Annotated in this window: 51 protein-coding genes, 4 tRNA genes and 1 pseudogene (2 of these 56 cut by a window edge); 33 read left to right on the top strand and 23 right to left on the bottom strand. The window is 39.8% G+C overall.

All coding sequences use genetic code 11. From position 1 onward, the window contains the following. Positions 1–534, top strand: the end of a protein-coding gene (locus AC5NT5_RS00810; protein WP_494514148.1) for an endonuclease. 1,092 nt of this gene lie to the left of the window's left edge; the window shows 534 of its 1,626 coding nt (coding positions 1,093–1,626); the start codon falls outside the window, past its left edge; the stop codon is at positions 532–534. A gap of 420 nt (positions 535–954) precedes the next feature. Then, positions 955–2,454, top strand: coding sequence for a DUF3360 family protein (locus AC5NT5_RS00805; RefSeq protein WP_039488646.1), 1,500 nt, complete (start codon positions 955–957; stop codon positions 2,452–2,454). 93 nt (positions 2,455–2,547) lie between these two features. Here AC5NT5_RS00805 and leuD read toward each other — a convergent pair whose 3' ends face one another. From leuD to fabR, 5 genes are all read right to left on the bottom strand, one after another. Further along, the gene (gene leuD, locus AC5NT5_RS00800; protein WP_494514149.1) at positions 2,548–3,147 is read right to left on the bottom strand and encodes a 3-isopropylmalate dehydratase small subunit; all 600 of its coding nucleotides are present in this window, start codon (positions 3,145–3,147) and stop codon (positions 2,548–2,550) included. Further along, positions 3,147–4,547, bottom strand: coding sequence for a 3-isopropylmalate dehydratase large subunit (gene leuC, locus AC5NT5_RS00795; RefSeq protein ID WP_182682468.1), 1,401 nt, complete (start codon positions 4,545–4,547; stop codon positions 3,147–3,149). Before leuC ends, leuD begins: the two co-directional genes overlap by 1 nt. Before the next feature lie 60 nt (positions 4,548–4,607). Beyond that, positions 4,608–5,684: a 3-isopropylmalate dehydrogenase gene (gene leuB, locus AC5NT5_RS00790; protein ID WP_002961092.1), complete on the bottom strand. Its 1,077-nt coding sequence runs from the start codon at positions 5,682–5,684 to the stop codon at positions 4,608–4,610. Next, entirely contained in the window at positions 5,681–7,234 is a 1,554-nt protein-coding gene (gene leuA / locus AC5NT5_RS00785) for a 2-isopropylmalate synthase (protein ID WP_002961090.1), read from the bottom strand. Before leuA ends, leuB begins: the two co-directional genes overlap by 4 nt. A gap of 405 nt (positions 7,235–7,639) precedes the next feature. Next, on the bottom strand, positions 7,640–8,263 hold the full coding sequence (fabR, locus tag AC5NT5_RS00780) for an HTH-type transcriptional repressor FabR (RefSeq protein WP_002961087.1): 624 nt from the start codon (positions 8,261–8,263) through the stop codon (positions 7,640–7,642). 126 nt (positions 8,264–8,389) lie between these two features. Between fabR and AC5NT5_RS00775 the strand changes: the two genes are divergently transcribed. Together AC5NT5_RS00775 and sthA are read left to right on the top strand one after the other, a co-directional pair. Then, positions 8,390–9,523, top strand: coding sequence for an acyl-CoA desaturase (locus AC5NT5_RS00775; RefSeq protein WP_182671847.1), 1,134 nt, complete (start codon positions 8,390–8,392; stop codon positions 9,521–9,523). A gap of 13 nt (positions 9,524–9,536) precedes the next feature. Next, positions 9,537–10,967, top strand: a complete 1,431-nt coding sequence (sthA, locus tag AC5NT5_RS00770) for a Si-specific NAD(P)(+) transhydrogenase (RefSeq protein WP_007378904.1) — start codon at positions 9,537–9,539, stop codon at positions 10,965–10,967. Positions 10,968–11,074: 107 nt separating this feature from the next. Here the strand turns inward: sthA and hemE are convergent, their stop codons facing one another. After that, positions 11,075–12,139, bottom strand: a complete 1,065-nt coding sequence (gene hemE / locus AC5NT5_RS00765; protein WP_182671846.1) for a uroporphyrinogen decarboxylase — start codon at positions 12,137–12,139, stop codon at positions 11,075–11,077. A 529-nt stretch (positions 12,140–12,668) separates the two neighbouring features. Here hemE and rsd point away from each other — a divergent pair. Next, entirely contained in the window at positions 12,669–13,139 is a 471-nt protein-coding gene (rsd, locus tag AC5NT5_RS00760; RefSeq protein WP_138489928.1) for a sigma D regulator, read from the top strand. A 66-nt stretch (positions 13,140–13,205) separates the two neighbouring features. Here the strand turns inward: rsd and fkpA are convergent, their stop codons facing one another. After that, complete coding sequence (gene fkpA, locus AC5NT5_RS00755) at positions 13,206–13,952, bottom strand: FKBP-type peptidyl-prolyl cis-trans isomerase (RefSeq protein ID WP_004335950.1); 747 nt, start codon at positions 13,950–13,952, stop codon at positions 13,206–13,208. Between the two features lie 215 nt (positions 13,953–14,167). Between fkpA and AC5NT5_RS00750 the strand changes: the two genes are divergently transcribed. Then, the gene (locus tag AC5NT5_RS00750) at positions 14,168–15,166 is read left to right on the top strand and encodes a WD40 repeat domain-containing protein (protein ID WP_494514150.1); all 999 of its coding nucleotides are present in this window, start codon (positions 14,168–14,170) and stop codon (positions 15,164–15,166) included. Then, positions 15,153–15,368 (top strand): SlyX family protein, encoded by a 216-nt coding sequence (locus tag AC5NT5_RS00745; RefSeq protein ID WP_004335946.1) that lies wholly within the window; start codon positions 15,153–15,155, stop codon positions 15,366–15,368. The genes AC5NT5_RS00750 and AC5NT5_RS00745 overlap by 14 nt, the downstream gene beginning before the upstream one ends. A 32-nt stretch (positions 15,369–15,400) precedes the next feature. Here the strand turns inward: AC5NT5_RS00745 and AC5NT5_RS00740 are convergent, their stop codons facing one another. Further along, the gene (locus AC5NT5_RS00740; RefSeq protein WP_007378899.1) at positions 15,401–15,604 is read right to left on the bottom strand and encodes a YheV family putative zinc ribbon protein; all 204 of its coding nucleotides are present in this window, start codon (positions 15,602–15,604) and stop codon (positions 15,401–15,403) included. A 132-nt stretch (positions 15,605–15,736) separates the two neighbouring features. Here AC5NT5_RS00740 and AC5NT5_RS00735 point away from each other — a divergent pair, with 132 nt between their 5' ends. The 5 genes from AC5NT5_RS00735 (at position 15,737) to AC5NT5_RS00715 (ending at position 21,475) form a co-directional block, all read left to right on the top strand. After that, complete coding sequence (locus AC5NT5_RS00735; RefSeq protein ID WP_494514151.1) at positions 15,737–17,659, top strand: ATP-binding cassette domain-containing protein; 1,923 nt, start codon at positions 15,737–15,739, stop codon at positions 17,657–17,659. Next, positions 17,643–18,065, top strand: a complete 423-nt coding sequence (locus AC5NT5_RS00730) for a TIGR02444 family protein (protein WP_494514152.1) — start codon at positions 17,643–17,645, stop codon at positions 18,063–18,065. The genes AC5NT5_RS00735 and AC5NT5_RS00730 overlap by 17 nt, the downstream gene beginning before the upstream one ends. A 905-nt stretch (positions 18,066–18,970) precedes the next feature. Further along, on the top strand, positions 18,971–19,960 hold the full coding sequence (locus AC5NT5_RS00725) for a hydrolase (RefSeq protein WP_494514153.1): 990 nt from the start codon (positions 18,971–18,973) through the stop codon (positions 19,958–19,960). Beyond that, positions 19,960–20,214 carry a YheU family protein gene (locus AC5NT5_RS00720; protein WP_004335925.1) on the top strand — a complete coding sequence of 85 codons (255 nt, stop codon included), beginning with the start codon at positions 19,960–19,962 and terminating at the stop codon, positions 20,212–20,214. Before AC5NT5_RS00725 ends, AC5NT5_RS00720 begins: the two co-directional genes overlap by 1 nt. Before the next feature lie 64 nt (positions 20,215–20,278). After that, entirely contained in the window at positions 20,279–21,475 is a 1,197-nt protein-coding gene (locus tag AC5NT5_RS00715) for a dipeptidase (RefSeq protein WP_024606595.1), read from the top strand. A gap of 372 nt (positions 21,476–21,847) precedes the next feature. Here the strand turns inward: AC5NT5_RS00715 and tuf are convergent, their stop codons facing one another. The 8 genes from tuf to murB all read right to left on the bottom strand — a co-directional run bounded on the left by tuf (position 21,848) and on the right by murB (position 26,401). Next, positions 21,848–23,032, bottom strand: coding sequence for an elongation factor Tu (gene tuf / locus AC5NT5_RS00710; RefSeq protein WP_039488657.1), 1,185 nt, complete (start codon positions 23,030–23,032; stop codon positions 21,848–21,850). Positions 23,033–23,161: 129 nt separating this feature from the next. Beyond that, positions 23,162–23,237 (bottom strand) — tRNA-Thr (locus tag AC5NT5_RS00705). Between the two features lie 11 nt (positions 23,238–23,248). Further along, positions 23,249–23,323 (bottom strand) — tRNA-Gly (locus AC5NT5_RS00700). Positions 23,324–23,367: 44 nt separating this feature from the next. Then, a tRNA-Tyr gene (locus AC5NT5_RS00695) sits at positions 23,368–23,452 on the bottom strand. Between the two features lie 40 nt (positions 23,453–23,492). Beyond that, positions 23,493–23,568 (bottom strand) — tRNA-Thr (locus AC5NT5_RS00690). A 126-nt stretch (positions 23,569–23,694) separates the two neighbouring features. Next, a complete protein-coding gene (locus AC5NT5_RS00685) occupies positions 23,695–24,405 on the bottom strand; it encodes a type III pantothenate kinase (RefSeq protein ID WP_182716469.1) in 711 nt (236 codons plus the stop codon). Next, complete coding sequence (gene birA, locus AC5NT5_RS00680; protein WP_182734825.1) at positions 24,402–25,394, bottom strand: bifunctional biotin--[acetyl-CoA-carboxylase] ligase/biotin operon repressor BirA; 993 nt, start codon at positions 25,392–25,394, stop codon at positions 24,402–24,404. Before birA ends, AC5NT5_RS00685 begins: the two co-directional genes overlap by 4 nt. Continuing rightward, a complete protein-coding gene (murB, locus tag AC5NT5_RS00675; protein WP_182675542.1) occupies positions 25,394–26,401 on the bottom strand; it encodes a UDP-N-acetylmuramate dehydrogenase in 1,008 nt (335 codons plus the stop codon). Before murB ends, birA begins: the two co-directional genes overlap by 1 nt. Before the next feature lie 143 nt (positions 26,402–26,544). Between murB and AC5NT5_RS00670 the strand changes: the two genes are divergently transcribed. Further along, complete coding sequence (locus AC5NT5_RS00670; protein ID WP_182675545.1) at positions 26,545–28,386, top strand: M1 family metallopeptidase; 1,842 nt, start codon at positions 26,545–26,547, stop codon at positions 28,384–28,386. A 58-nt stretch (positions 28,387–28,444) separates the two neighbouring features. Here the strand turns inward: AC5NT5_RS00670 and AC5NT5_RS00665 are convergent, their stop codons facing one another. After that, positions 28,445–29,044: a DUF2057 domain-containing protein gene (locus AC5NT5_RS00665; protein WP_004334921.1), complete on the bottom strand. Its 600-nt coding sequence runs from the start codon at positions 29,042–29,044 to the stop codon at positions 28,445–28,447. 92 nt (positions 29,045–29,136) lie between these two features. Here AC5NT5_RS00665 and AC5NT5_RS00660 point away from each other — a divergent pair, with 92 nt between their 5' ends. The 3 genes from AC5NT5_RS00660 to AC5NT5_RS00650 all read left to right on the top strand — a co-directional run bounded on the left by AC5NT5_RS00660 (position 29,137) and on the right by AC5NT5_RS00650 (position 32,704). Continuing rightward, positions 29,137–29,505 carry a histidine triad nucleotide-binding protein gene (locus AC5NT5_RS00660; protein ID WP_004334923.1) on the top strand — a complete coding sequence of 123 codons (369 nt, stop codon included), beginning with the start codon at positions 29,137–29,139 and terminating at the stop codon, positions 29,503–29,505. A 219-nt stretch (positions 29,506–29,724) separates the two neighbouring features. Further along, the gene (locus AC5NT5_RS00655) at positions 29,725–30,381 is read left to right on the top strand and encodes a helix-turn-helix transcriptional regulator (RefSeq protein WP_004334929.1); all 657 of its coding nucleotides are present in this window, start codon (positions 29,725–29,727) and stop codon (positions 30,379–30,381) included. 166 nt (positions 30,382–30,547) lie between these two features. Continuing rightward, positions 30,548–32,704, top strand: coding sequence for a response regulator (locus tag AC5NT5_RS00650; RefSeq protein WP_494514154.1), 2,157 nt, complete (start codon positions 30,548–30,550; stop codon positions 32,702–32,704). A gap of 29 nt (positions 32,705–32,733) precedes the next feature. Here AC5NT5_RS00650 and AC5NT5_RS00645 read toward each other — a convergent pair whose 3' ends face one another. The 3 genes from AC5NT5_RS00645 to AC5NT5_RS00635 all read right to left on the bottom strand — a co-directional run bounded on the left by AC5NT5_RS00645 (position 32,734) and on the right by AC5NT5_RS00635 (position 36,128). After that, entirely contained in the window at positions 32,734–34,149 is a 1,416-nt protein-coding gene (locus AC5NT5_RS00645) for a mannose-1-phosphate guanylyltransferase/mannose-6-phosphate isomerase (protein ID WP_494514155.1), read from the bottom strand. Between the two features lie 75 nt (positions 34,150–34,224). Next, entirely contained in the window at positions 34,225–34,998 is a 774-nt protein-coding gene (locus tag AC5NT5_RS00640; protein ID WP_149601945.1) for an amidohydrolase, read from the bottom strand. Further along, entirely contained in the window at positions 34,986–36,128 is a 1,143-nt protein-coding gene (locus AC5NT5_RS00635) for a methionine aminotransferase (protein WP_494514156.1), read from the bottom strand. The genes AC5NT5_RS00640 and AC5NT5_RS00635 overlap by 13 nt, the downstream gene beginning before the upstream one ends. A gap of 108 nt (positions 36,129–36,236) precedes the next feature. On the opposite strand from AC5NT5_RS00635, the gene AC5NT5_RS00630 reads away from it, so the two are divergent. Genes AC5NT5_RS00630 through AC5NT5_RS00620 form a run of 3 tightly spaced genes read left to right on the top strand, consistent with a single transcriptional unit; the run spans position 36,237 to position 38,088 of the window. Then, complete coding sequence (locus tag AC5NT5_RS00630) at positions 36,237–36,866, top strand: methylthioribulose 1-phosphate dehydratase (protein WP_004334937.1); 630 nt, start codon at positions 36,237–36,239, stop codon at positions 36,864–36,866. Continuing rightward, positions 36,863–37,549 carry an acireductone synthase gene (gene mtnC, locus AC5NT5_RS00625; protein ID WP_494514157.1) on the top strand — a complete coding sequence of 229 codons (687 nt, stop codon included), beginning with the start codon at positions 36,863–36,865 and terminating at the stop codon, positions 37,547–37,549. The genes AC5NT5_RS00630 and mtnC overlap by 4 nt, the downstream gene beginning before the upstream one ends. Beyond that, complete coding sequence (locus AC5NT5_RS00620; RefSeq protein WP_494514158.1) at positions 37,546–38,088, top strand: 1,2-dihydroxy-3-keto-5-methylthiopentene dioxygenase; 543 nt, start codon at positions 37,546–37,548, stop codon at positions 38,086–38,088. The genes mtnC and AC5NT5_RS00620 overlap by 4 nt, the downstream gene beginning before the upstream one ends. Before the next feature lie 63 nt (positions 38,089–38,151). Here the strand turns inward: AC5NT5_RS00620 and mtnA are convergent, their stop codons facing one another. Next, positions 38,152–39,177 carry an S-methyl-5-thioribose-1-phosphate isomerase gene (gene mtnA, locus AC5NT5_RS00615; RefSeq protein WP_182682782.1) on the bottom strand — a complete coding sequence of 342 codons (1,026 nt, stop codon included), beginning with the start codon at positions 39,175–39,177 and terminating at the stop codon, positions 38,152–38,154. 129 nt (positions 39,178–39,306) lie between these two features. Between mtnA and mtnK the strand changes: the two genes are divergently transcribed. Then, entirely contained in the window at positions 39,307–40,524 is a 1,218-nt protein-coding gene (gene mtnK / locus AC5NT5_RS00610) for an S-methyl-5-thioribose kinase (protein WP_494514159.1), read from the top strand. A gap of 46 nt (positions 40,525–40,570) precedes the next feature. On the opposite strand, the gene AC5NT5_RS00605 is transcribed toward mtnK, so the two are convergent. Together AC5NT5_RS00605 and AC5NT5_RS00600 are read right to left on the bottom strand one after the other, a co-directional pair. Next, on the bottom strand, positions 40,571–42,052 hold the full coding sequence (locus AC5NT5_RS00605; protein ID WP_494514160.1) for an FMN-binding glutamate synthase family protein: 1,482 nt from the start codon (positions 42,050–42,052) through the stop codon (positions 40,571–40,573). Positions 42,053–42,227: 175 nt separating this feature from the next. Beyond that, positions 42,228–44,006 carry a DUF885 domain-containing protein gene (locus AC5NT5_RS00600; protein ID WP_494514161.1) on the bottom strand — a complete coding sequence of 593 codons (1,779 nt, stop codon included), beginning with the start codon at positions 44,004–44,006 and terminating at the stop codon, positions 42,228–42,230. A gap of 334 nt (positions 44,007–44,340) precedes the next feature. Here AC5NT5_RS00600 and AC5NT5_RS00595 point away from each other — a divergent pair, with 334 nt between their 5' ends. The 13 genes and pseudogenes from AC5NT5_RS00595 to AC5NT5_RS00535 form a co-directional block, all read left to right on the top strand. After that, on the top strand, positions 44,341–45,327 hold the full coding sequence (locus AC5NT5_RS00595) for a GGDEF domain-containing protein (RefSeq protein ID WP_494514249.1): 987 nt from the start codon (positions 44,341–44,343) through the stop codon (positions 45,325–45,327). A gap of 83 nt (positions 45,328–45,410) precedes the next feature. Continuing rightward, a complete protein-coding gene (gene ubiE / locus AC5NT5_RS00590; RefSeq protein ID WP_024597074.1) occupies positions 45,411–46,166 on the top strand; it encodes a bifunctional demethylmenaquinone methyltransferase/2-methoxy-6-polyprenyl-1,4-benzoquinol methylase UbiE in 756 nt (251 codons plus the stop codon). 11 nt (positions 46,167–46,177) lie between these two features. After that, positions 46,178–46,861 (top strand): ubiquinone biosynthesis accessory factor UbiJ, encoded by a 684-nt coding sequence (locus AC5NT5_RS00585; RefSeq protein ID WP_494514162.1) that lies wholly within the window; start codon positions 46,178–46,180, stop codon positions 46,859–46,861. 9 nt (positions 46,862–46,870) lie between these two features. Then, on the top strand, positions 46,871–48,472 hold the full coding sequence (ubiB, locus tag AC5NT5_RS00580; protein WP_494514163.1) for a ubiquinone biosynthesis regulatory protein kinase UbiB: 1,602 nt from the start codon (positions 46,871–46,873) through the stop codon (positions 48,470–48,472). An 80-nt stretch (positions 48,473–48,552) separates the two neighbouring features. Continuing rightward, complete coding sequence (gene tatA, locus AC5NT5_RS00575; RefSeq protein ID WP_004334954.1) at positions 48,553–48,801, top strand: Sec-independent protein translocase subunit TatA; 249 nt, start codon at positions 48,553–48,555, stop codon at positions 48,799–48,801. A gap of 5 nt (positions 48,802–48,806) precedes the next feature. Continuing rightward, positions 48,807–49,139, top strand: coding sequence for a Sec-independent protein translocase protein TatB (tatB, locus tag AC5NT5_RS00570; protein WP_024597077.1), 333 nt, complete (start codon positions 48,807–48,809; stop codon positions 49,137–49,139). Positions 49,140–49,187: 48 nt separating this feature from the next. Then, positions 49,188–49,928, top strand: coding sequence for a twin-arginine translocase subunit TatC (gene tatC / locus AC5NT5_RS00565; RefSeq protein ID WP_004334958.1), 741 nt, complete (start codon positions 49,188–49,190; stop codon positions 49,926–49,928). Between the two features lies 1 nt (position 49,929). Continuing rightward, positions 49,930–50,445 carry a hypothetical protein gene (locus tag AC5NT5_RS00560; RefSeq protein WP_182672420.1) on the top strand — a complete coding sequence of 172 codons (516 nt, stop codon included), beginning with the start codon at positions 49,930–49,932 and terminating at the stop codon, positions 50,443–50,445. After that, on the top strand, positions 50,445–51,230 hold the full coding sequence (locus AC5NT5_RS00555; protein ID WP_182672422.1) for a TatD family hydrolase: 786 nt from the start codon (positions 50,445–50,447) through the stop codon (positions 51,228–51,230). The genes AC5NT5_RS00560 and AC5NT5_RS00555 overlap by 1 nt, the downstream gene beginning before the upstream one ends. Next, positions 51,230–53,083 (top strand): annotated as a pseudogene (locus tag AC5NT5_RS00550) (sensor domain-containing diguanylate cyclase). Before AC5NT5_RS00555 ends, AC5NT5_RS00550 begins: the two are co-directional and overlap by 1 nt. Positions 53,084–53,095: 12 nt before the next feature. Beyond that, on the top strand, positions 53,096–54,106 hold the full coding sequence (hemB, locus tag AC5NT5_RS00545; RefSeq protein ID WP_182682776.1) for a porphobilinogen synthase: 1,011 nt from the start codon (positions 53,096–53,098) through the stop codon (positions 54,104–54,106). A gap of 126 nt (positions 54,107–54,232) precedes the next feature. Continuing rightward, positions 54,233–56,965, top strand: coding sequence for an ExeM/NucH family extracellular endonuclease (locus AC5NT5_RS00540; RefSeq protein ID WP_182672426.1), 2,733 nt, complete (start codon positions 54,233–54,235; stop codon positions 56,963–56,965). A 331-nt stretch (positions 56,966–57,296) separates the two neighbouring features. Further along, positions 57,297–57,671 carry the beginning of an OpgD/OpgG family glucan biosynthesis protein gene (locus tag AC5NT5_RS00535; RefSeq protein WP_182675521.1) on the top strand. Its footprint extends 1,245 nt past the window's final position, so the window shows 375 of its 1,620 coding nt (coding positions 1–375); it begins with the start codon at positions 57,297–57,299; its stop codon lies off the right edge, out of view.

Genomic DNA, 57,671 nt, shown 5'->3' with positions numbered 1-57,671 from the left:
GGTAACTATAGTGGAGAAGGCGGCTGTTACAACCGTGAGCATTCATTTCCTAAAAGCTGGTTTGGCGGCACTATTGAGCCAATGAACTCAGATGTGCATCATATTTACGCAACCGACGGTTATGTAAACTCAAAGCGTAGTAATTTCCCATTTGGTGAAGTAGCAAGCGCTTCATTTACATCAACCAACGGAAGTAAATTAGGCTCTGCCGCAAGTTCATTAAATTACTCAGGTACTGTATTTGAGCCAATTGACGAATTTAAAGGTGACTTTGCTCGCGCTTATTTTTACATGGCAACGCGCTACGAAAATGTAATAGGCACTTGGCAAACCAAAACGACCTCAAGTAATGCAGTGCTTAATGGTTCAAGCAACCAAGTGTTTGAAAGCTGGGTTGTAGCCATGCTGCTTGACTGGCATAACAGCGATCCTGTAAGCCAAATGGAACTTGACCGTAACCAAGCAGCCTTTGAATTTCAAGGTAATCGTAACCCGTATATCGACCATCCTGAATTTGTAGAAATGATTTGGTAAAAGTTAGCAGTTAAAACAAAAGCCTTTGCAATTGCAAAGGCTTTTAACCTTTAGTGTGTAATATTTTTGAAGGGATTACCTCACCACTTAACGTATGTTCAATAAAAACACTCTTTTAACAACCACTAAGACTAAAGGATAATAACCTGATATTAACACTATTCCCCGCTATAAAAAGTGATCAAACTCATTAAAATAAAAAATAAGACATTGATTTTAATAACTTTAAATCATTTCGTGTAGTTTTATAATTTTTAACGTAAAGCTGATTGTCAGATTAACTGTATTAAAAACAACCATGCACGACCTTTTGCCTATACATAGCACCCTAAAAGCTGATCTACCCTGCATATTCAATATTCATTTGCTTTAACAAAAGCCGTATTTATTTGATTAAGCAACAATGTTGCAGGAGAACGCATGCAAACTACACCACCCGGCGATGCACCATCAAACACGCACAAGAATGCTCAAAGCTACGAGCAGCTTCACAAACCGAGTTCAGAGTTTAATACTCGCGACGAGTATCTCGAACATGAATTACAAATTATGCAGCCTAAGCGCTGGCGTCCTAATTTACCGTTTAGAGATTACCGATTTGAATTTGAAGACACCATTCCTGCAATGGCGGGCACTATTGGTAAAGTCGTTATGGTGGGTGCTATTGCAGCAACATTTGCAGCACCTCTTGGTTTAAGCGATGCGTTTGTTTTAGAAAATGTGCGCTACGAATTACTCATTGTTTCTATTTTTATCATCTTATTCTCAGGCTTTATTTTACCAACAGCCAACTTGGCTGGTACTCACGGCCCGCTTATTCCGTTAATTCCTATTGTTGTTGCTGCTGGCGGTCACCCTATGGCGTTTGGCTTACTCATTGGTGCCTTTGGTTTTATTTTGGCCATAACCAAAGGAGGAAGTATGCTCGCGCGCCTAACCAGTAAAGGTGTATGTGGCGGGCTACTCATTTATTTAGGTTTTATTGGTACTATTTCGCAGGTTAAAAAGCTGTTTGCCTGGGCTGAGGCTATTGATATGGCGCATATTGCGTTTATTGTTATTTTAGCCACCATTTTACTATATGCACTGTTAGAGCACTTTAAAAAGCGTTGGTTAGCTGTGCCGTTAAGCTGCCTTATTGGTGGCGTGGTTGCCTTTGCTTTAGGTGCACCGTTTGAGTTTCATACTGCTCCGGGTTTACCAAATATGAACCCAGCTTACTGGTGGGGCGAAAACACGGGTTGGATGCTTGGCCTGCCAACACTTGAAAGCTTTGTGGTTGTACTCCCATTTGCAGTGCTCGCCGTCGCTATGTGGTCACCTGATTTTTTAGGTCATCAAGTATTTCAAAAAATAAGCTATCCGCAACGTACTGAAAAAGTACAAATGAATATCGACGACACCATGCTGAGCGCATCGGTTAGACAAACATTTGGCTCACTTGCCGGTGGTGCTAACTTTACCTCATCGTGGGGAACCTACATTGTACCTGCTGCTATTGCTAAACGCCCTATTCCGGCTGGCGCCATTTTAACAGCCGTATTTTGTATTATTGCTGGTTTATGGGGTTACCCTATGGATTTAGCCATTTGGCAACCTGTGCTTTGTGTTGCGCTTATTGTAGGAGTGTTTATTCCGCTACTTGAGGCTGGCATGGAAATGACGCGCGAAGGCAAAACAACGCAATCAGCCGCTATTGTGGTATTTGCCTCAACCTTAGTTAATCCGGCTTTTGGTTGGTCGCTTACTATGTTACTTGATAACTTAGGGCTTATTGGCTGTAAAGAACGTAGCGCTGAGCTAACTAAAATGAGCCGTTGGGTGATTCCACTTATTATGTTTGTGCTACTTACCACTGTAATGGCAATTGTAGGTATGTTACCTGGTATACCTGCGTTAATGGCTGACTTTAGACATTAAGCCTTAGGTACTGAACCTAATATTTACCCACAAAAAAGCACGGCAATTGCCGTGCTTTTCAATACGTGAATTTACTATATACAAGTTAAACAATTACTGCCAAGGGCGCTCAGCTGCTAGTTGCTTTTCAAATGCATCAATCTGTGGGTTTAGTGTTTCGGTTACACCAATAAAATCTAAGCCACTTAATAGGCGCTCTTTTACGTCTTTACGAATATCAAAACTAATTGGTGCAAACTTACTGCTTGTTAGTGTTTGATTTTCAAGGTCGATTTCAATGTTAATATCGTCGTGCTGCTCGCTAAGTACAAACAATTGCTCAAGCGTGTCGGCAGGTAACGCTATGGCTAACATTTGGTTGTTACCACAGTTATTAAAGAAAATATCTGCAAAGCTTTCAGCTAAAATAACTTCAAAGCCATATTGCTTCAGCGCCCATGGCGCGTGCTCACGAGATGAGCCACAACCAAAGTTGTCGCGCGTTAATAATATTTGCGCGCCTTGGTAGCATGGGCGGTTTAAAATAAAGTCAGGGTTTGGCTTACCATTATCTAGGTAACGCCAATCAAAAAACAAGGCAGCATCAAAACCTTCGCGGCTAGTTGATGTTAAAAACTGCTTAGGAATAATTTGGTCAGTATCTACATTGTTTTTATCAAGTGGAGCCATTAAGCCACTAAAAAATACGCTCATTATGCTTCTCCTCTAATATCAACAAAGTGACCATGTATTGCAGCGGCTGCCGCCATTGCAGGACTAACTAAATGTGTACGACCGCCACGACCTTGGCGACCTTCAAAGTTACGGTTAGAAGTAGATGCACAACGCTTGCCTGCTTCTAGGCGGTCATCGTTCATCGCTAAACACATAGAACAACCTGGTTCGCGCCATTCAAAGCCTGCGGCTTTAAAAATATCGGCTAAGCCTTCGTCTTCAGCTTGTTTTTTAACTAAGCCAGAGCCCGGTACAATTAACGCCTCTATGCCGGCTACAACTTGCTTGCCTTCAACAATTTTTGCAGCTGCGCGTAAGTCTTCAATACGGCTATTAGTACATGAGCCAATAAATACCGTGTCTACTTTTGCGCTTGATAATTTATCGCCCGCTTTTAAGCCCATGTATTTAAGTGCGCTGCGAATGGCATCGGCTTTAATTAAATCTGGCTCTTTATCTGGATCGGGTATGCACTCATCAACACCAATTACTTGCTCTGGGCTTGTGCCCCAGGTAATTTGTGGCTGAATGTCGTCAGCATTTAGCTCAACAACTAAATCAAAGTGTGCGCCTTCATCTGTTTTTAAGGTTTCCCAATATTCAACGGCTGCATCAAAATCTGCGCCTTTAGGTGCAAACGGACGACCTTTTAAATAATCATAAGTAATTTGGTCAGATGCAATTAAACCCGCTTTTGCACCCATTTCTATGCTCATATTACATAGCGTCATACGGGCTTCCATTGAAAGCGCTTCAATGCCTGCACCACAAAACTCTGCTACATAGCCTGTGCCACCAGCAGTACCTAACTTGCCAATTACCGCCATAATTAAATCTTTAGCCGTAACTGTTGGACGCAATACACCGTTAATTTGAATTTTTAACGATTTCGCCTTTTTTTGCTGTAGCGTTTGCGTTGCTAATACGTGCTCAACCTCAGACGTACCAATACCATGCGCTAATGCGCCAAACGCACCATGCGTAGAAGTATGGCTATCGCCACATACAATGGTTGTGCCTGGCAAAGTAATACCTTGCTCTGGGCCCATTACGTGCACAATGCCTTGGTTAATTGAGTTTAAATCGTAAAGTACAATACCAAACTCTTTACAGTTTTTATCAAGCGCCATTAATTGATTTTTAGATACTTCGCTTGCGGCATCAAGTGATCGGCTCTTAGTCGATACGTTATGATCCATCGTTGCAAAGGTTTTTTCTGGGCAACGTACAGTACGGTTTTTTTCACGTAGACCAGCAAAAGCCTGCGGAGAAGTAACTTCATGCACTAAATGGCGGTCAATATAAAGTAAGTCGGTTTGCTCATTTATGCTGGCAACGGTATGTGCTTGCCAAATTTTGTCGTATAACGTTTGGGCCACTTGCTAATTCCCTAATCTGTTTGAGTTGCAGCATAACGGTGCTGCAACTTTAATATGTTATTAAATGCGTGAAACGATAGCGGCTGCCACATCGCTTGTGCTGTAACCGGCATTTGGATATATATCTGGCGTGCCTACACCTGCTTCTACAGCTTCTGCTACTGCTTTTTCAATGGTGCGCGCAGCTTCGTCTTGCCCTAGCGAGTAACGTAACATTAATGCGGCACTTAAAATTTGTGCTATTGGGTTTGCAACGCCTTTACCTGCAATATCTGGTGCTGAACCGCCTGCTGGCTCGTACAATCCAAAACCCGATTGATTCAAGCTTGCCGAAGGTAATAAACCCATAGAGCCTGTGATCATGGCGCACTCATCTGATAAAATATCGCCAAATAAGTTATCGCAAAGTAGTACGTCAAATTGGCTAGGCTGTTTAACTAACTGCATAGCGGCGTTATCTACGTAAATGTAATCTAGGCTTACTTCTGGGTAGTCTTTGCTTACTTCGGTGACTACTTCGCGCCATAGTACGCTTGATGCAAGTACGTTTGCTTTATCAACAGAGGTAACATGGTTACTACGTAATTTTGCAGCTTCAAAAGCAAAACGAGCAATACGTTCAATTTCTTTACGCGAGTATGTTTGCGTATCAAAAGCAGCTTCTTCAGCGCCTTCGCCACTACGGCCTTTTTCGCCAAAATAAATGCCGCCGGTTAGCTCGCGCACACATAAAATATCAAAACCTTTTTCGCTAATATCAGCGCGAAGTGGTGACGCTGCACTTAATGCAGGTAATAACTGTGCAGGGCGCAGGTTACAAAACAAACCAAAGTGCTTACGAAGCGGCAATAACGATGCGCGCTCAGGCTGCTCGTTTGGTGGTAGGTTTTCCCATTTAGGACCGCCTACCGAACCAAATAAAATAGCGTCAGCGTTTTCACACGCTGCAAGTGTGCTCTCTGGTAATGCTTTACCAAATTCATCAATGGCTGCGCCACCAATTGCATAATGCTCACGGTTCAGGGTAAAACCAAACTTATTGCTCACAGCATCAAGTACTTGTTCTGCTGCTGCCATCACTTCTGGACCAATACCGTCGCCAGCTAATACGGCAACGCTGTAGTTTGTTTTACTCATCCTGCTTTCCTTTGTTGTTTTAAATCAGACACTTTTTGTGCACGATAAATTAAGTTATAAACACGGATCATGGCGCGTACCGACGCTTCAACCACATCCGCTGCAATGCCCGCACCGTGGTAAGGTCGGCCATCGTATTTAGCTATAATATTTACTTGGCCTAATGAGCTTGCACCTTGACCTGTCGCTTCTAAGTTATATTCAATCATTTCAACGCTCATACCGGTTAAGCGCTCAATGGCTGCAAACGAAGCTTCAACTGGGCCATTACCTGTCGCGGCTTCTTGTTTAGCTTCGCCATCAATTCGCATTCCAATCGTAGAGCTTGCTACCGATTGTGAGTTAGAAGCTGAGTTAACAAATTCTAATTGGTATTTTTCGTCTTTGTCGTTAATTTGATTAAAGTAAATCATCGCCTCAAGGTCGTAATCGTATACGGTGCCTTTTTGGTCAGCCAATTCAATAAAGCTTTTGTATAAGCCATCCATATCGTAATCAGATTTTTGATAGCCTAACTCTTCTAGGCGATGCTCAATAACATGACGACCCGAACGCGAAGTCATATTTAATTGGTTACTTGGCACACCAACGCTTTCTGGCGACATAATCTCATAAGTATTTTGCGCTTTTAATACACCGTCTTGGTGAATGCCAGAACTATGCGCAAAGGCGTTTTCGCCAACAATCGCTTTATTTGGTTGTACTGGCATATTACAAATTTTAGCCACTTGGCGAGATGCGCGGTAAATTTCTTCACTTTTAATATCTGTGTATACTTTTAAATGGTCTTTGCGCATTTTCATGATCATCGCCACTTCTTCAAGCGAGCAGTTACCAGCCCGCTCACCAATGCCATTGATAGTACACTCAATTTGGCGTGCACCGGCTTGCACTGCAGCCACCGAGTTTGCTACTGCTAAACCTAAATCGTTGTGGCAATGCACACTTAAACGCGCTTTATCAATATTTGGCACGTTATTCATTAAATGGCGGATCATCGCGGCGTATTCGTCTGGCGTTACAAAACCAACGGTATCTGGCAAGTTAATAGTTGAAGCTCCGGCGTTAATTGCCTGCTCAACAATTTTACATAAATCCCAATGCGGCGTACGACCGGCATCTTCACACGAAAACTCAACATCATCAGTATAGTTACGTGCTAATTTAATTGATTTAACAGCCATTGCCGTTGCATCGTCTAAGCTCATACGTAATTTATGTTCAAGGTGCAAAGGGCTTGTAGCAATAAAAGTATGAATGCGGCTTTGTTGTGCTGTGCGAAGAGCTTCGCCACACGCTTCGATGTCTTTGGCAACAGAGCGTGCTAAACCACAAATAATCGGGCCTTTTACTTCGGTTGCAATACGTTGCACCGAGCGAAAATCAGCAGGGCTCGAAACCGGAAAACCCACTTCCATCACATCCACATTCAAGCGGCTAATTGTATGTGCTAATTGAATTTTATCATCTTCAGTAAGGCTTGCTTTAAGCGCCTGTTCGCCATCACGTAAGGTGGTATCAAAAATCCATACTTTATCTTGCTCTTGCATAACTGCCCCTCATTCCTATGTTACCCAAATTTCAATTAATCCCAGCCGCGAGATAAAAAAAACCCCGCAATTGCGGGGTTTTTAGTGTTCAACTCGATGCAAACACACTAATCCCCGCTTACTTGCCATAGCAGTAAGAGGTTAAGTTTTAGTGTAATTAAACGAATAATATGCATCTTGTTTTCTTGTGTGTGTGTTCAGTGAAGCCTATTTTTAACATTACAAAGCGACGGAAGCAAGCATAAAAATTCCACAAAACAGATTTAAAAACGATTCAATTGGGTTTTTTAATTCAACCAAGGCACCTATTAAGAATTAAAATAACAAATACATGACTAGTGACGCTTAAATTAATAAGCACTGCAATATACCGTGCTTATATTAACTTTTTACAATTTTTTTAAGCTATGCTTCTTTACTCGTTTCTCTTACGTAATGCCCGGCTCCACGAGTAATATAACGCAGCTGCCAAATAACGCGCTCAATCAATTCGTCGCGTTGCAATCCTTCTATATCGAGCGCTTCTGCACCCGCATTAAATACGAGCGTTACCATAGATTCCGCCTGAATATAGGCATGCATAGCGTTGCACTTAGTTTCACTTTCTAAATAATGAGCCAGCTCTAAAATAAAATGTTTTACCTCGCGCGCTACAGCGGCTCTAAATGCTTTAGAAGTCCCTGAGCGTTCTCGCAGCAACAACCTAAACTGGTTACTTGAGTTATCAATAAACTCCATAAACGTAACCACTGAGGTGTTTATAACACTGCCGCCATCGTTCGCTATTCGCCTGCGTGCTTGACGCATTAGTTGGCGAAGGGTTAAACCGGCTTCGTCTACCATGGTTAAACCTAGCTCATCCATGTCTTTAAAATGACGATAAAAAGACGTTGGGGCAATACCGGCTTCTCGTGCTACTTCGCGTAAACTTAAATTCGAAAAACTATGATCAGCACTCAGCTGATTAAATGCCGCTTGAATTAACGCCTGTCGTGTTTTTTGTTTCTGTTGCGCTCTAACACCCGACATCAACAGCTCCCTGAATTATTTTATATGAATATTTAGTGATATTAGCTCAATTGTACAGTCTAATACTTGACGACGAGAGTTTGAAATACTATTTTAGCTTACAGTTGTACGCTGAGATTGAGAATTATGAATAAACCACCGATTATTTGGACAAACGTCCTATTTTTTAGCCTAACCTTTTTGGCGGCTGCCACACTTGTACCTTGGTACGCCATTAGCTACGGATTTACCAGCGCGCATTGGATTGCTTTTGTTGGCTGCATGTTTTATGCAGGCTTATCAATTACTGCCGGCTACCATCGATTATGGGCACATAAAACCTATAACGCACACCCTGCAGTTGAATTTATTTTTGCGCTTGGCGGTGCTTTTGCGCTGCAAAACAGTGCATTGCATTGGAGTAGCGATCACCGTATACATCACGGTCAAGTTGACGACCCAATAAAAGACCCTTACGCGGCGACCAATGGTTTTTGGTATAGCCATATCGGATGGATGTTACGTGACTACCAAGGCGATAGCTACGGTGATTATAGTAATTGTCGTGATTTACAGCGCAATAAAATAGTTATCTGGCAACACAAACATTACTTAAAGCTTGTGATTGCTATGAACGTAGGTTTGCCTCTAGCACTTGGTTTATTGGTTGGTGATGTGTGGGGTATGTTAATTCTTGCAGGTTTACTACGCTTAGTACTGAGTCAACACTTTACCTTTTTTATAAACTCAGTTGCACATATTTGGGGCTCTCGCCCATACACCGAAAAAAATACGGCACGTGATAACGGCTTTTTAGCGTTATTTACATACGGTGAGGGGTATCACAACTTCCACCATATTTTTGCAAGCGACTACCGTAACGGTATTAAATGGTTTCATTACGATCCAACAAAATGGATGATCCGCTCTTTAGCAGCTGTTGGTTTAGCCAATAAGTTAAAGCGTACTCCTGTTGAACGTATCGAAAAAGCGAAGGCCGAAACGCTCATGAGCAAAACGCAAACGCGTCTTGCAAAATTGCCTTTAGCACAAGATAAGATTACATTATTACAACAAGAGTACGATTTACTGCTGAAAAAACTGCAAAATTATTGTTCACTACAAAAACAAGTGTTAGAAGTTAAAAAAAATAACATGGCAAAGCAGTGTGAACGCTCAGCATTAATGGCACAATACCATGAGTTGGAAGCCGCCTGGGAAAATCAAAAACAGGCATGGCTAGCACTTAATGCGAGGTTATTAAAAGCCTCTTTTAATTAATTTAGGAGTGGCTGTGGCCAAACAACCAGAACAAAAAAAAGTACCCGTGACATACCAATATGATGCAATAATTATTGGCACGGGTCCTGGCGGTGAAGGTACCGCCATGAACCTTTCAAAAAACGATAAAAAAGTAGCGGTTATTGAACGCCAAGAATCAGTTGGTGGCGGTTGTGTACATTGGGGAACAATTCCTTCAAAAGCGCTTCGCCACTCTGTTAGCCGCTATATTGAATACAAAGCAAATCCGTTATTTAATGTTGGTGAGCGCCCTAGCCGCTTAACATTTCCTGATATTTTACGTCACGCAAGTTCTGTTATTTCTAAGCAATCTAATTTACGTAGTAGCTTTTACGATCGTAACCGCATTCATATGTTTCAAGGTGATGCGAGCTTTGTAGATAAGCACACAATTGAAGTAAAACGAAATGATGGTTCAACTGAGCGACTGACTGCTAAAACGATTGTTATAGCAACGGGTTCACGCCCTTATCGCCCACCAGAGGTAGATTTTACGCATTCTCGTATTTACGAAAGTGACACAATACTTGGCCTTGAGCATGACCCTCATCGTGTACTGATTTATGGTGCAGGTGTAATTGGTTGTGAGTACGCGTCAATATTTAAAGGTTTAGGCGCTAAAGTTGATTTGGTTAATACACGCGATCGACTACTTGCTTTTATGGATGCAGAAATATCTGACGCACTTAGCTATCACTTTTGGAATAGCGGTATTGTTATTCGCCATAACGAAGAGTTTGACCGAATTGAGACGCGTGACGACTGCGTTATAATGCATCTAAAATCAGGTAAACGCGTAAAAGCTGACTGTATTTTATTTGCTAATGGTCGTACTGGTAACACTGATACACTAAATCTTGAAGCCATTGGCTTAAAAGCCGATAGCCGTGGCCAATTAAAAGTTAACGAAACATACCAAACAGAAATTGATAACGTTTACGCTGTAGGTGATGTAATTGGCTATCCAAGCCTTGCAAGTGCTGCGTTTGACCAAGGTCGTATAGCTGCTGATGCAATTGCATGTGGTAACTGCGATGACAGGCTGATTGTTGATATTCCGGCTGGTATTTATACCATTCCAGAAATGAGCTCAGTAGGTAAAACCGAGCAAGAGCTTACAGCCGCTAAAGTACCGTATGAAGTAGGCCGTGCTCAGTTTAAGCATTTGGCTCGCGCGCAAATTGCTGGTACTGAAGTAGGTAGTTTAAAAATATTATTCCACACCGAAACCAAAGAAGTACTTGGCGTACATTGTTTTGGCGAACGTGCCTCTGAAATTGTTCACATTGGCCAAGCTATTATGGAACAAAAAAATGGTGGCAATAATATCGACTACTTTGTAAATACCACATTTAACTACCCAACCATGGCTGAAGCCTACCGTGTTGCGGCATTAAATGGCTTAAATCGCTTATTTAAATAACCGCTTAAATAAGTAGTTTTAAAAGCCTTTATAAATAGGTAACAAAAAACCCGCAACTTAGCGGGTTTTTTACTTTTAAACAGTTTTAAAGCTCGTTTAAGTGACTATTACTTATGGTACTTAGCACTTAGCTCATGTACTGCATTAATAAATACGCCAGCATTTTCAGGGTCTACATCTGGTGTAATGCCGTGGCCTAAGTTAAACACGTGGCCATTGCCTGTACCAAAGTCTTCTAAAATAGTACCTACCTCTTGGCGAATACGCTCTGGTGTACCGTGAAGCATTGACGGGTCCATATTACCTTGTAGTGCTACTTTGTCGCCTACACGGCGTTTAGCATCGCTAATATTAATAGTCCAATCTAGACCTACTGCATCACAGCCTGTTGCTGCAATTGCTTCAATCCATTGACCACCATTTTTAGTGAACAAAGTAACCGGAACTTTACGGCCATCGTATTCTCGAATTAAACCATCTACAATTTTATGCATATATTGCAGTGAAAACTCGTTGTAATCGCGCGGACTTAATACACCGCCCCACGAGTCAAATACCATTAGCGATTGCGCGCCAGCTTTAATTTGAGCATTTAAGTAATCAATTACTGAATCAGCTAATTTATCGAGTAATAAATGAAGTGTTTGCGGCTCTGCAAACGCCATTTTTTTGATTTTACCAAATACTTTGCTGCTACCGCCTTCAACCATATAAGTTGCTAGCGTCCAAGGTGAACCAGAAAAACCAATAAGTGGTACTTCGCCCTTAAGTTCACGACGAATAGTGCTTACTGCGTTCATTACGTAGCCAAGTTCGTCTGTAGGGTCTAGCTTTGGAATTTTTTTAACATCAGCAAGTGATGAAATAGGACGTTCAAACTTAGGGCCTTCGCCAGTTTCAAAGTACAAGCCTAAGCCCATCGCATCTGGAATCGTTAAAATATCACTAAATAATATAGCGGCATCTAACGGGTAGCGACGTAGTGGCTGCAGTGTAACTTCACATGCAAGCTCAGCATTACGGCACAGGCTCATAAAATCGCCCGCTTGTGCACGTGTAGCGCGATACTCTGGTAAATAGCGTCCTGCTTGGCGCATCATCCATACCGGAGTTACATCAACAGGTTGTTTTGCAAGTGCACGTAAATAACGGTCGTTTTTTAATTCGCTCATGGCGTAAATGATCCTAAGACTTGTATAAATTGTGCAAGATTGTACCACCATATTCTCCGACCCTCTATTGCTTAGGGACGAAAACAGCTTTACCTAGAGGTAGATCAATAGAATGGAGTTTTTTAATCCCTTTTGACTATAAAATAAACAAAAATAAATAACATTTAAAACTTTTTATTAATATGTTTGCAACATTGCAAAAACCTTGTTATTGTTTGTCCCGCGTTAACAAAAACAATAATAAAAATCTTAAAACAATAAAAATAAATGTTTTAAAATAATAACAATAAAAATCATCTCATAAAAATAAGAAAGCTTGTTATAACAAGTCACTGAAAGAAATTAGACCACCGTAACTGGTGGTTTTTTCTTGCCTAAAATAAAATCTCTCACCTCGGTTTATATAAAAAGGTACACCCCTCAAAGTAGCTTAACTTTACTTGTTGATATACGCGCAAATTAAATATATCTTGATGTACATAAACTTATTATATTTAAATTAAAAACCAACCCAGCTAGGAGAACAGTTATGCTGACGCGTGTAGAAAAAGCTCAACAAAAATGGGGTGGTAGCCACACAGTAATTGATAAATGGCTAAACGAACGCCAAGAACTTATTGTACTTTACTGCAAAATTGCAGGCTTTACGCCGTACGAAAAGCAAGATCAAGCATTGCCAGAGCCAAAACTAATTGAATCATTTTGCCAGCTTTTAATGGATTACCTATCTGCAGGCCATTTTGAAGTATATGACGATATAGCAAAAGCATGCGAAAAAAAGGGCTTACAAAGCCAAGAGCTTGCAAACTCTATTTACCCGCGTATTTCTAGCACAACCGATGTGGCGTTAGATTTTAATGATAAGTACGCAGAAGTAGACAAAGAAGACTTATTGAAAGACTTTGATAATGACTTATCTGTTATTGGTGAGGCATTAGAAGCTCGTTTTGCACTTGAAGATGAGCTTATTGATAACTTGTTTTCTAATCACACGAATTAATACGTTACTTACACGTATTAAAAAAAGGGACCTAAGGTCCCTTTTTGCATTTACACAATAAGCTTATTATTGTGCTGGTGCTTCTTCATTTTGAATTTCAAGTAATTCAACTTCAAATACAAGTGTTGAATTAGCTGGAATCTTACCTAAGTCACGGTCGCCGTAAGCAAGTTCTGAAGGTATAGTGAACTTGTACTTAGAACCCACTGACATAAGTTGTAAACCTTCAGTCCAACCCGCAATTACGCGGTTAAGAGGGAAAGTTGTCGGTTCGTTACGTGCATATGAGCTATCAAACTCAGTACCGTCTAATAAAGTCCCTTTGTAGTGTACTTTAACTACATCAGTTGCCACTGGCTTTTCGCCATCGCCTTCGCTAAGTACTTCGTACTGTAGACCCGACTCAGTTACTGTAACACCTTCTTTTTTAGCGTTGTCAGCTAGGTATTTAGCGCCTGCTTCTTTACTTTTTTCAGACTCTACTTTAGCTTTTTCTTCTTGCTTAGTACGTACTGATGTATCTAGTGCAGTTAATACTTCGCGAATTTTTTCTTCGTCAATTTTTGCATTGCCAGCAAGCGCATCTTCAAAACCACGAATTAAAAGTGCTTGGTCTAGTTCAATACCAATTTCTGTTTTGTCTGCTAGGTCTTTATTTAAAAAGTTACCTACAGATGCACCAATACCGTATGCTTGTTGCTGTTCTACAGTGTCTAATTTAACTTCAGCTTGTTCTTTTTTTGCTTCTTGATTACAAGCTGTAAGCGCTAAAACTGACGCTGCAATCAATGACAATCTAATCGTCTTTTTCATTTTAAATCTCCGACATACTTTGCAGTTGTCATTTTAATGTATTATTACTAGTGAAAGATTAACGGCCCACATGATAGGCTGCTTGTTTAATGACTAAATTCCATATTGTTAGCTAAACTAAAAACATATCCAGTGATTAGACAAACAACCTAGGCATTTAACGCGTCCTAGTCTAACCTCTCAGTCACTAAGAGTTAAGGGGAAATACCTGTAATATGTCGATATTTCGTACTTTTTTAATCGTATTTAGCTGTTTTTTAGCCATCGCCTGTACCGATAAAAAACAACACGCTGTAGCAAGTTACGAACATGCTGCACAAGGTGCGTTTTCATCAACAGTTTCAAACGATGGTAAATACAGTTTGATCTCCTCTATCAACCATGGGGTCGCCCTGTGGGATAATCAACAGCAGGTGCTAAAATACCAATGGTTTCAGCAGCAGTCACAAGACAGCCTAGTGTACGCTGTTGCCATTGCTTTTGATAACAGCGTGGCTGTTACCGCCGAAAAAACCACGTTTGCTGTGTGGGATATAGCCACAGGCAAAAATAAAGGTTATTACAAAATACAAAAAGCCAGTATTCGCGATATTGCTATTAGCAATCAAGGCCGTAGTGTTTTATACGGTCGTAGCGACGGCGTTGTCGTATTTGTAAACCTAGAAACTGGGCGTCGTATTGAGTTTTTAGGTCATCAAGATAAAGTTAACACCGTTGACCTGTCACCTAACGGACGCTTTGCCTTAAGTGGTTCTAACGATTATGTTGCTTACTTTTGGGATACACGTACCGGACAAGTAATTCATCGTTTTAATCACCCAACGCGTGTTACCCAAGTAACGCTCGATCCACAAGGTCGCTATGCGTTTACGGCCGATAGTATGGCACAAGCAAATGTATGGAAGCTGACTACAGGTGATCTTGTGAGTAAACTGAAGTATATTGCGCGTCAGAAAATTTTTACTGCTGTGCGTTTTAACGAACAAGGCACTTTGCTTGCAACCGGCTCGCCAAATAAGCGTGTAGATTTGTGGCAAATACCAAGCGGTGAAAAAATTCAAACTTGGCAGGTTACCCCGCGCGAAGGCAGTAAGCCTAAATCGGCGGTGGTGCTAGATGTGACATTTACAGATAACGATAAGTCGTTGTTAACCGAAAGCTCCAGCGGTATCGCAGAGCGATTTATTATACGAGAGAATAATGAACACAATTGAACATCGCTTAATGGAACTTGAAGCCAAAGTGGCTTTTCAAGACGAAACGATTGAAGTCTTAAATGATGAAATAAAAGTGCACCAACAGCTGTTAGCAAAAATGAAACGCCAAACCGAGCTGCTAGCAGAAAAAATTAAAGAGTCTCAGTCATCATCGTCTATGATGTCTGAAGTACCTGAGCCACCTCCACCGCATTACTAAAACCGGTAAAAATTAGGCAATAAAAAACCGGGTTAGTCGCCCGGTTTAAATACACCAATTACTTGTTCAAATTGGCGAGTAGACGCCTGAACAGCGTTATCGGGTTGCGCCATTTTATGACCACACTCAACACACTCTACTTTTTCAACATCATGTTCTCTGTATAGCATCATGGTATCCATGGCTTTGCAGTCAGGGCACGATGCACCAGCAATAAATCGCTTCTTTTGTCTCACAACATTTTTCCTGTGGTTTGAACTGCCGTTATTTTATCGTATAACTTCACTTGTTGATACGCTTGATAAGAGCATTAAGTTCTATGTTATGATAGCGCCAACTTAACAAGGGCACAGCAAAGTAACGCATTCATGATCCAAATCTCAGAAATAGAACTACTTCGTGGCGGTAAAGCCTTATTAAAAAACGCATCAGCTACGTTATTTCCAGAACATAAAGTAGGCCTTGTTGGCGCTAATGGCTGTGGAAAATCAACGTTATTTGGTTTACTAAAATCAGAACTACAACTAGATGCCGGTAACTGCAGCATTCCAAAAGATTGGTCTATCGCCTCTGTTAAGCAAGAGACACCTGCCCTTGAAATAAGCGCGATTGATTATGTACTTCAAGGCCACCCAGAATACTACGCAATGCGTATAGCACTGCGTGAGGCCGAGAAAAACAACGATGGCGACACACAAGCTAAAGTACATATTCAGCTTGAAAACATTAAAGGCTATAGCATTGAATCAACCGCAGGTGAGCTATTACACGGCTTAGGCTTTGCCAATAACCTTATAGAAAATCCTGTAAGCTCGTTTTCGGGTGGTTGGCGTATGCGTTTAAACCTTGCCCAAGCATTAATACGCGACGCCGATTTACTATTACTCGATGAGCCAACAAACCACCTTGATTTAGATGCCGTTTATTGGCTTGAACGCTTTTTGCGTGCTTATACCGGCACCCTTGTACTTATATCGCATGACCGTGAGTTTTTAGATGCGGTGGTTGATCAAATTTGGCATGTAGATAAGCAACTTATTAACGTGTACAAAGGTAACTACTCGCAGTTTGAGCGCCAAAAAGCTGAGCGCTTACTACAACAACAAGCAATGTTTGATAAGCAACAAGATCAAATTGCTCACCTTGAGCAGTTTATAACGCGCTTTAAAGCAAAAGCCAGTAAAGCTAAACAAGCACAAAGCCGTGTGAAAGCGCTTGAACGCATGGAAAAACTAGCGCCGGCACATGCCGACTCGCCATTTAACTTTGAGTTTGCAGAGCCAAAAGCATTACCAAACCCACTAATGACAATAGATAAAGCCAAAGCGGGTTATGGTGACGTCACCATTTTAAATAATATAGAGCTAAACCTTGTACCAGGCAGCCGAATTGCTTTACTTGGTCGAAATGGCGCGGGTAAATCAACGTTAATTAAACTGCTTTCTGGTGATTTAGAGCCGCAAGCTGGTGAAGTTGTTCAGCATCACGGATTAAATATTGGTTACTTTGCGCAGCATCAACTTGAATCTCTTGATTTAAAAGCCAGTGCAATAATGCACTTACAACGCCTCGACCCAAAAGCCACTGAGCAATCACTACGTGATTTTTTAGGTGGTTTCGCCTTTATTGGCGATAAAGCACTTGAACCTGTAGCCCCTTTTTCGGGCGGCGAAAAAGCACGTTTAGTACTTGCCATGTTGGTATATCAAAAGCCAAACCTGCTGCTTCTCGATGAGCCTACAAACCACCTTGATTTAGAAATGCGCCATGCACTTGTTATGGCACTGCAAGGCTTTGAAGGCGCCATGGTTACCGTATCACACGACCGCCACATGCTTAAAAATACCGCCGATGAGTTTTACTTAGTAGATGACGGCAAAGTAACCCAGTTTGGTTACGACTTAGATGCGTATTACCAGTGGTTACTCAATGCCAATAAAGAAGCGGTTAAAGCGCAGCAAAGCGACGAGCCTAAAGCAAATCCGGGTGTTAACCGTAAAGAGCAAAAACGCTTAGAGGCTGAGTTTAGAAAGGCCACTCAGCCACTTAAAAAGCAAATTGAAAAGCTTGAAAAGCAACTCGATAAATTCACCGCAGAACTAGCTGAAGTTGAAGAAGCACTCGGCGATAACGAACTCTACAACGACGATAACAAAGCCAAGCTTAAAGAGTTATTAGCTAAGCAAGCAACCCTTACGCCTAAACTTAACGACGTTGAAGAAGAGTTACTTATGGCACTTGAAGAAATGGAAGAAAAAGAGCAGGCATTCGCCGATGAACTTGCTCAATAGCGACCATTTTTGGCAATTTGCGTGCACTTTGTACACAAAGCCTGATCAACAAACAACCTTGCTGGCACTACAAAACCAGCAAGGAAAAAACGTTAATTTATGCTTATTACTGCTTTATTTAGACTCATTAAATTTAAGTATTAATACCCAACAGCTAAACGAGTTAACGCAAGTAGTTAGTGACTTTGATACTCGCGCATTACAACCTCTGCGCGCCGCTCGTAGCTATTTAAAAGCTAACCAGAATGCGATAAGTGATTACGCCACAATACGTGCAGAGTTGCTAAGCGCTGAGCTGAAGCTTGAAAAACAGCAACAACATATGTTGATTGAAACAGTAAATGAGCTTGAATTAGTCAAACTTTCAGAGCCAAACAACATTGAGCTATATGTGAAAGCCACTTAGGGTATTAGTTTTTGTAGCCTCCTCCACTTTTTATACTCTTTTCTTTGTGCAAAAAAACTTCAAGTAATTACTCACAAAGAGGTTAAGAGGCGCTTCGCTTTTAGAGGAAAACAAACTAAATTATCCAGGTAAAAATATAAATATTGAGCAGTTGCTTGGCTCAAATAGTTTATTGCTCTCCCCTCATTTACTTCTCATTCTTTTCTCTTTGTGCAAAAAATCTTTAAGTACTTTATTCACAAAGAGGTTAAGAGGCGCTTCGCTTTTAGAGGAAAACAAACTAAATTATCCAGGTAAAAATATAAATATTGAGCAGTTATTTGGTTCAAGTAGTTTATTGCTCTCCCCGCATTTACTTCTCATTCTTTTCTCTTTGTGCAAAAGGTCTTTAAGTACTTTATTCACAAAAAGGTTAAAGCGTTTCGCTTTTAGATAAAGTGAAAAAAAATGAGCTACGATCAGCTCACTATTTTAAGAAAAAACTCTCTTAGCTCTCAGTGATAATAACTTACCAACCCTTAAAACATGATCTAAATCAACTTAGCGTCACTCCTACAGTTGCTTAGAAAAATAACTTGATCTCGATCACGTTGCGACCTGCAAACACAGCCTATGATTAACCCATCAACAACGAGGGGAGCAACTCATGAACGTATTCTTTAGAGACTTTTTTACAGATCCAGTTTTATTTATGTCTTTTGGATTTTTAACCATCGTTGTTTCTTTGTGTATCTTTTTTGCTTTTTTCTTTTTGAAAAAAATACATGACGCAGAAATTCCTGAACAAAATTAAGCACGACGCACTAAAGCGCCTTATTAGTTTACTAGTTAGGCGCTTTTTATTTTCTGAAGCGAAAAATTTGATACACTAGCTTTTCGTTTAATACAAAGTGCGTAGTACAAACATGATCTCTCAGTTCAAACCAGCATGGTGGATGACCAATCGTCACATTCAGACCATAATGCCGCGTTTTTTCCGCCCATTTCACAATACGTCCTACGAACTTGAGCAACTTGATACACCTGATGGTGACTTTATTGAGCTTGCATGGTCACTTCCACATAATGAAACCGCACCACTTGCTGTTGTTTTGCACGGACTCGAAGGCAATATAAATAGCTTTTATGCCAAAGGCATGATGAAGGCATTAAAAAAACAAGGTTATGCAGTTGTGCTTATGCACTTTAGAAATTGCTCAACCGAAGTAAATCGCCTACCACGTGCTTATCACAGCGGTGACACCGCCGATTTAGCTTTTTTTATAAATCATTTAAAGCAGCAATACCCAAATAGAGCGATGGTTGCCGTAGGCTTTTCGCTTGGTGGTAATGTGCTTGCTAAGTACTTAGGCGAAGAGAATACAAACTGCCCGCTCAATGCAGCTGCAGTGGTATCGGCGCCTTATGATTTGTCGTCATCGAGCGATGTTATTCGTAAAAGCTTAGGTAAAATTTACCAAAAATATCTGCTCGATCGGATGAAAAAATCAATGCAGCGAAAGCTGCCACAAATTAAGCAGCAAATTTCATTAACGCCAAAACAGTTAATGAAAATTGACGATTTATTAGAGTTTGATAATCAGTTAACAGCCCCTCTACACGGTTTTGAAAACGCACACGATTACTACCGTAAAGCCAGTGCTATGCCGTATTTGAAAGATATCGCTGTACCCACACTTATCATTCATTCCAAAGACGACCCTATGCTCTCAATTAAAGCCGTACCGAGTAGGCAAGACGTAAGTGAGCATGTTACGCTGCGCATCTCTGACAAGGGCGGGCATGTTGGTTTTATTAGCGGTAAAAATCCGTTTAAACCTATATTTTGGTTAGAAAAAGCCGTCCCTCATTATTTTAGCCAGCACGTATCAAATAAAGCGAGTAACAAGCAGTAATGATTATCCCTTTTGAACAACTCGATCAAGACACCCTTTATAACTTAATCGAAAGCTACGTATTACGCGAAGGTACCGATTATGGTGAAGTAGAGGCAAGCATCGAATCTAAAGTAAGCCAAGTAAAGCTGCAGCTTAAAAATGGCGAAGCGATGGTGTTTTTCTCAGAATTACACGAGTCTGTAACTATAATTTCAAAAGGTGAATTTAAAGCGCTGCAAAGTGAAGAGCATCAAGCACAGTCGTTTGATTAGGGCGTAGTACTTGTAACTTTTGAATTGAACGTACACAATGGCTTTTTACCCAAAGAGCCAAAACATGATAAAACTCAGCACTCTAGTGGTAGCCATATCACTAGCTTTAACTAGCCAAGCCCAAGCAGAACAAACAATAACAGCATCTGATAAGGCAATTAAACTCGCTAAAGATACCATTTTAATTGATACCCATATTGACGTACCTTATCGAATTCACGAAAGCTGGGTTGATGTAACCAAAGCAACTAGTGATGGCGATTTTGACTATCCTCGCGCTGTAAAAGGCGGTTTAAACGCACCGTTTATGTCGATTTATATTCCTGCGCATTTAGAGTTTGAGGGTAAAGGAAAAAGCTACCAGCTAGCCAATCAAATGATTGATAGTATGGAAGCCATAGTCCAGCGCGCACCCGATAAGTTTGCTATTGCGAGCTCAAGCTCTGATATTGAAGAGCAATTTAAACAAGGTAAGCTGTCTATAGCCATGGGTATGGAAAATGGCTCTCCAATCGAAGGTGATATGAAAAACCTTCAGCACTTTTACGACCGTGGCATTCGTTACATCACGCTAGCGCACTCGCAAAGCAACCATATTTCGGATTCGTCTTACGATATACGCCGTAAATGGAAAGGCTTAAGCCCATTTGGTAAAAAGCTTGTCACTGAAATGAATAATATAGGCATGCTAATTGACGTATCGCATATTTCTGATGATGCGTTTTATCAGGTTATGGAGCTCTCTAAAACGCCAGTAATTGCCTCTCATTCATCACTTCGTAAATACACGCCTGGCTTTGAGCGTAATATGAATGACGATATGCTATTAGCGCTGAAGGAAAATGGCGGTGTTATTCAAATCAATTTTGGCTCAAGCTTTGTTACCGCTAAAGCAGGTAGCTGGGGCAAGCAATTAAAAAGTACAAAAGAGTCAGCTAAAAAAGAAGGTACTAAGTTAAGTAAAGATTTTGATGCTGCGTACCGTGCTAAAAATCCGTATCCATTTGCAAGTCTTGAGCAAGTACTTGACCATATTGATCACGTAGTTGAGCTAATTGGTATTGATTATGTAGGTATTGGCTCTGATTATGATGGAGTTGGCGATTCATTGCCTATCGGCTTAAAAGATGTATCTAGCTACCCTAATCTTGTCCAAGGTTTAATGGATAGAGATTACAGCGACAAAGATATTAAAAAGATTTTAAGTGGCAATTTATTAAGAGTTTTAAAACAAGCGCAAGAGTATGCGAAGAAACACTAAAGCTTTTATCATATATTAGTAATTGGCTAAAAGACCAAGAGCTAACTCAATATAAGCGCGGCCTAGCCGTGCTTATATTTAAGAGCTCAGTTATTTTCAGCAACCTTTTTCCTCAGGCTTCGCAAAACTCAACCCAAGCTACGGCAATAAAGCTATATAGGAGCAAATCACTTTTCTTCAGGCATTAAAAAAGGCCACCTGGGTGACCTTTTTCTAACAATTAACTTAAAAGTTAATTATTACTCTTTGATCGTTGCTACAAAGCACCTACGCCTAAGGTAAGAGCACCACCTTCATATGACACTTTTCTTCAGGCATTAAAAAAGGCCACCTGAGTGACCTTTTTCTAATAATTAACTTAAAAGTTAATTATTACTCTACGATAGTTGCTACAACACCAGCACCTACAGTACGACCACCTTCACGGATAGCAAAACGAAGACCTTCATCCATCGCGATTGGTGCGATTAGAGTTACTGTCATCTTGATGTTATCACCAGGCATTACCATTTCTACGCCTTCTGGTAACTGTACGTCACCAGTTACGTCAGTTGTACGGAAGTAGAACTGTGGACGGTAACCTTTGAAGAATGGAGTATGACGACCACCTTCATCTTTAGAAAGTACGTATACTTCTGAAGTGAATGTAGTATGTGGGTTGATTGAACCAGGCTTAGCTAGTACTTGACCACGTTCAACGTCTTCACGCTTAGTACCACGTAGAAGTGCACCAATGTTCTCACCAGCACGACCTTCGTCAAGAAGCTTACGGAACATTTCAACACCAGTACAAGTAGACTTAGTAGTCTCTCTGATACCAACGATTTCAACTTCGTCATTTACGTTGATGATACCAGCTTCAACACGACCAGTTACAACAGTACCACGGCCTTGGATTGAGAAAACGTCTTCGATAGGCATGATGAATGGCTTATCGATGTCACGCTCTGGCTCTGGGATGTAAGAATCAAGTGCATTTGCAAGCTCAACAATCTTATCTTCCCACTCTTTCTCGCCTTCTAACGCTTTAAGCGCAGAACCAGCGATTAGAGGTAAGTCATCACCTGGGAAATCGTATTCAGAAAGAAGTTCACGAACTTCCATTTCTACTAGTTCAAGTAGCTCTTCGTCATCAACCATGTCACATTTGTTCATGAACACAACGATGTAAGGAACGCCAACTTGACGAGAAAGAAGGATGTGCTCACGTGTTTGTGGCATAGGGCCATCTGTCGCAGCAACTACTAAGATCGCGCCATCCATTTGAGCAGCACCAGTGATCATGTTTTTAACATAATCGGCGTGACCAGGACAATCTACGTGTGCGTAGTGACGTGTAGGAGTATCGTATTCAACGTGAGACGTTGAAATAGTGATACCACGTTCGCGCTCTTCTGGAGCGTTGTCGATTGATGCGAAATCTTTAGCAACACCGCCGTATACTTTTGCAAGTACGTTAGTGATTGCTGCAGTTAGTGTAGTTTTACCGTGGTCAACGTGGCCGATTGTACCAACGTTTACGTGCGGTTTTACGCGTTCAAACTTTTCTTTTGCCATGACGGAACCTATCAGTTTTGTGTATCTAAATTACATATGAAAATAATCCACCAAAGGTAGATTAAGTTAATCTTTTTCAAATAGTATTTTCTGACAGATAAAGGAAGTAATCAAGGAGATTCTTAGGACTGGTGCTGATAGGCAGAGTCGAACTGCCGACCTCACCCTTACCAAGGGTGCGCTCTACCAACTGAGCTATATCAGCAACACAAGAACTGGAGCGGGCAGCGGGAATCGAACCCGCATCATCAGCTTGGAAGGCTGAGGTAATAGCCATTATACGATGCCCGCATAAAAATCTGTTCTTAAACTACCTCTAACCGTCAAGAATAAAGTGGTGGAGGGAGCTGGATTCGAACCAGCGAAGGCTGAGCCGTCAGATTTACAGTCTGATCCCTTTGGCCGCTCGGGAACCCCTCCACGATAATTCTCTACTAATTCACTTCCGGTAAAAGGAAAGTGGTGCCGACTAACCGAGTCGAACGGTTGACCTACTGATTACAAGTCAGTTGCTCTACCAGCTGAGCTAAGTCGGCACTGCTTTAGTACGGGGCGAGATATTAGAGTAAGGTTTATTGGGATGCAACTATAAAATTAAAAAAAGTGTAAATTTTTAGTTTAAATGCTCAATATTCACGCGAAAACACGTTTTTTTCACTTTTTTATGTTGTTTTGCTTAGCTGGTGCCAGTAATTTAACCCCTTCATTACGAGTAATGAATCAAAAATACTTCCCTCAAATTGCTGTTGTAAAAGCAAGCCATAGCCACCAGCAAAAATGATTTGTACTTTTTGCTCTGTTTTTTTATCCGTTAAGTGCAACTTAGCTTGCTCAATTGCTCCAATGGTTGCCACTAAAGCACCATTTTTTAAACCATTAGGCGTATTTTTACCCAGTTCATTGGTAAATGGAGTTTTACCATCATCAAAAACACGTTGAGTATTTTGTGTAAGTGATGAGGTCATTAAATCAAGCCCAGGTAAAATCCAGCCACCTAAATGCAACCCTTCACTACTAAGCACATCAATTGTTGTCGCAGTACCCGCATCAACAACAATGCATGCTGTGTTTGGATATAACGTAAATCCAGCAATAAGCGCAAGCCACCTGTCTATGCCTAAGTTAGCTACATGCTCGTAAGCGCATACAAGATCTCCAAGCGTTTTGGTTACCTTGGCTTCAAAACAAATAATATTATTGCTAGCCGCTTGCGCGAGAATATCGTTTAGTAAATCACTGCGCCCTACACATGCATAAATCACTTCGGTTATTTGTAACCAAGGCAGGTTATTTATATCTGCCGGTTGTGCTTGCTCGTTATGCCACAACACAGCTTTTAATGATGTATTTCCTACGTCGATCAATAATCTCATAATTGCGCCTTTCTAAGGGAGACTTCCCCGCCGTAATAACTTTTTACTTCCCCGTCTTGGCGAATTCGTATTCCACCTTGTGCGTCAATACCTTCACATATTCCACGCCAACTTCGGTGTCCTGTATTTAGTTCAACATATTCACCAGCAAACGCATTGAGCGAATTCCATTGCTCATACATAGCTTGCAAACCCGTTTGACGATACTGCGCTAAACGCTGCTCTAAATGGTGAGTAAGAGAAGCCACAAGTTGGTTTTTATCGAGCTTTTGAGTATGTTGATTTAAGTCAGTCCACGCTTGGTCTATATGCTGACTAAAGCTCTCAGGCATTTGTAAATTAATACCGATACCAATCACTAACTGACAAGGTCCTTGCGGTTGTCCATCTAATTCAACCAATACACCTGCAAGTTTTTGCTTATTTATATAAATATCGTTAGGCCACTTAAGTTCTACGTCAACTTGGTATAACGCTTTAATAGCATCATAAACAGCTAGGCCTACCGCAATTGATACGCCCATTGCAGCTTGTAAGCCGTCATCTAAACGCCAAAAGTAACTGTAATACAAATTAGCGCCAAATGGGGATTGCCAAACACGGCCGCGTCTACCACGTCCTGCTTGCTGCATTTCAGCAACAATAACAGTGCCAGACTCAAGCGTTGTTTTGGCCTGTATACGGCGCATAAGCTCGCTGTTGGTCGAATCAATAATAGGGTGTACTTCTACATCGGCAGTATTTGCACCTAGCGCTTTGTAGTGCTGATCAATTTGCGTTTTATTTAAAAGGCCCACCTGACTATTCAAACAATAGCCTTTGCCAGTCACTTTAAAAATATCCAAGCCCATTTCTTGTAACGTTTTAATATGTTTACTTACCGCAGCTCGGCTAATACCTAGCTTTTCACCCAAGGCTTGACCAGATACAAACCCTCCTTGGTTGAGTGCATTTAAAATAGCGAGTTTGTTTCCATCAGGTGCTTTCATTACTTAGGCTCCGCGTTAATATGGCATTCGCTGCGTGCATCCATTAAACGTACTTCGTGCTCTAACATAATGTTGTAACGCGTATAAACAACTTGCTGAATGTGTTTAATCATTTTTATTAGGTCGCTGCCTTCACTATTTCCGTGATTAACAAGTACTAGAGCTTGTTGTTGATGCACTTCTATACCAGCCTCGCGGTGCCCTTTTAAACCACTTTGATCGATTAGCCAACCTGCTGCGACCTTGTGATGGCTTTGTCCATATTCGTAATGAGGTAAATCGGCAAATTGCTTTAATAGCCCAGCTAACTGCTGGTTGGTTATTATTGGGTTTTTAAAAAAGCTGCCCGCATTGGCAAGTGTATATGGGTTAGGTAATTTGCTATTACGCGTTTTTATAACCTGATCGAATACTGCTTGCGGGGTGATGCTTGAGAGCTGCTGCAAAGGGCCATAACTTAATGCTGGTTGCCATTTTTTTGGGAGCGCTAAGTGTACTTGCGTGATCACCGCTTTATTTTTAAGGGCATGTTTAAATATTGAGTCTCTATAAGCAAATTCACATTGCTCGTTATTTAATGAATACATAGTGTTAGTGGTTATATCAAAGTACTCTACCAACTCAACAAATTTAGCTATCTCAACACCATAAGCACCAATATTTTGTACCGGCGATGCGCCAACAGTGCCCGGTATAAGTGCTAAATTTTCAAGCCCTGGTATATTTTTCTCTAATAAATAGCTAACTAGTTGATGCCAGTTTTCGCCTGCGGCAATACTTATTAGTGTGTCGTTCTCGCGCTCGGTAATTTTAATACCTTTTAAAGCTATTTTTATAACCGTACCCATGTAGTCATTTAAAAATACGGTATTACTGCCCTCGCCCAGCAAACAAAACGGTGCACTAAAATTTTGCGTTTTAAGTTGCTCAAGCTGAGTAATTTCAACAAAATTTTGGCATTGGCTGTTTAATGCGAATGTATGTAAGGAGTGTAATGAATGCGCCACAAAGCTCTCTAAAAATACCGGTAACTAATCGCAATAGTTTACCTCATCGTCGCAAATGTGGCACTAGATTGTAAAAATCACTCAACCCGCCGTGTCAATCGTGATATAAAACCAGCACTTTTTTATTTGTGTTCAGAGTAATGATGAAAATTAAACCTCTTTTTTTAAGCCTCGCTATGGCGGGTATGTGTTCGCAAGCAATGGCTAATGCGATTGACCAAAACTCGTATGCTAACCTTGATGATGTTGTTACTACTCACTTAAACCTTGATTTAGATGTCGATTTTGCCGACAAGCAGTTAGAAGGTTTTGTAGAGCATACTCTTCAGTGGAACAACAGCAAAAGTAGAACTCTCGTACTTGATACCCGCGACTTAGACATTGATAAAGTAATGTACAAAGATCAAAGCGGTAACTGGAAAAAAGCGACTTTTGATTTAGCTAAGCGAGATGACGTTAAAGGTTCAAAGCTTACTATTGTGTTTAAAAACCAAGCTGAAGTAGTTCGTATTTACTACAACAGTCGCCCAGAAGCTTCAGGCCTGCAATGGTTAACACCAGAGCAAACGGCAAGTAAAACGCATCCATTTATGTACAGCCAATCGCAAGCAATTCATGCACGTAGTTGGATCCCAGTGCAAGATACACCCGCAATGCGTGTAACTTACTCTGCACGAATTCATACACCAAAAGATATACGTGCTGTAATGAGTGCCGACAACAAAGATGCGCTTTATAAAGATGGCGACTACATTTTTGATATGCCACAAGCAATTTCACCTTACCTAATTGCTATTGGCGCAGGTAACTTAGAATTTAAAGCAATGTCGCATCAAACAGGCATATTTGCTGAACCGACAATTTTAGATGCCTCAGTTGCTGAATTTGACGACACCCAAGCCATGATCGATAAAACAAACGCGATGTACGGCGAATATGCATGGGGTCGCTACGACTTATTAATGCTACCACCAAGTTTTCCGTTTGGTGGCATGGAAAACCCACGCTTATCATTTATTACTCCAACGGTTGTTGCCGGTGATAAAAGCTTAGTTAACCTTATTGCTCATGAGCTTGCTCATTCTTGGTCAGGTAACTTAGTAACTAACGCAACGTGGGAAGATTTATGGTTAAACGAAGGTTTTACCTCGTACGTTGAAAACCGCATTATGGAAGAAGTATTTGGCCGTGACCGTGCGGTTATGGAACAAGCACTTGATTCAGCGTCTTTACGCGCACAACTTAAAACAATTGATGCACCAGATACACGCCTTAATTTAAAACTTAACGGCCGCGACCCAGACGATGCATTCAGTTCAGTGCCTTACACTAAAGGTCAATTATTTTTAATTTACCTAGAAAACAAATATGGTCGCGATAAGTTTGACCCGTTTGTAAAAGCGTACTTTAAAGAGTTTTCGTTTAAATCACTTACTACCGCGCAATTTGTTACTTACTTAAAAGCTAACTTAATTGAAAAGTATCCTGGTGTTGTAAGCATGGATAAAGTAAACGAATGGATTTTTGAACCTGGATTACCAAATGATGCGCCAAACCCTACTTCTGATGCATTTGATAAAGTAGATACTGCAACAGCAGCATGGCTAAAAGGCGACACAACTGCAGCTCAACTGCCAACAGCTGATTGGTCTGTGCATGAGTGGCTACACTTTTTAAATAACTTACCACGTGATTTAAGCCAAGAGCACATGGTAGAGCTTGACTCAGAATTTAACCTAACACAGTCAACTAATGCTGAACGTGCATTTGCTTGGTTTATGCTAGCAGTAGGAAATGGTTATCAACCAATTTACCCTGCACTTGATAAGCACTTATCAGGTATTGGCCGTCGTAAATTAATTGTCCCATTATATAAATCCCTTATCACTAACGGTAAAAAAGAGTGGGCACAAAGCGTGTACTTAAAAGCACGCCCTGGGTATCACCCTCTTGCACAAGGTACTATTGACGCATTATTTGAATAAATAGCGTTAACTAGAAACTAAAAAGGGCCAAATTTGGCCCTTTTGTTTTGCTATTTTTCTACTTTGTCACTTTTTCTAAAAAAGCTTTACGCTCTGCAGTTGTGGCTTGTTGCCACCAAAAATCAAGCATTTGCGGCGCACTTGGCATGCCTTTACCTGTAATTGGTGCTATCGGCTTTATTGGCTGACTAGGACGAGAAGGTCCTGCAGGCATTGTATTTTGCATTACCGGTTTATTGCTTGCTAGCTGCGTGTTAGAAATAACACTTAAAGGCTTAGCAACAGCGCTACTTTTTGCTTTTAAACTAACTTGTGGTGCTTCTGCAAATACTTTTGCAGATACTGCATTTTCAGCACGATTAAACACTAAGGTATAATCTTTACCTGCTTCAACAGTTACACTTACCCAAAATGGTTCCGACTCCACAACTTCATGCGTGTCATAATCATCTTCATATAAATCGGTATATTTTAGCCTAAGCTGGTAAGTTCCTGGCGCAAGCTCTACATCATCAATACGGCTAAACAAAGAGCTTTCTAGCATTTTATCGCCCACTTGTAGTGGTACAATTTCTTCTGGAAAGTGAATGTTTTCAGCATTAGCCGAAAAACTAAGTAGTAATGCAACTGCACTACTTATTAAAATTGGTTTAAGCATATTAACTCCTTTATTTGATTTCAGTTTGACACTGCTTTGAAAGTTTGTCATTAGTGAGCTTAAAATTCATAACACTTAATTAGGAACACACTATGAGCCAAGAGACTATTTTTACCAAAATAATTAATCGTGAAATTCCGGCCGACATTGTCTACGAAGATGAAGACACCCTCGCATTTAAAGATATAAACCCACAAGCACCATTTCACGTGTTAATTATTCCAAAAAAAGCAATTGCTACTATAAATGATATAAACCCTGAAAACTCACATTTAGTAGGCAATTTATACGTTGTTGCGGCAAAATTAGCTAAGCAACACAATTTTGCTGAGGACGGATACCGCGTAGTCATGAACTGTAACGAACATGGTGGACAAACCGTTTATCACATACATTTACATATGCTTGGCGGTAAAGAAATGGGATGGCCACCTTACCAAAATGTAAAAAAAGTAAATTAATTAAAGATTTTTATCTAACTATTCTGCTCAACCAACTAGTTACAAATGTTATGATTTTTCATGGTTATAAAGAATAAATAGTTACTTATTTGCAACATTTTATGTTTAAATAATCGTAAAATCGTATTTGTTATTGAGTGCTTCAGCGACTTTCTAATACAAAAGGTGCGGAAGTCGTGATAAACTTAAACAGTCAGCTTTATAAAAGAGTATAAAAACATGAGCAGTTCAGCCTTTTTGTTATTAGATCAAGAGCCAATTAACACTATTGGTATTAACGTTTTAGAACCTTTGTTAAAAACGCAAGGCCTTGACGTAACCACGGGTACTAATATTTTAGACATACCTGAAGGGACTCGACTTTTGTTTATCGAAACATCTAGCAAGGATGCATGGGGAAAACTAAAAGAACAACTAGTAAACCTACGTATTAAATGCGATATCATATTGTTTAATCTAGACGAAAACCCTGAGCTTGCTAATCGTGCATTGTTGAGCGGTATTCGTGGCGTATTTTACACAACAGATAACGCCGATGTATTAATGAAAGGTATTCGCTTACTACTTGAAGATCAGCTTTGGTATCGTCGCGATATTATGTGTAATGCATTAAATCGTATGTTGCAATTTAATAAAGATGCGCTGCATAAACTAACCGAAGGCGATATTGAGCCTGTTAAACTTACTAAACGAGAAAAAGCAATAATCTCACTAATGAGTAAAGGTTCGAAGAATAAAGAAATCGCAGAAGATTTAAGTATTAGTCCACACACAGTTAAAACACATTTATATAGCGCATTTAGAAAAACTAAATGTCGTAACCGTATTGAGCTCCTATCTTGGGCACAACAAAATATCCCTGATGAAATTCGTTAATCATATATTTAGTTTAGAACTAGAAACAGACACTTAGGTGTCTGTTTTTGTATGTGTTACACACTTATTTAATACCAATTTGCTTGCCTAAGTGATCTGTTTTGATAATTGGTATAAGTGTATACTTTTAATAATCTTAGTTTAAAACTACTTTGCTGGAATATTAATGCTCGACTCTTTCACTCTTTATTTTGCCAGCATCGCCATCATGGTTGTAATGACCTTACTTAACTTTTTAACATGGCGAACAAACAAACAAATATCGGGCACGCTGCTATACATTTTCTATCCCATATTGCTATTAGGCTCTGTTATTGGTTTTACTCTTGTTGGTGATACACATAATTTAGTGATTATTAGCGCTGCCAGTAGCATGATGTTTGCCGCGTCAATAGTGCATTGTTTATCGCTCAGTCAGTTTTTAAATTATCACGGTATTGGTTTTAAATTACTTTGCTCAGTAACTGCTTTTTGCACTGTAATGCTTGGCTATTACACCTTTTTTGACCCATCTTTACACGAAAGAGTGATTGCATCCGATATACAGCACATAGCAGAAGCCGGTTTTTTACTCTTTATATTTATTAAGTACGCGCGCAAACCCTACCCTAATGGCAGCATTGTATACATAACCATTTTAACGCTTGTTGCTTTGAGCTTTATTGGCCGCTCGTTATTTATGAATAACATTGAACAAAAAAATCTTTTAGTAAACGGCTGGTTTAGCTCTTTATTATTTTTAAATGGGGTAATTGCACCCATGTTTTATGCTGCAGGTATGGCCTTATTATGTAATGAGCGCAGAGAGCAGCACCTCAATAAACTCGCCGATAAAGCACAAAAAGACTTAGAAATACGCGGGCTCTTTTTATCAACAATAAGCCACGAAATTCGCACCCCACTAAACGGTATTTTAGGCAGCGCCCAACTTGTTATGAACCAAACAAGTGATACCCGCAATAAAGCCTATTGCGAGGCAATTATAAATTCTTCCGAATCACTTAACTTGTTGGTAGATAAGGTCCTTGATTACGCGAGCCTAGATCAAAGTGACGAAGCGCTTTACGAAGAAGATGTAGAATTTAAAACATGGCTTAATAATTTATGTTTATTACTAAGCCCAATGGCCGAGCAAAAGCAGCTAAAATTTGAGCTTATCTATAATATTCCTGAGCAAGCCTGTTATTACTGCGACCAACAAAAACTTAGACAAATAATTATTAATTTAGTCGGTAACGCTATTAAATTTACAGATCACGGAACCGTTAAAATTCAGGTTGATTTAGTATTAGAAAAACAACTTGAGCACACGATAAAAATTAGTGTCAAAGATTCAGGACCAGGTATAGAAAATGATGAGATAGCCTACTTAACAGAACCTTATGTACAAAGTAGTGCAGGAAAAGAGAAAGGCGGAACCGGCCTTGGTTTAGCTATTACTAGCCGCCTGCTTGAAAAGCTCAGTAGCCGACTCGAAATAGCCAGCCAGCTTGGTACTGGTAGTGTATTTAGCTTTACCGTTACTTTTACTTTAGGTGAATTAAGCCTTGTAGAGCAGCGCCATCAAACTAAAGATTACTTAACAGGTCTTGATGTATTACTGGTTGAAGATTTAGATTTAAATCAAAAAATTGCTATAGAATTTATGGCCGACGATGAACACAAAATTAAGCTCGCAAAAGATGGGAAAAGTGCCATAGAGCTTATGCAAGCTCACCACTTCGATGTTGTTTTGCTTGATATGAACCTACCTGATTTAACAGGCCAAGAAGTACTTAAACGACTAAAACGCATTGATCATAAAAATCAACGAACGCCAGTACTCGCATTTACTGCAAGCCTTAGCCCTGACGAAGTAAAAGAGTATTTAGAATTAGGAATAAAAGACATTGTAGGCAAGCCTATTAAGCATGAAAAGCTTCGCCAAGCACTTAGTGACTCTCAATCTAATCAAACTGCGAGCATTGCAGTAGAGCTTATTGATACCTTGTATGACAAAACAGCGGCCGAAACACTCACCAGCTCATTTAGTGAAGATGAAGTGTCTTCAATTTATAATGAGTTTGTGCTTTCGGCGCGTAACAAGCTAATTCGCTGTCAAAAGCTTATTGACCAACAACCAGAGCAATGCATTAAACTTTTACATCGCCAAGCAAGTACCGCTCTGCAATTAGGGTTTAACCGCTACGGCATTGAGCTTAAAAAAATAGAGCGCCGTTTACTCGATAAAAAGCCACATAACGACATGCTTGATGAAGCGTTAGATCTGTGGCAACGCAGCTTAGAGCAATATTTAAAGTTTGTGCGTGGGCAGTTAGAGTAATAGTGAATTAGCTTTAAAAAAGCTAATGATTAGCCTCTTCCATATTTATCATCAAATCGCTCTATATCGCTTTCATCAAGTACAGTACCGGTTTGCACTTCAATGACAATTAACGGGTCTTTTTGATTATTAGCCAAACTATGAATTTGCTTAGCCGCGATATAACACGATTGGTCATGCGTTAGCGTATACGCTTGCTCATTAATACACACATCTGCAATACCCGAAACCACAACCCAATGTTCAGCACGATGCTGATGGCGCTGCGTCGAAAGCTTAGCACCGCTGTTAACAGTAATTTTTTTAACTTTAAAGCCAGTGCCTTCAACCAAAGTACGGTAATTCCCCCATGGGCGAAAAACCACTTGATGATGGTTAAGTTTATCAGCCTGTGTTGTAGCAATTTGCTTAAGCAACAAAGGCAGAGAATCTAGCTCATTTTGGTTTGCAATTAACGTGGCATCATGAGTATGAATAATTGCTAAATTGCTAACTCCAAGCGTAGCAATAGTGTGTTCAGCCTCGTTAATAACTAAGTTATTAGTGCTTTTTTGAGCCATATAATTAGCATTTAAGCTATTACCGTTTTCATCTTTTTTTGTAAGCGCATCAAGGGATGAAAAACTACCTACATCACTCCATTTTAAATCAACAGGCATAACAACTACGTTATTACTGCGCTCTAAAATGGCGTAATCAATTGAATCGCTTGGGCAGTGTTCAAGCGCACTGTTGCTTGGGCGGGTAAACCCTAAATCTTTAGTAAATTGCGCCGCTGCAGCGACACTCGTTGCTATTTTTGGCGCAAACCGTTCGAGCTCTTTTAAATAGGCTGCAGGGGTAAATAAAAACATGCCGCTATTCCAGCTATAACCACCTTGAGCTAAATAGCGGTTCGCTGTATCTACGTCAGGCTTTTCTTTAAATTGTGCAACATCGTAACAACCCGTTCCAACAATAGCCGCGCCTTGTTTTATATAACCATAGCCAGTATGAGGCTCTGTAGGAGTAATAGAAAATGTCACTAGCTTTCCTTGCTCAGCAAGTTTTACAGCTTCAGGGAGCTTAGCCGTTAATACATCAAAGTTTTTAATATGATGATCGGCCGGCATCACTAATAGCGGGCCGGTAATCCCATTTTGCAGCGCATAGTGGGCGGCTAATGCGATGGCAGGCGCGGTATTTTTACCTTTAGGTTCGAGTAATAATGCAGTAGGAATAGAGCTTTCAGCCTGCTCGGCGGCAATAAATCGGTGCTGCTCGTTACACACTAAAATAGCATTATCAAACAACTCATTAGAAACACGCGCCAACGTACTTTGTAGCAATGACGTGTTTTCATTTAGTAGTGGTAAAAATTGTTTAGGCATTGCTTGGCGAGAAAGCGGCCACAAGCGAGAGCCTATGCCACCTGCTAAAATTACAGGAGTGATTAAAGTGTTCATAATGTACATTAGCCGCCAACAAAAATATCAGCGACTATTTTAACACTTTATTGGCTCTGCGCTAAATTAACGTGTTTATATTAATGTAAAAGAGTCTGCATCTAAATAGGCAGGAAACGCTGCTTTAAACTCATCCAGTGGCGCTTTTTCAAGCGTGATAGTAACTAGTTGCTCAGTGTTATCTTGCGCTTTAGTTAACGCATCGCCTTTGAAGTCGTATACTGCCGTACCGCCATTGTGCGCCACACCATTACCGTCGTCACCCACACGATTAACACCTACTACGTAACACAGGTTTTCCATTGCACGCGCCATAAGTAACGTATCCCAAATATGGCGGCGTACAGCAGGCCAATTTGCTACGTTTATCATTACATCGTAGTCGTTATTATTGCGTTGAAATACCGGAAAACGCAGGTCATAACATACCTGCGGTAATAGTTTAAAACCATTGATTTCAAAAACTTTGCGCGCTTGCCCTGCTACAACATAATCGCCCTCGCTGCCTAAGCGAAATAAATGGCGCTTATCGTAATAACTCACCTCACCATCGGGTTTTACCCAATAAAACCGATTCGCTTTTTTATCGCCTTGTGCAACAAGTACCGAACCGGCAATAACCGCATTATGTTTATGAGCCTGCGCCTTTAACCACGTCAGTACTTTACCGTTTTCAGGCTCTGCACAATCTAAATTAATTGCAAAGCCAGTCGAGAATGTTTCGGGCAGTAAAATAAGATCGGGCTGATGCGTAATTGCTTCAAGCTGCTTATTAAACATGGCTAAATTAGCATCTTTATCAAGCCAATAAAGCGAGCTTTGCAATGCTGTAATGGTTAAAGTTGACATAATATTTGCGCAGCCTCTATGAGAGTGTTGTCGTTTTTAGCAAAGCATAAACGAATTACTTTGTCGGTTGGTGGATTTTGATAAAAAACACTTAACGGAATAGCCGCAACACTGGCTTGCTCAACTAACCAATGGCAAAATTCAACATCGTTTAAATCCGATATATCACTGTAATCTAACAATAAAAAGTAAGTGCCTTGGCTAGGTAAAATTTTAAAACGGCTGTTACTTAAATGACTCGCTAATAAGTCACGTTTTTGCTGATAAAACCCGCTTAGCTCATCTATATGCTCACCTTGCTGCTCGAGCATATCGGCAAGCGCATGCTGTGCGGGGGTAAAACTTGAAAACGTAACGTACTGATGAATTTTTCTAAATTCGACAGCTAAATCGGCAGGTGCAATACAGTAACCCATTTTCCAGCCCGTGCTGTGAAACGTTTTACCAAAACTCGATATAACAAAGCTTTTGGCAAATAATTCATCATCGCGTAATACGCTTAAATGCGGTTGTTCATCAAACGTAATGTGCTCATATACCTCATCGCTTATTACATACAAATTGTGAGTACCAACTAACTCTTTAAGTGCTTTTATATCTTGTGGCTGTAATATTTTACCGCTTGGGTTATGAGGCGTATTAATAATAATTGCACGGGTATTTTTAGTAATAGCTTGGCTTACTACTTGCCAATCAATAGTGTAATTTGGCGCACTTAAAGCAATGTGTACCGACTTTCCACCAGCGAGTTCAATTGCCGGTTGGTAAGAGTCATATGCAGGGTCAAATACAATCACTTCATCACTGGGGCGTACAATTGTTTGAATAGCCACAAACAATGCCTCTGTTGCACCCGAGGTAACAGTCACTTGATCAGCCGCGTTTATATCAGCTGCATATTTGCGCTTTGCTAAATCAGCAATTTGTTGCTGTAATCGTGGTACACCACTTGAAGGTGAATATTGATTAACGCCCTGCTGCACATAATAATTTAACTGCGTTTTTAAAAGATCAGGAGCATCAAACTCAGGAAAGCCTTGAGAGAGATTAATTGCCGAAAACTCATTAGCCAACCCACTCATTTGGCTAAATATACTAACGCCTAAATTTGGTAATTTACTTTCAAACACGTAATGCCCTTAATGATGGTTTTGCGCTTAAAGCGATGCTATCATTGCTTAAAACAGAAGTATAGCCGTCTAAAAACAATTAACTTTACGCTCATTAGTGAGGAATGTATGCAAAACAATACCGCTATTTCACAACTTATTGAAGCCGGAAAATGGGTTAGCCAAAAAGGCTGGGTACCCGCAACAGGCGGAAACTTTTCAGCTCGTACTAGCACTGGCTTTGTTGTTACTGCCAGCGGACACGATAAAGGCTCACTGACACAAGAGCATTTTTTGCAATTAGATCACCAAGGCGAGCGCCTAGCAGGAGCTGTAAAACCATCGGCAGAAACACAATTACACCTAAGTTTGTATCAGCTAATACCTGATGCGCAGTGTGTTTTGCATACTCACTCTGTAGCCGCTACCGTACTGTCGCAAATTACCCAAGGGCATCAGCTTGATTTAACAGGCTATGAAATGCAAAAAGCACTGAGCGGCTTTACTTCGCATTTAGAAACGCTGAGCATTCCTATTTTCGATAACGATCAAGATATTGACCGATTAAGCCTACTGGTCAGTGACCATCATTTACACACGCCTATAGAGCATGGCGTACTGATACGTGGTCATGGTTTATATGCAGTAGGACGTAATATTGATGAAGTTCGTCGCCACTTAGAAGCCTTAGAGTTTTTATTTAGCTGCGAACTAGAGCGCCTAAAAATAATAGGTATTCAAGCGGGAGTAACTAAATGATTAAAGCCATTTTAACCGACATCGAAGGCACAATAACCCGTATCTCGTTTGTTAAAGAAGTGTTGTTTCCTTACGCAGCAAAACAGTTACCTACCTTTGTACGTGCCAATGCTAATAAGCCAGATGTAGCTGAGCAAATTAGTGCCGTAAAAGCCCTTATCGAAAAGCCAAACGCCGATATTGAAGAAGTCATTAGCACTTTACTTACCTGGATTGATGAAGATAAAAAAATCACTCCACTTAAGCAATTACAAGGCTTAATTTGGCAAACAGGGTATGAACACGGTGATTTTAAGGGTCATTTATACCCAGATGCATTTGATTTTTTACAAGCTCAGTACAACAACGATATAGCTTTATATGTGTACTCGTCAGGGTCAGTAAAAGCGCAGCAGCTACTTTTTAAATACAGTGATTATGGTGACATTCGCAACTTGTTTACTGACTTTTTTGACACCAAAGTTGGCGCAAAACAAGAGCAAATGGCCTATAACACCATTGTTGAGCTGTTACCGTTTAAAGCAGCAGAAATACTCTTTTTAAGTGATGTAGCCGGTGAGCTTGATGCCGCGCAAGCTGCGGGCTTAAAAACACTACATTTAATTCGTGATGGGCAAGCAAGCACTAAAGCACACCCTTATATTAATGACTTTAGCCAATTTAAATTGGAGCAATTAGTATGAGTCAATTAACAATATATGCTGACAACGATGCAAGCAAAGTACTTGTAAGCACATCAAATGCTGATGATATTACAAAGCAACTAGCTAAAGTAAACGTACGTTTTGAACAGTGGCAAGCAAATGCAGATATTAATCAGCACACCACCCATGAGCAAATTATTAGTGCGTACAAAAGCGATATACATCGGTTAAAAACTGAAAATGGCTATCAAACAGTAGATGTTATATCTCTAGCTAAAGGTAACCCTGGCGCATCAGAGCTGCGCAAAAAGTTTTTATTTGAACATACTCATAGTGAAGACGAAGTGCGTTTTTTTGTAAAAGGCCAAGGGCTATTTTGCCTGCATTTAGGCAATAAAGTTTACCAGGTACTTTGCCAACAAGGCGATTTAATTTCAGTGCCTGAACTTACCCCGCATTGGTTTGATATGGGAAGCGACCCTGAGTTTACTGCCATTCGCTTATTTAACAATACAGAAGGCTGGGTAGCAAAAAGCACTGACTCGTCTATTGCAGAGCAATTTCCGCTATTATCGTAAGTTATTCATTCAAAACCTTGGTCCACACTGATAAACATAACGTGGACCAAAGATATCGCGAAGTTACTTAAGCTTTATGAGATCGCCATTTTCTACCTGACTTTGGTTATACACACCTGTATCTAACACCCACCCTGTGACCAGTTTTGCCGGCGTTATATCAAATGCAGGGTTATACACATTAGCATTAGTGGGCGCCCATAAAGCCTCGCCAAAGCTACCGCTAACTCCGCGCACTTCTTGAGGATTACGTTGCTCTATTTCTATATCATCACCACACGCGGTGTTGGTATCAAGCGTGGTAATAGGCGCAACTACATAAAATGGAATGTTATGAAAATACGCAAGTACGGCTAAATTGTAGGTGCCCACTTTATTAGCAAAATCACCATTGGCGGCAATACGATCAGCTCCTACTACTATTTTATCTACCTTACCTGCAGCCATTAAACTTGCCGCCATATTATCGCAAATTAATGTGTACGGAATTTTCCAGCGCTCAAGCTCAAAGGCAGTTAAGCGGCCGCCTTGTAATAATGGTCGTGTTTCATCAACCCATACATGTACGTTGCCATATTTTTGCTGCGCTTTGTAAATAACACCTAGTGCAGTACCAATACCAGCGGTTGCAAGCGCCCCTGTATTACAATGAGTTAATATGTTGTCGCCACTATTTATAAGCTCGGCACCACGGTTTGCCATTCGTTCACACAGCTCAATATCTTCAATAAACAACCGCTCAGCAGTACTAACAATACCGGCAACATAATCGCTTTGCGTTAAAGCTTTTCGCAATGCCGCCATACAATGCATTAAATTAACCGCCGTTGGACGAGTGGCTTCTAGTTCATTGATTGCTTTTTCAAGCTCACTTTTCACTACCCCTTGCTCAGCTAAATACGCCACTAACAAGCTCGCGCCTAAACCAATAAGTGGGGCTCCACGCACTTTTAAGTTAATGATCAGCTCTTTCATGGTTTCTACATCATGGCACTGATGCCATACCTGCTGGTGAGGTAGTAAATATTGGTCGAGCACACTAAGCGACCCGTTTTCATATTTTAAACTGCTTGCGATTAAGTTTTGCATAATGCTTAAGGTATTAAAAATGCGTAACGTTATTTTACACCACTTTGAATAACTCTCAAGTTAGACTTGTAGACATCTAAACATTTAAAAGTATAGAATGCTTAAAAGCTGATTTTTGAGATTTAAACCATGACTAACTATGTTGCTTTTAATGCACAGCGCGCTATCGATTACGTATCGACATTAATTGAATCTAAACAATGTAATTTTTTTGATTCCGGACAAACCTTATCGGCATATGAGTTTGGTGATGGCAATCTTAATTTAGTATTTAGAATTACTGATGAGCAAAACAATAGTGTTATTTTAAAGCAAGCTCTGCCTTACGCGCGTTGCGTGGGTGAGTCGTGGCCATTAACGCTTGATAGAGCCCGTATAGAAGCACAAGTTTTACTTAACCATGGTGCTATTTGCCCTACTTATACTGCTAATGTTTTACATTATAGTGAAATGCAAGCGCTGACTATTTTAGAAGATTTAGGTAATTTACAAATATTGCGTACTGCACAAAATAATGCAGAGCAATTCCCTAAATTAGCGCAGCACGTAGCGACCTACTTAAGCCACACCGGCTTTTATAATTCAGATTTTTACTTAACCGCGCAAACTAAAAAAGCACTCGTTAGCCAATTTACTAATCCTGAGCTTTGCCAAATCACTGAAGACTTATTTTTTAGCGATCCGTACATTGAGCACGAACGCAATAACTACCCAAAGCAACTACAAAACGAAGTTGACGCAATACAAAAAAACAACGCATTGAAGTTAGAAATAGCAAAACTAAAAGCTAATTTTTTATCTAACCCGCAAACATTACTTCATGGTGATATGCACAGCGGAAGCATTTTTGTTGATTGTAATAATACAAAGATGATTGACCCAGAGTTTGGCTTTTTTGGGCCTATTGGGTTCGATATTGGCTCTTTTATTGGTAATTTGCTATTGAATTACTGCGCGCAAGCAGGGAATATTGATGACTTTGTAGCACGTCGTAATTACCAAACACATTTACTTAGCTGTATCGTAGACACCTATAGTTTATTTGAGCAGCAATGGCTTGAATTAATACGCACTAAAACATTAGATGAATCACTAGCGCCAGTAGGCTATGCGCAATACTTTATGAAAAACGTATTGCAAGATGCTGTTGGTTACTGTGGTGCTGAGTTAATTAGGCGTACTATTGGGCTTGCGCACGTAAGCGATATAGATAGTATTAGTGATGACAATGCGCGCCTTACAGTGCAAAAACAAACATTAGCACTAGGCGAGCAACTTATTTTAAATGCACAAACATGCAACAACAAAGAAGCATTCTTTAGTTTATTAATAAGCCAATTAAACTAACAAGCATTAAAAAAGGCGCTATAAGCGCCTTCTAGTTAGTTAAAACTTACTTGTAGTTTTCATAAATTTTATCAAGCGACTCTGAAAGCCCACTTTCTTGCACTATACGTACATGCTTACGAGTCAACTCTCGTGCACTTGTTACACCGCATGAGTGAGCAATTAAACCGGCTCCGTAATGAATGTATTTATTATAGTTAGCTACTCGTTGCGCTTTATCAGCTACATTTAAGCCGCGTTGCAAACGCTCGTTATGCGTAGTGATCCCGGTCGGACAGGTATCTTTATTACATTGCATTGCCTGAATACAGCCCAGTGCAAACATATGACCACGAGCCGATACAACAAAATCAGCACCGAGCGCTAATGCCCATGCAACCTTTGATGGAACGATTAATTTACCCGAAGCAATAATCTTTACGCGATCTCTAAGACCGTGCTTTTCAAGCATATTAACGACAAGCGGCAAGCTTTCGCGAAGAGGTAAACCCACTGAATCCATAAGCGGCTGCGGTGCAGCCCCCGTACCACCATCAGCACTATCAATTGTTATAAAATCAGGTGCAGACTCGATGCCACGATGATTTATTTCTGCAAATAACGTTTCTAACCACGTGTAATCACCAATAACGGCTTTAAAGCCTGTTGGTTTTCCTGTGGCATTACGTACAGTGGCTATCATATCGAGAATATCGGCTGGGTTTTTAATTTCAGGGTGTCCATTTGGGCTAATCGAATCTTGCCCTTCTGGAATACCTCTAATTTTAGCTATTTCGGCGTTAACTTTACGCCCAGGGAGCATTCCACCCTTGCCAGGTTTAGCGCCTTGGCTCATTTTTAGTTCGAACATTTTGACTTGCTCATGAGCTGCTATTTCTTTAAGTTTTTCGGTACTTAAGTTTCCATGCTCGTCTCGGGCACCATATTTAGCTGTTCCAATTTGAAATACCAGATCAGCGCCACCTTCAAGGTGGTAAGGGCTTAAGCCCCCTTCGCCTGTGTTCATCCAGCAACCCGCTAATTTAGCACCTTTTGATAAAGCGCGCACAGCAGGCTTTGAAAGCGCACCAAAGCTCATGCCCGACACATTAAATAACGAATTAGTGGTGTAAGGTGTTTTACAATACGGACCTAAAGTAACATTACTCGGGTCGAGCGCTTCTTCATCTAAAGTAGGAAAAGCACAGTTCATAAACATAACCGTACCCGTCACTTCTAAGCTTTGTGTTGAACCAAATGCAGCGGTGCGATCGACATCTTTTGCTGCGCGGTAAACCCAACTGCGCTCAGCGCGGTTAAATGGCATTTCTTCTCGATCGAGGGCAAAAAAGTATTGTCTGAAAAATTCACCTTGGCGTTCAAAAAAATATCGAAAGCGGCCAATTACTGGGTAGTTACGCCTAATAGCATGTTTTGTTTGTGTTATATCGCGAAAGTAAAAAATAATAACAGTAAGCACAATTAACCCAAGTGCGATAATAAAAATACTCGCAAATACGTCAATACTAAACATAATGAAATTGCTCATCTAAGGCCCCTTGATGGCTATATTTTTAAATAATACCTAATGCGTAGTATGTGAATATTTTGACGATTGGAGTCGCTAAAATAAACTACATTACTAGGTCTGTGGTATAAAAAAGGTGTTGCGGTCAAAATGACACAACACCTTTGTTTGTTCAAGGTTTATAAGCCCTACAAAGCTAATTTTGCAGCTTAGTTAACTCATTTTTTATATATAAACGTACCTGTGTTTCTAATACTGACAAGGGCACTGAACCATGGCGAAGAACCTGATGGTGAAATTCGCGAATATCAAAATTTGGTCCAAGCGCTTGCTCTGCTTCAACACGTAAACGTTTAATAGTTAACTCACCAATTTTGTATGACAGTGCCTGAGCTGGCCAAGATATATAACGGTCAGTTTCTGTTTTAACATTATGCAGCGAAAGCGCGGTGTTCTCGCTCATAAAGTTCATAGCTCGCTCGCGGCTCCAGCCATACATGTGCATCCCTGTATCAACAACCAAACGTGCTGCTCGCCACATTTCATAAGTTAAGCGACCAAAACGGCTATATGGGTCTTGATAAAAGCCTGCCTCTAAACCTAAATATTCAGAGTAAAGCCCCCAACCTTCGCCAAATGCCGAAAGGTAAGCATCACGACGATAGCTCGGCAAATTTTCAAGCTCTGCATTAAGTGATATTTGTAAATGATGACCTGGCACTGCTTCGTGCAACGTTAATGCTTCTAAAACATACAAAGGGCGCTTATCTAAAGCGTAAGTATTTACCCAGTAGTATCCAGCTTCATCATCTCGATTAGAGCCAGAATACCGACCTGTTGTGTATTTAGGGGCAATACTTGCGGGTACCGGTGCCACGCCATAAGGTTTGCGCGGTAAGGTATGAAATAACTTAGGCAGCTGTGCATCCATTTTTTTAGCAATGTAAGATGCTTCTTTCAAAAGTTGCTCAGGTGTTGTTGCGTAAAACTGTGGGTCGGTACGTAAAAAGTGAATAAACTCAGCAAATGAGCCTTTAAAACCAACTTCTTTTATTACAGCTTCCATTTCGCCTCGAATGCGAGCAACTTCTTTTAAGCCTAGCTCGTGGATCTCTTTAGGTGTCATGTCGGTAGTGGTGTAATGCTTAGCACGGTTTTTATAAAAAGCTTTGCCATTAGGGGTTTCTGAAATACCAATACTTGTGCGGGCGCCCGGTTGGTATTGCTCAGTAAAAAACGTTAAGTAACTTTTATATGCTGGTATTACTTTATTTTTTAAAACAACTTTAGCTCGCTGTTGAAGTGCATAAAAGTCACTCTCACTTAAACTGGCAGTGTTAGCTAAAAACGGTTTATAAAATTCTGATTGAGTTACATCATCAACAATATAAGTACTTATGGAGTCTTCGTATCCTTCTAAAACTGCTTTTGGTTGGGTGAGACCTGTTTCGAGCCCTTTTTTCATCCAATATATATTTTGCTCAAAAAAGCGGGGGATTTGTGCTAAACGTGCAAGGTATGTATCTAAATCTTGCTCTTTTTTATATTGAGAACTGTTAACGATGTACGACAGACCGGAGTGAAAACCATACTCAGATGTAAGCGGCATGTAATGCGCATTAAACACATATTCGTCTACGCTATTTTGTACCTGAGCACGAATAATACTTAAGTTAATTTGATTTTCGTCACTAAGCTTAGTTGCATCTACGGCATCTAAGTCTGCTAATAATTGAGTATTACTTTTGTACTGCTTTGCTAAAAATTCTGGCGATAAATTGGCAAGTAAATAGCCATCAACCCCTTTTGAACTGCTATAAGGGTTTATACTTTCTCTATATTGAACAATAGATTGTGCCACTTGAGTAAACTGCTCATTCGCATTGGGTATGGTTATTTGACATCCACTTAACGAACATAAAGCAGTTATGCCAAGAAGCGTTTGGCGAAGCGTTTTTGGTAAAAAAAGATTCATTATTATTTAACTTGATGATGCAATAGATTGCATAAAACTATCGTAGGCTAAAGAAATAGCAAGTAAATGAGACAAACTAGCATATTGAAATAATGCTACATACGTTAACAGAAGTAAAAACCAGCTGAATTGATGAGAAAAACAGCGATTGGGCTGCTAAAGTAAAATTTAAGTTCCCTAACTATCGTTTTTGCTTTTAAATAGCGCGGATAATGATTACTGTATAAAAAAATAATAAAAAGCTCGGACGCATAACCGCCTCATGGAATGAGATATTTTAAAATTTGCACTTATGCGTACTTAGTTGGTATTTAAAATGATGTTCCATGATTCCATGGCTATTGCACAAGAGAAGATGACTAAAGTGTGTGTGTTTTTAGAGCGCTATGCACTTTCTCCTACGCCGCTCAATTATCAAGTTGTTTATACCTATACTAGCCAAACTAACCTTGAGCTGAACAAAGCCTTAGACCGCGCTATTGCGGTTGAAGATAATATAGACAGTGTTTTAATTGAACAGCTCCATGCTGAATTTTTAAATACCGGTCACACAGAGCAAGTCAACATGATTCAAAATGTTGATGGTGTTATAAGTTCACTTTCTCAAAACTCTCAAGCTACTGAAAAACAGATAATTCGCTTTGCGGGTCAGGTGAGCGAATGCGTACATTCACTAGATGAGAACAACATAGAACAAAGCCGTCAAGCGTTTGAAGTACTTCATAATCAAACCGCCGAATTACTAAATCAACACAAGCAATTTAAGCAAGAACTAAGTAAAGCCAAACAACTACACGAAAAAACAAAAAAGCAGCTAAATCAACTTCGTAAACAACATATTATTGATAGCCAAACAGGGCTTTATAAACGCCATTATTTAACGCAACAAACTCAAGTATGGACTAATCAAAAAAAGTCTATTTGCGCCATTGCGATTCAAATAGATAACCTTGATCACTTTACTGAAAATTACGGTGATATTATTGGTGAAGTTATTTTGAATAAAGTAGCTAAACAAGTGCAAAAATATGTTTTTCAAAGTGGCTTGCCTGGCCGCACAGCTAAAGATCAATTTACTGTTTTACTCGCCGATATAGACCCAGAAACAGCCAATGTTATTGCTGAAAAAGTCCGAAATGGAGTCGAAAAGCTTCGCTTTGTTAGTTCAAAAACAGGGATTAAGTTACCTAGCATTGGCTTATCTCTAGGGATTGCTCAACATCTACAAGAAGATGATTTTAATCAGTTAGCTAAAAAAGCGTCTCATGCGGCTTTTAAAGCGCGGTCATTAGGGCAAAGTAGCTACACTGCAGGGCAATAAATTACCTGATAAATCATATTCAAATTGCACCTACTGCGTACAATAAAGTACACTAACCTCTATTGTCACGATAGAGATTAGTCATGAACGAAACCGAACAAAAGACCACGCATTTTGGTTATAAAACAGTAGCCGAGGGCGACAAAGCTTCTATGGTTGCTGATGTATTTCACTCAGTAGCTGCAAAATACGATGTAATGAATGATTTAATGTCTTTTGGTGTGCATCGTTTATGGAAACGTCAAACTATTGCAAGCTCAGGTGTTCGTAAAGGCCATCATGTACTCGATTTAGCCGGTGGCACTGGCGACTTAACGGCAAAATTTAGTCAACTAGTTGGCGAAACCGGTCAAGTTGTTTTGGGCGATATAAATTCATCTATGCTTAAGGTTGGTCGTGAAAAACTACACAATCTTGGCTTAGTAGGCAATATTGACTACGTACAAATGAATGCAGAAATGCTGCCATTTCCAGATAATAGCTTTGATGTGATCACTATTGCCTTTGGCTTACGTAACGTTACCGATAAAGACAAAGCATTACGCTCTATGTACCGTATTTTAAAGCCAGGTGGCAGATTACTTGTTTTAGAGTTTTCAAAACCAGAGCATGACGTACTTAGTAAAGCTTACGATTTTTACTCATTTAATTTATTGCCAACAATGGGTAAGCTAGTTGCTAACGACAGTGAATCGTACAAGTATTTAGCTGAGTCTATTCGTATGCATCCAGATCAAGACACATTAAAAGCGATGATGGAAGATGCGGGCTTTGAACAAACAACATACCAAAACCTCACAGGCGGAATTGTTGCACTGCATCGTGGTTTTAAATATTAAGGCTAGCAGTTATGGCGCTTGAAAAAATAACAAAAAACAATAATGGTGCAATGTCATCTGAGTTTTTTATGTTACCTAATTTTGTACTTTCGCTTATTGAGCGTGTAGTAAATCAAGCGCTTAGCCTTGACCCACAATTATCTCAAAAGCTAAACGCCGTTAAACATAAGCGCTTAGTGGTTGAAATAAGAGATTGGCAACAAAGCATCCAACTCGTTTATAATGCTGATCAATTACACTTATACAGCGCTCAAAGCAATGAAAACGCAGATTGTATGATCAGCGCAGATATAGACACACTTTTAGCGCTCAAAAACCCTGCAATGCTTACCCAATTAATTCGCCAAGATAAGCTCGACTTACAAGGCGATTTAAACATTGCGCAAACTTATAGCAATGCATTTTCAGGTATTGATATTGATTGGCCTGAACAACTTTCTAAATACATTGGCGATGCCCCCGCTCAGCAGTTATACCTGCATTTAAAAGAACTAAAACAAAAGAGCAGCAAAACCAATACTAAAATAAGTACCATGCTTACAAGTTTATGCCAAGATGAGCTCGCAATTACTATTCATCCATTAGAACTTGAGCAATTTAAACAAAAAAATAGAGAACTCAAAGGACAAGTCGCTGCCGTTGAGCAACGCATTAACGCCCTCTTAAACTCTTTTTTACCTTCAAACACCCGCTAAGGATTTTTTGTGTCGACTGCACGTTTGTATAACATCACCAAAACGTTACTTAGCTATGGACTAGACGAGCTAATTCCAAAGCATAAAGTGCCTTGGTTTGGTAAAGTAGCCCGTGGCAGTTTATTTTGGCTGCGTAATCAGCACAAAGAAAAACCGGCAGGGCTTCGTTTACGTTTAGCATTGCAAGAGCTGGGTCCTGTTTGGATCAAATTTGGTCAAATGCTCTCTACTCGTCGTGATTTACTCCCTCATGATATCGCTTTAGAGCTTGCGTTTTTGCAAGATCAAGTTCAACCATTTGAAGGCGAACTTGCACAAAAAATAATAGAAAAAGCGCTCGAAATTAACGATATAAGTGAATTGTTTAGTGAGTTTTCACAAACTCCACTAGCTTCTGCATCTATAGCGCAAGTACATACAGCAAAACTTATTGATGAGCAGAGTATTGAGCAAGATGTCGTAATTAAGGTTATTAGACCCAATATTTATGAGCAAATTAATGCCGATTTAGCGCTAATGGAAAAGCTCGCAAAGGTACTTGCAAAAGTACATAGCGAATCAAAACGCCTGCGCCCGGTTGAAGTAGTTAAAGAATATAAAAAAACACTCCTAGACGAGCTCGACTTAATGCGAGAAGGTGCCAACGGCATTCAACTAAAACGCAATTTTGAAGGCTCTGATTCATTATATATCCCTGCAGTTTACAGTGATTACAGCCGTAGCAATGTGCTGGTAATGGAGCGTATTTACGGCATACCCGTCTCTGATACCGATGCACTTATGGCGCAAAACACTAATATGAAATTACTTGCTGAGCGTGGCGTAGAAGTATTTTTTACGCAGGTGTTTAGAGACAGCTTTTTTCATGCCGACATGCATCCGGGTAATATTTTCGTCTCTCGAGAGCACCCTGAAAACCCAATGTATATCGGTATTGATTGCGGTATTGTTGGTACGTTAAGCAAAGAAGATAAACGCTATTTAGCTGAAAACTTTATCGCCTTTTTTAATCGTGATTATCGCCAAGTTGCACAACTACACGTTGATTCTGGTTGGGTACCACCAGATACTAGCATTGAAGAATTTGAATTTGCGATTCGCACAGTTTGCGAGCCTATATTTAATAAACCTTTGGCTGAAATTTCATTTGGGCACGTACTCGTAAATCTATTTAATACTGCACGTCGTTTTAACATGCAGGTACAGCCGCAATTAGTATTACTACAAAAAACTTTATTATACGTTGAAGGATTGGGGCGTCAGCTATACCCACAACTCGACTTATGGAAAACAGCTAAGCCCTTTTTAGAAGACTGGGTAAAGCAACAAGTTGGACCGCTATCAGTACTGAAGCAAATGTATGCTAACTTGCCATTTTGGGCTGAAAAAATGCCCGAGTTACCGGATCTAATTTACCAAAATTTAAAGCGTGCACCACACATTCAACCTCAAGAACAAAAGGGTTCTCATAAACCTTTAATATTGAGTTTATTTGGTAGTGCTACAATGATTATGGCAACACTTTGTTATTTACAGCACGATTTAATAGCTGCAAGTCTTGCAATAAGCTTATCGGCTATTAGCTTTATAGCGGCATGGCGCAGCGCATAAACTGGGTGCTATTTGCGCTAGTGAGCGTATAATTAGTATTTAAAATAAACATTTAACCGTTTTATATATTGGAGAAAACCATGGGTTTTGGTGGTATTAGTATTTGGCAATTATTAATTGTTTTAGCGATCATAGTTTTACTTTTTGGCACAAAAAAACTACGCGGTATGGGTGGCGATATTGGGGGCGCTGTAAAGGGCTTCAAAAAAGCAATGTCAGATGATCAAATGAGCGAGAAAGAGAAATCCGAGCAAATTCAACAATCAGAAAAAAACACTGCTGACAACTCAACCGATACTGAAAAAAACAAAGATAACAATAAGGTTTAATTAGTATGGGCATGTGGGAACTTGTTGTTATTTTTATTGTTGGTTTAGTGGTGCTCGGCCCTGAGCGCTTACCTGTTGCGATTAGAACAGTGAGTAAATGGGTTAAAACCGCTAAATCACTTGCCAACTCAGTAAAAGCCGAAGTAAGTGAAGAGCTTCGCATTCATGAGCTGCACGAAAACCTTAAAAAAGCAGAACAGCAAGAATTAAAAGATTTAAGCCCTGAGTTACAAAGCTCACTAACAGAGCTACAAAAAGCGGCTGAATCAGTTACTCACAGCTACAAGAAACAACAATCTGATACATCAAATAACCAACAACTTGATGAGAAAAAGTGAAATTTATTTCTCACTTTGTGGTCAACTTACTACATGGTATAAAAAATAATGGCTGAGGAAGTAAAATCAGGGTTTGTAGCTCATTTAATTGAGTTGCGTGATCGGCTAATAAAAGCACTACTAAGCATTTTTGTTATTTTTATTGCCATAGTATATTTTGCGAATGATATTTATGCTTTTGTTGCACAGCCGTTAGTCTCGCATTTGCCAAGTACTGCAACCATGATTGCAACCGATGTAACAGCTCCCTTTTTTGCACCTTTCAAACTTACTTTATTTGTCGCTTTATTTGCGTCGATTCCATGGATATTGCATCAAGTTTGGGGGTTTATAGCGCCGGGTTTATATCAGCACGAAAAGAAAATGCTCATGCCTATTCTCGCCTCAAGTATAATATTATTTTATGGCGGCATAGCCTTTTGTTACTTTGTAGTTCTGCCAATTATTTTAGGATTTTTTACAAGTACCGGTCCCGAAATGATGACACTTGCACCTGACATAAGTAGTTATCTAGGATTTGTATTAAAGTTGTTTTTTGCATTTGGCGTCGCTTTCGAAATTCCAGTGGCTATTATGTTGCTATGCTGGAGTGGCGCAACAACAACAAAAAGCTTAAAAGAAAAGCGCCCTTATATCGTCGTGGGTGTTTTTGTAGTCGCGATGTTTTTAACACCGCCTGATGTATTATCACAAACATTGCTAGCATTTCCGATGCTTCTTCTGTTTGAACTAGGTCTAATTTTAGCAAAGTTTTATACCGCTAAACCACAAAAAGAATCTGAGGAATAAAATGAAAAAACAACTACTCTCACTATTGGTTTTATTAAGCGCACCGACTTTTGCTGCGCAAACAGAGTTTAATACTCAAGCGTTACAAGCATGTAGCTTTATTGAAAACGATTTTAACCGCTTACTTTGTTACGATAATACCATCGCGGGTAAGTCACTGGTTAAGCCATCAGTAACAAAAACGCTCACACCACCAACAGCTAATAATGTACCTCAGGCAGTAGCCACAACATCAACAGAAGTGAAAAAAACAGCTGATGAGTTTGGGTTAGAGTACAAAAAATCACAAACAGAGAAAGACGCTGAAATTAAAGCGATGGTTGCTTCAGTTGAAGAAGCTGCTTACGGCGAGTTAATTATTTCGCTAGATAACGGTCAACAATGGCGTCAAATTGGCTCTGACAGCATGCGCTTGAAAAAGAACGATACGATTGTAATTAGCCGTGGTGTTTTTAACTCATTTTTACTTAAAATTGACGGTGAAAACCGCTCTATTCGCGTTAAACGTACTAAGTAATGTCATATACGTTAATTGATGCTGGAGTTAACTTAACTAATCATCAATTTGATGAGCAGCACCTTGATGTAATTACCCGTGCCAATGAAGCGGGTGTTACAAATATGCTTATTATTGGTTGTAATATTGCAAGCAGTCAGCAATCACTTGAACTTGCAACAAAGCATCTTCAATATTCTACGGCGGGTATCCACCCACATGATGCAAAATCAGCCACTAATGAGCTAGAAGCACAACTAACTGTACTTGCAAATAATAAGCATGTTATTGCTATTGGTGAATGTGGCCTTGATTATAACCGCGACTTTTCGCCTCGCGATGTACAGCGCAGTGTTTTTAGGCGCCAATTAGCACTTGCTGAAAAATTAGATTTACCTGTTTACTTGCATGAACGTGATGCAAGTGATGACATGTTAAGTATTTTAAAAGAGTTTAATATTCGCGGTGTACTCCACTGCTTTACGGGTAACTCAGCAGCTCTAAAGCAATATTTAAATTTAGGTCTATATATTGGTATAACGGGTTGGGTATGTGATGAAAGGCGTGGAAAAGATTTACAACAGCTAGTGCCTAGCATTCCTCTAGATCGATTATTAATAGAAACTGATGCACCATTTTTAATTCCACGAACAGTTAAACCAAAACCTAAATCACGTAAAAATGAACCTGCCCTGCTTCCTTATATCTGTCAAACGGTTGCACAACTTTATCAAATAGATGAAGAAGTTGTGGCCCGTAAAACTACAGAAAACTTTCACCGTGTTTTTGGTTTAGAAGATCGTTAATGGCCTATGCAAAGGCACTTTTAAGCCTATTAGTATTCCTTTGCACTTTTTGCTGTTTCGCAAACCCAGTAATAATAAAACACGATTTTAACTCTCAAAACATTAATAACCTGTATTACTCTTTTGAACCAACGTCGCTATTAAGTGCACAACAAAGCAGCCATATACAGTGGCAAAAAAACACAGGAACCCCCCTTAATTTAGGACTAGAGCAGCGTCCTGTATGGATAAAATTTAAAATAAAAAACACACTTAGTTATAATACTGAGCAAATATTGTAACTAAACAATCCTTTGCTAAACGACGTTCAAGTATATCAATTACATAACTCGCAATTACTTTCTTATACTCAAATTGGTGATGCCTACCCCTTATATAAGCGCACAATTAAAAGTGAATCTTTATTAGTTAAACTGCTCAGCCCTGCAAATAGCGAAACGCTTATTATAATGAAAGTGGCGAATAGCTCAGGCTTGCGAGTCCCTTTAACACTGTGGCAACCAGAAGCTTATTTGGCACACAAAGGAAAACTCAATTTACTCTATGGCTTATTGATTGGTTTTATATTTTCTTTGGGTGTGAGTTGCATAGTTTTATATGGTTTTTCACGTAAAGGTTATTTTGTTTATGCTGGGGTGATATCTCTCACATTAGGTAGTGTATTAGCCTACCTTTGTGGTTTTGGCTTAAGGTACGTTCATCCTAATTTACCTGCATTACAGCAAGTTATGATCCCTATATTACTTACGCTTATCACTTTAATGTTTTTGCCTTTGCAAAAGCAAGTTTGCCATCCAAGGCCCTCACTTCTGCTAACTATTCAAAAAGTTGTAGTTAACGCTTTAGCCATTTCGTTATTATTTATTTGGCTACTTCCAAACAACATAGTTACATTATTTTGTTTAATCACTACTCCAATCGTTTTAGGCTTTTATATTGTAACTACGCTTATGTGCGTGCGTTTAACGCCTTCTAAACCAAACAAAGCACTATTACTTGTATTGGTTTTTTTCTTGGTGGTAATGCTTTATTTTATTGTTGCAGTAATGGGCCTACACGCCTTTGACAAAAGTACGCTCGCATTTGTATTTGCATGCTTTTTTGGTTGCACTTTTTGCTTATGCTACAGCGTAATGAAGTTATTTATTTTACAACGCGATGAAGAAGTAATTGCCCAACAAACCTTGATTGCTGAAAACACAGCACAAGATACACTACTTAAAGAGCGCTTAAAATTACAAGAAAAAACTCGCCAAGAACTTGAATCTCAGGTGGACGAGCGTACCTTTGAATTACAAGTGACGCTTAGAGAGCTTGAAGAAAAAAACCGCTCACTTGAGTTACTAAATACTGAAGACGCATTGACTGGAATAAAAAACAGACGCTTTTTTGATAAAAAACTGGTAATGGAGCTTCGTCGCTCTCGTCGAGAACAAACGCCGCTTAGCATTGTTATGCTTGATATAGATCGATTTAAAAATATCAACGACACGTACGGCCATATCATTGGCGATCAAGTTATTAAAGCAGTGTCTGACCTTATAAAAGACCATTTAAAACGACCACTCGATGAAGTTGCCCGTTATGGCGGTGAAGAATTTGTTGTGCTATTACCTAATACCCCTAGTGAAGGCGCACAAGACATAGCTGAAAAAATACGAGCTGATATCTCAGTAAGTACAGTAACGGTTGCCAATAATGATATTCAATTTACTATTAGCGCTGGTGTATACACCAGTATTGCTGATGATGTTAGCAACCCTCAAATTTTTACTGAGTGCGCCGACAAAGCACTTTATTACGCAAAGCAGCATGGCCGTAATCAAGTAATCACTTTTCCATTACCACAGTAGGAGCATATTAATATGGCCCAATCAGGATTAGACCTTTTCCCATATACTCGCATGCGCAGAATGCGCCGCAGCGACTTTTCTCGCCGCTTAATGGCTGAAAACCAGCTTAGCGTAAATGATTTAATTTACCCTGTATTTGTACTTGATGGTAAAAATCGCCGCGAGGTAATTGAATCAATGCCTGGTATTGAGCGCCTATCAATTGATTTACTGCTTGTTGAAGCAAAAGAACTCGTTGAACTTGGCGTACCTGCCGTTGCTATTTTTCCGGTAACGCCTGCGGATAAAAAATCATTATTTGCCGAAGAAGCATATAACGATGATGGCTTAGCGCAACGTACCGTAAGAGCGTTAAAAGAAGCTTTTCCTGAGTTGGGTGTGATTACTGATGTAGCACTTGACCCTTTCACTACGCATGGCCAAGACGGTATTATTGATGATTCAGGTTATGTTATTAATGATGTCACTACTGAAATTTTAGTTAAACAAGCACTTTCCCATGCAGAAGCTGGTGCTGATGTTGTTGCCCCTTCTGATATGATGGATGGTCGTATTGGCGCTATTCGCGAAGCACTTGAAGCTGATGGGTTTATTCATACTCAAATTATGGCCTACTCTGCTAAATACGCATCTAGCTACTATGGCCCATTTAGAGATGCTGTAGGCTCTGCTGGTAACTTAAAAGGTGCTGATAAAAAAACTTACCAAATGGATCCAGCAAACTCTGATGAAGCAATACGTGAAGTCGCATTAGACTTACAAGAAGGCGCTGATATGGTTATGGTAAAGCCCGGTATGCCTTATTTAGATATTGTACGGCGTGTTAAAGACGAATTTGGTGTACCTACTTTCGCATATCAGGTAAGTGGCGAGTATGCAATGCACAAAGCAGCAATTGATAACGGTTGGTTAAGTGAAGAGGCAACAATAATGGAATCTTTACTTGCATTTAAGCGTGCAGGTGCCGATGGAATATTAACCTACTTTGCTAAGCAAGCCGCAAAATATCTAGCTAAAAAGTAATTTTTATTAAAAGGCGGTTAAACCGCCTTTTATTTACATTCGTTTACATTTTTGTATTATTTCCGTCATATTTATTCTCTAAACTGGTGTCCCATTTTGGGATTAATACACGGGAATAATAAAAAAATGTTTAAAACAAAAATAACACCACTCGCACTTGTTATAGCAAGCCTCAGTGCACCAGCATCCGCTGATCTAATCATTTCAGAATATATAGAGGGAAGCAGTAATAATAAAGCAATTGAGCTTTATAATAATGCTGATACGGAGCTTTCTCTTGATCAATACTCACTAAGTTTGTATGTAAATGGCAAAACTACAATTCAATCAACTCTTGATTTGTCTGGTACTTTGGCAGCTAACAGTACCTTTGTTATCGTTCATTCAAGTTCAAATGATGCACTAAAAGAAAAAGCCGATTTAGAACATAGTGTTGCTAGCTTTAATGGTGATGATGCATTAGTCCTAATGCAAGGTAGTACCGTAGTCGATAGCTTCGGCCAGCGCGGTGTAGATCCCGGTTCGTTTTGGTCTGAAGGCGCAGTACAAACACAAAATAAAACACTTCGTAGAAAAGATAGTATTACCGCAGGCAGAACAACACCTGACGCAGAGTTCAACCCAAGTGAAGAATGGGTACAGTTCGATCAAGATGATTTTGATGGCTTAGGTTCACATGCAGGTAATGGTGGAACAACACCTGAACCAATTCCAGAACCAGAGCCACTTGAACCACTAGTTTGTGGTGCAGAAAAAACACTAATAAATGCTATTCAAGGTGACGGCTCTGCTAGCCCACTTGTAGGTACATTAGTAGAATTTGAAGGTGTTGTAAGCGCCGATTTTCAAGGTGATGAACAATTAAAAGGCTTTTTTGTTAACTCACTGGCTGCTGATATAGATGCAAATCCACTTACCTCTGAAGGTGTATTTGTATATTTTGCAGATACTGACGTGAATGTAGGCGACCATGTACGTGTACAAGGTACTGTTGAAGAATATTTTGATGCAACACAAATTGGCAGTGTTAGCCAAGTTGCGGTGTGTGGCACTGGTTTAGCTGCAGCAGCTACAAAAATCACTTTACCTTTAGCTAATACAACTGATTTAGAAGCTTTTGAAGGTATGTTAGTCACATTAGAGCAACCATTAGTAGTGACTAATAACTTTGGTCTTGGTCGATATGGTGAAGTTGAATTAGCAACAGAGCGCTTGTACCAAGGTACTCAGGTTGCGTTACCTGGCGATGCTGCTAATGCAGTTGAAACTGAAAATCTACTTAAAAAGATTTTAATAGATGATGGCTCTACAGTACAAAACTTAGACCCTACAGCTTATCCAACTCCAGGCTTATCGGCAGAAAATACATTACGAACTGGCGATACTGTTAATACTGTTACAGGGGCACTTGCTTATAGCTTCGGTCTTTACCGAATTCACCCAACTTTAGCGCCTTCGTTTATTGCAACAAATGCACGTGAAGATGCGCCTGAACTTAATGCTGAAGCAGATTTACGTGTAGCTAGCTTTAACGTACTTAATTACTTCAATGGTGATGGCCAAGGCGGAGGGTTCCCTACATCTCGAGGTGCAGATACTGAAGCTGAATTTATTCGCCAAGAAGCTAAAATTGTAAGTGCTATTAGCGCTATTGAGGCCGATGTTGTTGGTTTAATGGAAATTGAGAATGATGGCTTTGGCGAATTTAGTGCAATTGCTAGCTTAGTAGATGCATTAAATGATGCAGATAGTGCTAACAACTATGCATTTGTTGATTTTAACGTAGATCAAATTGGTACCGATGCAATTACTACCGCACTTATCTATCGTGCTAACAAAGTAGAAGAAGTAGGCACTGCAGCCATTACAACTGAGGCTCCATTTGATTTTAGTAACCGTGCTCCAATTGCACAAAGCTTTAAATCAATAGAAACTGATGAAGTATTTACTGTTGCTGTGTCACATCTTAAATCTAAAAGTTGTGGTAGTGCTTCTGGAAATAATGCAGATTTAGGTGATGGCCAAGGCTGTTGGAATGAAATACGCACGCAAGGTGCTAATGCATTCGCAGATTGGCTTGATAGCAAACCAACCGGTGTTGATGACGAAGATACTATTTTAGTCGGCGATATGAATGCTTACGCAATGGAAGATCCAATACGTGCATTTGCTGATAAAGGCTACAAAAATGTAGTTGCTGAAATTGATGGTGATACACTTGGTTATTCTTATAGCTTTTCTGGTCGTGCAGGAAGTTTAGACCATGCAGTAGCTACACAATCATTACTTAGCAAAGTTGTCGCTGCAACAGATTGGCATATCAACGCAGATGAACCTATTTCACTTGATTACAATGTAGAGTTTAAAAGCGAAGGTCAACAATCTAGCTTGTACTCTGAAAGTGCATACCGCGCATCAGACCATGACCCTGTGATTATTGACATTAAATCTGAAATTACTTTAACGCCTGAAGAGCAAACACCTGTAATTGCAGCCGATCAAGTTTTTGCAATCGATGAAAACAGCGCAATTGGCACAATTATCGGCACGCTCGATTTTAGTGATCCAAATGCCGATGAATCACCTGTTGTTAAATTTATTACATCTGATAATGACAGCGTTTCTATTAACAATGAGGGGCAGTTAATTGTTGCTGGAGAGATTGATTACGAATTCGAAAATCGTATTACTTTAACAGTACAAGCTCAAGATAGTGCTGGTAACTTATCAAACATTGAAAAAGTAGCCGTTAAGGTAAATAACTTACGCTCAGATGATGATAATGATGCAGGTTCATTATTATGGTTATCACTTCTTTTAGCACCACTATCAATAGTGCGTCGATTTAAAAAGAAATAATTAAGTAAAATCTAAACATATAAAAAGCCGCTTTTGCGGCTTTTTTATTTTATACAAATGTAATTCAGACAAGCTTCATTAAACTCCCCGTAATATGTTCATACGATTAGTGAGTCTTCTAGTAATTAATCAGTAACAACTACATAAGATTGAGTGAATTTTACACAAAAAAAGCCTCAGTGAGTTACGTATATTGGTTTTTCCTATTGAAAAATATGAACTTTTATAAGGGTTCACATTTTGCTTTAAGTAAATTAGAAGATACTTACAAAACAAAATCAATATTTACCCTAAACGTAAAAATAAGTCGTGTTTTTATAAAGGAATGAGAATGAAACAACTAACCCAAAACTTGCCTAAATGGCAAAAAAAGTCAGCACCACTACTGGGTCTACTTATTATTTTTTCGACTTGGGGCAATAGCAACCAAGCGATTGCTGCAACTGTTGATGTAGCAATTCCACAAAGTAGCTTATTTGATGTAATTAGCGCTCGCGCTAAAAAGTTAGCAAGCGAAGAATATGTTGCACCTAAAAACATCGAGCTTGAAGCGCTAAATAATATTGATTATCAAGACTACCGTTCAATTCGATTTAAAAAAGACAAAGCGGTGTGGAAAGATGAAGGCCTGTACGAGCTGCAATTATTCCACCCTGGTTTTTTATATAAAACACCTGTAACAATAAATACTGTTGATAGCGACTCT

This window comes from Pseudoalteromonas sp. J2K-J599, from assembly GCF_059295115.2.
This window is presented reverse-complemented; position numbering and strand designations above follow the sequence as displayed.

What these genes read in the sequence shown, in the direction of transcription:
- tatC (WP_004334958.1), top strand. Translation starts at nt 49,188, where the DNA reads ATGGCTGAGGAAGTAAAATCAGGGTTTGTAGCTCATTTAATTGAGTTG.
- tatA (WP_004334954.1), top strand. Translation starts at nt 48,553, where the DNA reads ATGGGTTTTGGTGGTATTAGTATTTGGCAATTATTAATTGTTTTAGCG.
- AC5NT5_RS00605 (WP_494514160.1), bottom strand. Translation starts at nt 42,052, where the DNA reads ATGAGCAATTTCATTATGTTTAGTATTGACGTATTTGCGAGTATTTTT.
- AC5NT5_RS00645 (WP_494514155.1), bottom strand. Translation starts at nt 34,149, where the DNA reads ATGAACACTTTAATCACTCCTGTAATTTTAGCAGGTGGCATAGGCTCT.
- AC5NT5_RS00660 (WP_004334923.1), top strand. Translation starts at nt 29,137, where the DNA reads ATGAGCCAAGAGACTATTTTTACCAAAATAATTAATCGTGAAATTCCG.
- mtnC (WP_494514157.1), top strand. Translation starts at nt 36,863, where the DNA reads ATGATTAAAGCCATTTTAACCGACATCGAAGGCACAATAACCCGTATC.
- tatB (WP_024597077.1), top strand. Translation starts at nt 48,807, where the DNA reads ATGGGCATGTGGGAACTTGTTGTTATTTTTATTGTTGGTTTAGTGGTG.
- mtnA (WP_182682782.1), bottom strand. Translation starts at nt 39,177, where the DNA reads ATGCAAAACTTAATCGCAAGCAGTTTAAAATATGAAAACGGGTCGCTT.
- fabR (WP_002961087.1), bottom strand. Translation starts at nt 8,263, where the DNA reads ATGTCGGGTGTTAGAGCGCAACAGAAACAAAAAACACGACAGGCGTTA.
- AC5NT5_RS00595 (WP_494514249.1), top strand. Translation starts at nt 44,341, where the DNA reads ATGGCTATTGCACAAGAGAAGATGACTAAAGTGTGTGTGTTTTTAGAG.
- AC5NT5_RS00555 (WP_182672422.1), top strand. Translation starts at nt 50,445, where the DNA reads ATGTCATATACGTTAATTGATGCTGGAGTTAACTTAACTAATCATCAA.
- AC5NT5_RS00730 (WP_494514152.1), top strand. Translation starts at nt 17,643, where the DNA reads ATGAACTTGCTCAATAGCGACCATTTTTGGCAATTTGCGTGCACTTTG.
- tuf (WP_039488657.1), bottom strand. Translation starts at nt 23,032, where the DNA reads ATGGCAAAAGAAAAGTTTGAACGCGTAAAACCGCACGTAAACGTTGGT.
- AC5NT5_RS00670 (WP_182675545.1), top strand. Translation starts at nt 26,545, where the DNA reads ATGAAAATTAAACCTCTTTTTTTAAGCCTCGCTATGGCGGGTATGTGT.
- AC5NT5_RS00725 (WP_494514153.1), top strand. Translation starts at nt 18,971, where the DNA reads ATGATCTCTCAGTTCAAACCAGCATGGTGGATGACCAATCGTCACATT.
- rsd (WP_138489928.1), top strand. Translation starts at nt 12,669, where the DNA reads ATGCTGACGCGTGTAGAAAAAGCTCAACAAAAATGGGGTGGTAGCCAC.
- leuB (WP_002961092.1), bottom strand. Translation starts at nt 5,684, where the DNA reads ATGAGTAAAACAAACTACAGCGTTGCCGTATTAGCTGGCGACGGTATT.
- AC5NT5_RS00685 (WP_182716469.1), bottom strand. Translation starts at nt 24,405, where the DNA reads ATGAGATTATTGATCGACGTAGGAAATACATCATTAAAAGCTGTGTTG.
- hemE (WP_182671846.1), bottom strand. Translation starts at nt 12,139, where the DNA reads ATGAGCGAATTAAAAAACGACCGTTATTTACGTGCACTTGCAAAACAA.
- AC5NT5_RS00650 (WP_494514154.1), top strand. Translation starts at nt 30,548, where the DNA reads ATGCTCGACTCTTTCACTCTTTATTTTGCCAGCATCGCCATCATGGTT.
- AC5NT5_RS00640 (WP_149601945.1), bottom strand. Translation starts at nt 34,998, where the DNA reads ATGTCAACTTTAACCATTACAGCATTGCAAAGCTCGCTTTATTGGCTT.
- AC5NT5_RS00585 (WP_494514162.1), top strand. Translation starts at nt 46,178, where the DNA reads ATGGCGCTTGAAAAAATAACAAAAAACAATAATGGTGCAATGTCATCT.
- AC5NT5_RS00560 (WP_182672420.1), top strand. Translation starts at nt 49,930, where the DNA reads ATGAAAAAACAACTACTCTCACTATTGGTTTTATTAAGCGCACCGACT.
- AC5NT5_RS00600 (WP_494514161.1), bottom strand. Translation starts at nt 44,006, where the DNA reads ATGAATCTTTTTTTACCAAAAACGCTTCGCCAAACGCTTCTTGGCATA.
- ubiE (WP_024597074.1), top strand. Translation starts at nt 45,411, where the DNA reads ATGAACGAAACCGAACAAAAGACCACGCATTTTGGTTATAAAACAGTA.
- AC5NT5_RS00750 (WP_494514150.1), top strand. Translation starts at nt 14,168, where the DNA reads ATGTCGATATTTCGTACTTTTTTAATCGTATTTAGCTGTTTTTTAGCC.
- AC5NT5_RS00630 (WP_004334937.1), top strand. Translation starts at nt 36,237, where the DNA reads ATGCAAAACAATACCGCTATTTCACAACTTATTGAAGCCGGAAAATGG.
- AC5NT5_RS00735 (WP_494514151.1), top strand. Translation starts at nt 15,737, where the DNA reads ATGATCCAAATCTCAGAAATAGAACTACTTCGTGGCGGTAAAGCCTTA.
- mtnK (WP_494514159.1), top strand. Translation starts at nt 39,307, where the DNA reads ATGACTAACTATGTTGCTTTTAATGCACAGCGCGCTATCGATTACGTA.
- fkpA (WP_004335950.1), bottom strand. Translation starts at nt 13,952, where the DNA reads ATGAAAAAGACGATTAGATTGTCATTGATTGCAGCGTCAGTTTTAGCG.
- AC5NT5_RS00655 (WP_004334929.1), top strand. Translation starts at nt 29,725, where the DNA reads ATGAGCAGTTCAGCCTTTTTGTTATTAGATCAAGAGCCAATTAACACT.
- birA (WP_182734825.1), bottom strand. Translation starts at nt 25,394, where the DNA reads ATGAAAGCACCTGATGGAAACAAACTCGCTATTTTAAATGCACTCAAC.
- AC5NT5_RS00775 (WP_182671847.1), top strand. Translation starts at nt 8,390, where the DNA reads ATGAATAAACCACCGATTATTTGGACAAACGTCCTATTTTTTAGCCTA.
- AC5NT5_RS00805 (WP_039488646.1), top strand. Translation starts at nt 955, where the DNA reads ATGCAAACTACACCACCCGGCGATGCACCATCAAACACGCACAAGAAT.
- AC5NT5_RS00540 (WP_182672426.1), top strand. Translation starts at nt 54,233, where the DNA reads ATGTTTAAAACAAAAATAACACCACTCGCACTTGTTATAGCAAGCCTC.
- hemB (WP_182682776.1), top strand. Translation starts at nt 53,096, where the DNA reads ATGGCCCAATCAGGATTAGACCTTTTCCCATATACTCGCATGCGCAGA.
- AC5NT5_RS00620 (WP_494514158.1), top strand. Translation starts at nt 37,546, where the DNA reads ATGAGTCAATTAACAATATATGCTGACAACGATGCAAGCAAAGTACTT.
- AC5NT5_RS00715 (WP_024606595.1), top strand. Translation starts at nt 20,279, where the DNA reads ATGATAAAACTCAGCACTCTAGTGGTAGCCATATCACTAGCTTTAACT.
- AC5NT5_RS00665 (WP_004334921.1), bottom strand. Translation starts at nt 29,044, where the DNA reads ATGCTTAAACCAATTTTAATAAGTAGTGCAGTTGCATTACTACTTAGT.
- AC5NT5_RS00720 (WP_004335925.1), top strand. Translation starts at nt 19,960, where the DNA reads ATGATTATCCCTTTTGAACAACTCGATCAAGACACCCTTTATAACTTA.
- leuD (WP_494514149.1), bottom strand. Translation starts at nt 3,147, where the DNA reads ATGAGCGTATTTTTTAGTGGCTTAATGGCTCCACTTGATAAAAACAAT.
- AC5NT5_RS00745 (WP_004335946.1), top strand. Translation starts at nt 15,153, where the DNA reads ATGAACACAATTGAACATCGCTTAATGGAACTTGAAGCCAAAGTGGCT.
- leuA (WP_002961090.1), bottom strand. Translation starts at nt 7,234, where the DNA reads ATGCAAGAGCAAGATAAAGTATGGATTTTTGATACCACCTTACGTGAT.